52 protein-coding genes (2 of these 52 running past the window's edge) are annotated in these 54,516 nt (G+C 73.8%); 13 read left to right on the top strand and 39 right to left on the bottom strand.

Features of this window, described 5'->3' with window-relative positions:
* Positions 1 to 681, bottom strand: partial view of a phosphotransferase family protein gene (locus ACZ5D2_RS03840; protein WP_371681336.1) — the 5' portion only. The gene continues 246 nt to the left of window position 1, outside the view; only the first 681 of its 927 coding nucleotides appear in the window; the start codon lies at positions 679 to 681; the stop codon falls past the left edge of the window.
* A gap of 304 nt (positions 682 to 985) precedes the next feature.
* Complete coding sequence (locus ACZ5D2_RS03835; protein ID WP_371681335.1) at positions 986 to 1,195, bottom strand: hypothetical protein; 210 nt, start codon at positions 1,193 to 1,195, stop codon at positions 986 to 988.
* A 523-nt stretch (positions 1,196 to 1,718) separates the two neighbouring features.
* On the opposite strand from ACZ5D2_RS03835, the gene ACZ5D2_RS03830 reads away from it, so the two are divergent.
* Positions 1,719 to 2,906, top strand: coding sequence for a serine/threonine-protein kinase (locus ACZ5D2_RS03830; protein ID WP_371679386.1), 1,188 nt, complete (start codon positions 1,719 to 1,721; stop codon positions 2,904 to 2,906).
* A gap of 44 nt (positions 2,907 to 2,950) precedes the next feature.
* On the opposite strand, the gene ACZ5D2_RS03825 is transcribed toward ACZ5D2_RS03830, so the two are convergent.
* The 8 genes from ACZ5D2_RS03825 to ACZ5D2_RS03790 form a co-directional block, all read right to left on the bottom strand.
* A complete protein-coding gene (locus tag ACZ5D2_RS03825; protein ID WP_266838020.1) occupies positions 2,951 to 3,766 on the bottom strand; it encodes a TrmH family RNA methyltransferase in 816 nt (271 codons plus the stop codon).
* A 42-nt stretch (positions 3,767 to 3,808) separates the two neighbouring features.
* Positions 3,809 to 5,053: a uroporphyrinogen-III C-methyltransferase gene (cobA, locus tag ACZ5D2_RS03820; RefSeq protein WP_371679385.1), complete on the bottom strand. Its 1,245-nt coding sequence runs from the start codon at positions 5,051 to 5,053 to the stop codon at positions 3,809 to 3,811.
* Between the two features lie 445 nt (positions 5,054 to 5,498).
* Complete coding sequence (cobT, locus tag ACZ5D2_RS03815) at positions 5,499 to 8,972, bottom strand: nicotinate-nucleotide--dimethylbenzimidazole phosphoribosyltransferase (protein ID WP_468926997.1); 3,474 nt, start codon at positions 8,970 to 8,972, stop codon at positions 5,499 to 5,501.
* 248 nt (positions 8,973 to 9,220) lie between these two features.
* Positions 9,221 to 10,450: a precorrin-6y C5,15-methyltransferase (decarboxylating) subunit CbiE gene (cbiE, locus tag ACZ5D2_RS03810; protein ID WP_371679383.1), complete on the bottom strand. Its 1,230-nt coding sequence runs from the start codon at positions 10,448 to 10,450 to the stop codon at positions 9,221 to 9,223.
* A 76-nt stretch (positions 10,451 to 10,526) separates the two neighbouring features.
* Positions 10,527 to 11,243, bottom strand: a complete 717-nt coding sequence (locus ACZ5D2_RS03805) for a GNAT family N-acetyltransferase (RefSeq protein WP_468926994.1) — start codon at positions 11,241 to 11,243, stop codon at positions 10,527 to 10,529.
* A 203-nt stretch (positions 11,244 to 11,446) separates the two neighbouring features.
* Positions 11,447 to 12,313 (bottom strand): MetQ/NlpA family ABC transporter substrate-binding protein, encoded by an 867-nt coding sequence (locus ACZ5D2_RS03800; protein WP_371679381.1) that lies wholly within the window; start codon positions 12,311 to 12,313, stop codon positions 11,447 to 11,449.
* Between the two features lie 91 nt (positions 12,314 to 12,404).
* Entirely contained in the window at positions 12,405 to 13,073 is a 669-nt protein-coding gene (locus tag ACZ5D2_RS03795) for a methionine ABC transporter permease (protein ID WP_371679380.1), read from the bottom strand.
* Positions 13,070 to 14,137, bottom strand: coding sequence for a methionine ABC transporter ATP-binding protein (locus tag ACZ5D2_RS03790; RefSeq protein WP_371679379.1), 1,068 nt, complete (start codon positions 14,135 to 14,137; stop codon positions 13,070 to 13,072). The genes ACZ5D2_RS03795 and ACZ5D2_RS03790 overlap by 4 nt, the downstream gene beginning before the upstream one ends.
* A gap of 599 nt (positions 14,138 to 14,736) precedes the next feature.
* On the opposite strand from ACZ5D2_RS03790, the gene ACZ5D2_RS03785 reads away from it, so the two are divergent.
* Entirely contained in the window at positions 14,737 to 15,105 is a 369-nt protein-coding gene (locus ACZ5D2_RS03785) for a hypothetical protein (protein WP_030233799.1), read from the top strand.
* Positions 15,098 to 15,532: a hypothetical protein gene (locus ACZ5D2_RS03780; RefSeq protein WP_371679378.1), complete on the top strand. Its 435-nt coding sequence runs from the start codon at positions 15,098 to 15,100 to the stop codon at positions 15,530 to 15,532. Before ACZ5D2_RS03785 ends, ACZ5D2_RS03780 begins: the two co-directional genes overlap by 8 nt.
* Before the next feature lie 73 nt (positions 15,533 to 15,605).
* On the opposite strand, the gene ACZ5D2_RS03775 is transcribed toward ACZ5D2_RS03780, so the two are convergent.
* The 3 genes from ACZ5D2_RS03775 to ACZ5D2_RS03765 all read right to left on the bottom strand — a co-directional run bounded on the left by ACZ5D2_RS03775 (position 15,606) and on the right by ACZ5D2_RS03765 (position 17,947).
* On the bottom strand, positions 15,606 to 16,112 hold the full coding sequence (locus ACZ5D2_RS03775) for a GNAT family N-acetyltransferase (RefSeq protein ID WP_371679377.1): 507 nt from the start codon (positions 16,110 to 16,112) through the stop codon (positions 15,606 to 15,608).
* 37 nt (positions 16,113 to 16,149) lie between these two features.
* Entirely contained in the window at positions 16,150 to 16,710 is a 561-nt protein-coding gene (locus ACZ5D2_RS03770) for an RNA polymerase sigma factor (RefSeq protein WP_371679376.1), read from the bottom strand.
* Positions 16,711 to 16,783: 73 nt separating this feature from the next.
* Complete coding sequence (locus tag ACZ5D2_RS03765) at positions 16,784 to 17,947, bottom strand: glycerophosphodiester phosphodiesterase (RefSeq protein ID WP_371679375.1); 1,164 nt, start codon at positions 17,945 to 17,947, stop codon at positions 16,784 to 16,786.
* 221 nt (positions 17,948 to 18,168) lie between these two features.
* Between ACZ5D2_RS03765 and ACZ5D2_RS03760 the strand changes: the two genes are divergently transcribed.
* Complete coding sequence (locus ACZ5D2_RS03760; RefSeq protein WP_371679374.1) at positions 18,169 to 18,876, top strand: lysophospholipid acyltransferase family protein; 708 nt, start codon at positions 18,169 to 18,171, stop codon at positions 18,874 to 18,876.
* A 5-nt stretch (positions 18,877 to 18,881) separates the two neighbouring features.
* Here ACZ5D2_RS03760 and ACZ5D2_RS03755 read toward each other — a convergent pair whose 3' ends face one another.
* The 3 genes from ACZ5D2_RS03755 to ACZ5D2_RS03745 all read right to left on the bottom strand — a co-directional run bounded on the left by ACZ5D2_RS03755 (position 18,882) and on the right by ACZ5D2_RS03745 (position 22,519).
* On the bottom strand, positions 18,882 to 20,357 hold the full coding sequence (locus ACZ5D2_RS03755; RefSeq protein WP_468926984.1) for a membrane-associated oxidoreductase: 1,476 nt from the start codon (positions 20,355 to 20,357) through the stop codon (positions 18,882 to 18,884).
* Positions 20,358 to 20,426: 69 nt separating this feature from the next.
* Positions 20,427 to 21,971 carry an MFS transporter gene (locus tag ACZ5D2_RS03750; RefSeq protein ID WP_371679371.1) on the bottom strand — a complete coding sequence of 515 codons (1,545 nt, stop codon included), beginning with the start codon at positions 21,969 to 21,971 and terminating at the stop codon, positions 20,427 to 20,429.
* On the bottom strand, positions 21,968 to 22,519 hold the full coding sequence (locus ACZ5D2_RS03745; RefSeq protein ID WP_030233780.1) for a TetR/AcrR family transcriptional regulator: 552 nt from the start codon (positions 22,517 to 22,519) through the stop codon (positions 21,968 to 21,970). The genes ACZ5D2_RS03750 and ACZ5D2_RS03745 overlap by 4 nt, the downstream gene beginning before the upstream one ends.
* Before the next feature lie 90 nt (positions 22,520 to 22,609).
* Here ACZ5D2_RS03745 and ACZ5D2_RS03740 point away from each other — a divergent pair, with 90 nt between their 5' ends.
* Both ACZ5D2_RS03740 and ACZ5D2_RS03735 read left to right on the top strand, forming a co-directional pair.
* The gene (locus ACZ5D2_RS03740) at positions 22,610 to 23,143 is read left to right on the top strand and encodes an HAD domain-containing protein (RefSeq protein WP_468926981.1); all 534 of its coding nucleotides are present in this window, start codon (positions 22,610 to 22,612) and stop codon (positions 23,141 to 23,143) included.
* Positions 23,144 to 23,376: 233 nt separating this feature from the next.
* Positions 23,377 to 23,796, top strand: coding sequence for a hypothetical protein (locus ACZ5D2_RS03735; protein WP_371679369.1), 420 nt, complete (start codon positions 23,377 to 23,379; stop codon positions 23,794 to 23,796).
* Positions 23,797 to 23,861: 65 nt separating this feature from the next.
* On the opposite strand, the gene argH is transcribed toward ACZ5D2_RS03735, so the two are convergent.
* Positions 23,862 to 25,289 (bottom strand): argininosuccinate lyase, encoded by a 1,428-nt coding sequence (gene argH, locus ACZ5D2_RS03730; protein ID WP_371679368.1) that lies wholly within the window; start codon positions 25,287 to 25,289, stop codon positions 23,862 to 23,864.
* Between the two features lie 274 nt (positions 25,290 to 25,563).
* Here argH and ACZ5D2_RS03725 point away from each other — a divergent pair, with 274 nt between their 5' ends.
* Entirely contained in the window at positions 25,564 to 27,012 is a 1,449-nt protein-coding gene (locus ACZ5D2_RS03725) for a hypothetical protein (RefSeq protein WP_371679367.1), read from the top strand.
* A 61-nt stretch (positions 27,013 to 27,073) separates the two neighbouring features.
* On the top strand, positions 27,074 to 27,760 hold the full coding sequence (locus ACZ5D2_RS03720; RefSeq protein ID WP_371681334.1) for a L,D-transpeptidase family protein: 687 nt from the start codon (positions 27,074 to 27,076) through the stop codon (positions 27,758 to 27,760).
* Positions 27,761 to 27,778: 18 nt separating this feature from the next.
* On the opposite strand, the gene ACZ5D2_RS03715 is transcribed toward ACZ5D2_RS03720, so the two are convergent.
* The 6 genes from ACZ5D2_RS03715 to ACZ5D2_RS03690 form a co-directional block, all read right to left on the bottom strand.
* Entirely contained in the window at positions 27,779 to 28,315 is a 537-nt protein-coding gene (locus ACZ5D2_RS03715; protein WP_371679366.1) for an arginine repressor, read from the bottom strand.
* Between the two features lie 7 nt (positions 28,316 to 28,322).
* Positions 28,323 to 29,513: an acetylornithine transaminase gene (locus tag ACZ5D2_RS03710; protein WP_371679365.1), complete on the bottom strand. Its 1,191-nt coding sequence runs from the start codon at positions 29,511 to 29,513 to the stop codon at positions 28,323 to 28,325.
* Positions 29,510 to 30,418, bottom strand: a complete 909-nt coding sequence (gene argB / locus ACZ5D2_RS03705; protein WP_266838065.1) for an acetylglutamate kinase — start codon at positions 30,416 to 30,418, stop codon at positions 29,510 to 29,512. The genes ACZ5D2_RS03710 and argB overlap by 4 nt, the downstream gene beginning before the upstream one ends.
* Positions 30,415 to 31,572 (bottom strand): bifunctional glutamate N-acetyltransferase/amino-acid acetyltransferase ArgJ, encoded by a 1,158-nt coding sequence (gene argJ, locus ACZ5D2_RS03700; protein ID WP_371679364.1) that lies wholly within the window; start codon positions 31,570 to 31,572, stop codon positions 30,415 to 30,417. Before argJ ends, argB begins: the two co-directional genes overlap by 4 nt.
* A complete protein-coding gene (argC, locus tag ACZ5D2_RS03695) occupies positions 31,569 to 32,597 on the bottom strand; it encodes an N-acetyl-gamma-glutamyl-phosphate reductase (RefSeq protein ID WP_468926973.1) in 1,029 nt (342 codons plus the stop codon). Before argC ends, argJ begins: the two co-directional genes overlap by 4 nt.
* A gap of 82 nt (positions 32,598 to 32,679) precedes the next feature.
* Positions 32,680 to 33,249 (bottom strand): CGNR zinc finger domain-containing protein, encoded by a 570-nt coding sequence (locus tag ACZ5D2_RS03690; RefSeq protein WP_468926970.1) that lies wholly within the window; start codon positions 33,247 to 33,249, stop codon positions 32,680 to 32,682.
* An 89-nt stretch (positions 33,250 to 33,338) separates the two neighbouring features.
* Here ACZ5D2_RS03690 and ACZ5D2_RS03685 point away from each other — a divergent pair, with 89 nt between their 5' ends.
* Positions 33,339 to 34,586 carry an MFS transporter gene (locus ACZ5D2_RS03685; RefSeq protein WP_468926967.1) on the top strand — a complete coding sequence of 416 codons (1,248 nt, stop codon included), beginning with the start codon at positions 33,339 to 33,341 and terminating at the stop codon, positions 34,584 to 34,586.
* A 9-nt stretch (positions 34,587 to 34,595) separates the two neighbouring features.
* Here ACZ5D2_RS03685 and ACZ5D2_RS03680 read toward each other — a convergent pair whose 3' ends face one another.
* Both ACZ5D2_RS03680 and ACZ5D2_RS03675 read right to left on the bottom strand, forming a co-directional pair.
* Positions 34,596 to 35,360, bottom strand: a complete 765-nt coding sequence (locus ACZ5D2_RS03680) for an N-acetyltransferase (protein WP_371679360.1) — start codon at positions 35,358 to 35,360, stop codon at positions 34,596 to 34,598.
* Between the two features lie 9 nt (positions 35,361 to 35,369).
* A complete protein-coding gene (locus tag ACZ5D2_RS03675) occupies positions 35,370 to 36,836 on the bottom strand; it encodes an aminotransferase-like domain-containing protein (RefSeq protein WP_371679359.1) in 1,467 nt (488 codons plus the stop codon).
* Here ACZ5D2_RS03675 and ACZ5D2_RS03670 point away from each other — a divergent pair.
* Entirely contained in the window at positions 36,835 to 37,875 is a 1,041-nt protein-coding gene (locus ACZ5D2_RS03670; protein ID WP_468926962.1) for a DMT family transporter, read from the top strand. The genes ACZ5D2_RS03675 and ACZ5D2_RS03670 overlap by 2 nt on opposite strands.
* A 57-nt stretch (positions 37,876 to 37,932) precedes the next feature.
* Positions 37,933 to 38,130: a DUF1918 domain-containing protein gene (locus ACZ5D2_RS03665; protein ID WP_030233742.1), complete on the top strand. Its 198-nt coding sequence runs from the start codon at positions 37,933 to 37,935 to the stop codon at positions 38,128 to 38,130.
* Positions 38,131 to 38,149: 19 nt separating this feature from the next.
* On the opposite strand, the gene ACZ5D2_RS03660 is transcribed toward ACZ5D2_RS03665, so the two are convergent.
* The gene (locus ACZ5D2_RS03660; protein ID WP_371679357.1) at positions 38,150 to 39,397 is read right to left on the bottom strand and encodes a glycoside hydrolase family 10-like protein; all 1,248 of its coding nucleotides are present in this window, start codon (positions 39,395 to 39,397) and stop codon (positions 38,150 to 38,152) included.
* Positions 39,398 to 39,550: 153 nt separating this feature from the next.
* On the opposite strand from ACZ5D2_RS03660, the gene ACZ5D2_RS03655 reads away from it, so the two are divergent.
* Positions 39,551 to 40,453: a 3-hydroxybutyryl-CoA dehydrogenase gene (locus ACZ5D2_RS03655; RefSeq protein ID WP_371679356.1), complete on the top strand. Its 903-nt coding sequence runs from the start codon at positions 39,551 to 39,553 to the stop codon at positions 40,451 to 40,453.
* Between the two features lie 56 nt (positions 40,454 to 40,509).
* Here ACZ5D2_RS03655 and ACZ5D2_RS03650 read toward each other — a convergent pair whose 3' ends face one another.
* The 10 genes from ACZ5D2_RS03650 to infC all read right to left on the bottom strand — a co-directional run bounded on the left by ACZ5D2_RS03650 (position 40,510) and on the right by infC (position 51,754).
* Positions 40,510 to 41,040 carry an NUDIX domain-containing protein gene (locus ACZ5D2_RS03650; RefSeq protein WP_371679355.1) on the bottom strand — a complete coding sequence of 177 codons (531 nt, stop codon included), beginning with the start codon at positions 41,038 to 41,040 and terminating at the stop codon, positions 40,510 to 40,512.
* 53 nt (positions 41,041 to 41,093) lie between these two features.
* Positions 41,094 to 42,431, bottom strand: a complete 1,338-nt coding sequence (locus ACZ5D2_RS03645; protein WP_371679354.1) for a transcriptional regulator — start codon at positions 42,429 to 42,431, stop codon at positions 41,094 to 41,096.
* Between the two features lie 456 nt (positions 42,432 to 42,887).
* Positions 42,888 to 43,898, bottom strand: a complete 1,011-nt coding sequence (locus tag ACZ5D2_RS03640; protein ID WP_371679353.1) for a PP2C family protein-serine/threonine phosphatase — start codon at positions 43,896 to 43,898, stop codon at positions 42,888 to 42,890.
* Between the two features lie 153 nt (positions 43,899 to 44,051).
* Positions 44,052 to 46,580, bottom strand: a complete 2,529-nt coding sequence (gene pheT / locus ACZ5D2_RS03635) for a phenylalanine--tRNA ligase subunit beta (protein ID WP_371679352.1) — start codon at positions 46,578 to 46,580, stop codon at positions 44,052 to 44,054.
* The gene (gene pheS, locus ACZ5D2_RS03630; RefSeq protein ID WP_371679351.1) at positions 46,580 to 47,707 is read right to left on the bottom strand and encodes a phenylalanine--tRNA ligase subunit alpha; all 1,128 of its coding nucleotides are present in this window, start codon (positions 47,705 to 47,707) and stop codon (positions 46,580 to 46,582) included. The genes pheT and pheS overlap by 1 nt, the downstream gene beginning before the upstream one ends.
* Positions 47,708 to 47,848: 141 nt before the next feature.
* On the bottom strand, positions 47,849 to 49,207 hold the full coding sequence (locus ACZ5D2_RS03625) for a sensor histidine kinase (RefSeq protein WP_468926953.1): 1,359 nt from the start codon (positions 49,205 to 49,207) through the stop codon (positions 47,849 to 47,851).
* A 56-nt stretch (positions 49,208 to 49,263) separates the two neighbouring features.
* Positions 49,264 to 50,121 (bottom strand): TrmH family RNA methyltransferase, encoded by an 858-nt coding sequence (locus ACZ5D2_RS03620; protein WP_371679349.1) that lies wholly within the window; start codon positions 50,119 to 50,121, stop codon positions 49,264 to 49,266.
* Positions 50,122 to 50,239: 118 nt separating this feature from the next.
* Positions 50,240 to 50,626, bottom strand: coding sequence for a 50S ribosomal protein L20 (gene rplT, locus ACZ5D2_RS03615; RefSeq protein WP_007263143.1), 387 nt, complete (start codon positions 50,624 to 50,626; stop codon positions 50,240 to 50,242).
* A gap of 105 nt (positions 50,627 to 50,731) precedes the next feature.
* Positions 50,732 to 50,926, bottom strand: a complete 195-nt coding sequence (rpmI, locus tag ACZ5D2_RS03610; RefSeq protein ID WP_030012385.1) for a 50S ribosomal protein L35 — start codon at positions 50,924 to 50,926, stop codon at positions 50,732 to 50,734.
* 102 nt (positions 50,927 to 51,028) lie between these two features.
* Positions 51,029 to 51,754: a translation initiation factor IF-3 gene (gene infC, locus ACZ5D2_RS03605; RefSeq protein WP_371679348.1), complete on the bottom strand. Its 726-nt coding sequence runs from the start codon at positions 51,752 to 51,754 to the stop codon at positions 51,029 to 51,031.
* Between the two features lie 326 nt (positions 51,755 to 52,080).
* Here infC and ACZ5D2_RS03600 point away from each other — a divergent pair, with 326 nt between their 5' ends.
* Complete coding sequence (locus ACZ5D2_RS03600; protein WP_266838104.1) at positions 52,081 to 52,461, top strand: DUF1844 domain-containing protein; 381 nt, start codon at positions 52,081 to 52,083, stop codon at positions 52,459 to 52,461.
* Between the two features lie 101 nt (positions 52,462 to 52,562).
* On the opposite strand, the gene ACZ5D2_RS03595 is transcribed toward ACZ5D2_RS03600, so the two are convergent.
* The 3 genes in view from ACZ5D2_RS03595 to ACZ5D2_RS03585 are tightly spaced (at most 2 nt apart) and all read right to left on the bottom strand, a layout consistent with a single transcriptional unit that may run on beyond the window.
* Positions 52,563 to 53,303, bottom strand: coding sequence for an SseB family protein (locus ACZ5D2_RS03595; protein ID WP_468926946.1), 741 nt, complete (start codon positions 53,301 to 53,303; stop codon positions 52,563 to 52,565).
* Positions 53,304 to 53,305: 2 nt separating this feature from the next.
* Complete coding sequence (mycP, locus tag ACZ5D2_RS03590; RefSeq protein ID WP_468926943.1) at positions 53,306 to 54,508, bottom strand: type VII secretion-associated serine protease mycosin; 1,203 nt, start codon at positions 54,506 to 54,508, stop codon at positions 53,306 to 53,308.
* Positions 54,505 to 54,516 carry the 3' end of a hypothetical protein gene (locus ACZ5D2_RS03585; RefSeq protein ID WP_371679345.1) on the bottom strand. It continues 783 nt past the right edge of the window, so only the last 12 of its 795 coding nucleotides appear in the window; the start codon falls outside the window, past its right edge; the stop codon is at positions 54,505 to 54,507. Before ACZ5D2_RS03585 ends, mycP begins: the two co-directional genes overlap by 4 nt.

Raw genomic sequence — 54,516 nt, 5'->3', positions numbered from 1 at the left:
GATCCCGGCCGCGTACCAGGCCGCCGGGCGGGCCAGGTCCCAGGCGGGCGCCCCGAGGCCGAGGTCGTCGACGTCGATGAGCCGCCAGGGACCGTCGGGGACGGGGTGGCGGACGAGCTGCCCGAGGTGCAGGTCGCCGTGGCACAGCACCGCCGCCCCGGCCGGGGGGACGCCCTCGCCGCGAGCCCAGTCCGGGAGGGTCGCGGCGGCGGCGCGGACCGCCCGGACCCCGTCCGGGTCCGGCTGCGGGGCTCTGGCCAGGCGACGCAGGGCGCGGGCCACCTTGGCCGGGCCGCGCATCGGCGGGAGGGGTCCGGGGAGGTCCCCGGGTTCGGTCCGGTGCAGGGCCGCGAGCAGCCGGGCGGCCTCCTCCCAGGGGGCGTCCTCGGGGCGCGCCGGATCCACGGGGGTCCCGTAGGGCCACAGCGTGACGGTGCGGCCGTGGACGGCCCCGGTGCGCAGCGGGGGCAGCAGCACCCCCGCGAGGGCTCCGGAGCCGGCGACGCGGATGCGGGCCGCGAGGGCCTCCGGGTCGCTGCCCGGGGCGTGCGCCTTGGCCACGGCGTCCCCGCAGCGCACGACCGTCCCGTCGGGGCGGTCGGCGAGGAGGACGTAGGGCTGCGCGGGGCCGCCGCGGGCCCAGGCGGCGAGGGCCGCGGGCAGCGGGGCGGGCAGCGGCAGTGCGCTCACGCGGCGACGGGGGTGCGCGGCGGCGTGCCGCGGCGACGGGGGTGCGCCGCCTCCCCGTCGTGGGCCTGCGTGCTCGTGGGGTCGTGGTCCGCGTCCGCCATGGGCCTCTCCTTCGCTCGGGACGAGGCTACGGGGGGCGGGGGCGGGACGAAAGAAGAAGGGTGCTGCCCGTCCGACTCCCCAGTCGTACGGGCAGCACCCTTCACCTGCCGTCCGTCGTCGATCCCCCGTCCCCACGGGGATTCGACAGGCCGATGTCCCGGTCCGGGCCGCTCTCCCGGACCCGGGGCGCCGCTCAGCGCCCCAGCATCACGCCAACGGACGACGCCTGTGCCGCCACCTGGTCGAAACCTCCGAAGAGGAAGAGCAGGAGGGCGGCCAGGGGGAGGACCATCGCCGCGGCCACCAGCGGGTGGCGCTTACCGGACTCATGGCTGTTGAACGCGAATGCCTTGCGTCCCTGCCGGGCGATGTCCGCCATGGTCCTCTCCCTGTCGTCTGGCAGCGGCGGGTTCGTGACCTCGGGGGACGAGTGCGCCACCCGCCGCTTGTCTTCAACACTAGGCGTGCGGAAGGCCCCTGGCCTCATGCCTTCGTACCCTTTGGCGGGCCTCCGGGAGGATGACGAGCACCTCCCCGGAGTACTCCCCTGGGTGGAGACCGCTTCCCCGTCATGGGGGACTTCCCGGAGGGGATGACCGGAGGGTAGTGACTTCGCTCACTTCCGTCACTCCCCGCACACACGTGTCCGCGTACGGGCGGTTGACCGCGTCACCCGGCGGCTCTCGCCGCTCCCCCTCGGGAGATGCGCTCGCGCGGGGCCGCAGTCGGCGCCAATCCCCTTGGCACGAGGGCCGTTTGGGCGCCGGTTCCGGTGCGGGTCCGGGGGCGGCGGCCGGGGGCGGCACACCCTCAAGTGGCCTGCCACGTACTGACGATCGAATCCTTCGACGAGGGCGCGGCCTCTGAGCGCTCGTGCCGGATGGTCCGTAAGCTGTGCCAGGTCAACAGGACGACCGGTCAGCGGGGTGGACATGGCGATGATGCGGCTCCGGCGCGAGGACCCGCGTGTCGTCGGCTCGTTCAGACTGCACCGCAGGCTCGGCGCGGGCGGCATGGGCGTGGTCTACCTGGGGTCCGACCGGCGCGGTCAGCGCGTCGCCCTGAAGGTGATCCGGCCCGACCTGGCCGAGGACCAGGAGTTCCGCTCCCGCTTCGCGCGCGAGGTGTCCGCCGCCCGGCGGATCCGCGGCGGGTGCACCGCGCGGCTGGTGGCCGCCGATCTGGAGGCCGAGCGCCCCTGGTTCGCCACGCAGTACGTGCCCGGACCCTCGCTGCACGACAAGGTGGCCGAGGAAGGCCCCCTGACGGCCGCGCAGATCGCCGCCATCGGTGCCGCGCTCTCCGAGGGCCTCGTCGCCGTGCACGAGGCCGGCGTGGTCCACCGCGATCTCAAGCCCTCGAACATCCTGCTGTCCCCCAAGGGCCCGCGGATCATCGACTTCGGCATCGCCTGGGCGACCGGGGCGAGCACCCTGACCCACGTGGGGACCGCCGTCGGCTCCCCCGGCTTCCTCGCCCCCGAGCAGGTGCGCGGCGCCGCCGTCACCCCCGCCACCGACGTCTTCGCGCTCGGCGCCACCCTCGCCTACGCGGCGACCGCCGACTCCCCGTTCGGACACGGCAGTTCCGAGGTCATGCTGTACCGGGTGGTGCACGAGGAGCCCCACCTGGTCGGCGTACCGGACGCCCTCGCGCCGCTGGTTCGGGCCTGCCTGGCCAAGGACCCCGAGGAGCGGCCGACGACCCTGCAGCTGTCGATGCGGCTGAAGGAGATCGCGGCCCGCGAGGCGCAGGGTCTGGGCGACGGCCGGCCGCCGGTGCAGCGGCCGCGGCCCGACCGGCCGGTGGGGCGGCTCGCCGACCAGACCGCCCTCTACACCGAGCAGAGCAGCGTGGACCGGCGCACCCCGGGCGGCGGCACGCCCGCCCCCAGGGCGCAGGCCCCGCACGGCGGACCCCACTCGCGGCCCTCGTCCCCGCGCAATCCCGGTTCCACCGCCGGGCGTACGGGTGGCCGTCCGGCTCCGCGGACCACCGGCACGGGGCGCCGGCCCTCACGGCCGGACCCGAAGCTGATGCGGCAGCGGCTGATCGTGTTCGTCGTGGTGACGCTGCTGGTGGCGCTGGGCATCGCCCTGGCGCAGAAGCTCTAGGCCGACGGTGTGCCGGGCCCCCTCGGGGCCCGGCACCCGGACGGTCAGGCCCGGTGGCCGCCGGCCACCGCGTAGAAGGCGACGGCCGCGGCCGCGCCCACGTTGAGCGAGTCCACGCCGTGCGCCATGGGGATGCGCACCCACTCGTCGGCGGCGACCAGCGCCTGCGTGGACAGGCCGTCGCCCTCCGCTCCGAGCATCAGCGCGACCCGTTCGAGGGACTGCGGGGCGGCCTCGTCGATCGGCGAGGCCTTCTCGTGCGGGGTGAGGGCGAGGAGCTTGAAGCCCGCCTCCCGTACCGAGTCCAGGCTCTTGGGCCAGGCGTCGAGGCGGGCGTAGGGGACGGAGAACACCGCCCCCATGGAGACCTTCACCGAGCGGCGGTAGAGCGGGTCCGCGCAGTCGGGCGACAGCAGCACCGCGTCCATGCCGAGGGCGGCGGCGCTGCGGAAGATGGCTCCGATGTTGGTGTGGTCGTTGACCGCCTCCATGACGGCCACCCGGCGGGCCGACGCGAGCAGGTCCTGCGCCGTGGGCAGCGGCTTGCGCTGCATGGAGGCGAGGGCGCCGCGGTGCACGTGGTAGCCGGTGACGCGTTCGGCGAGCTCCGGGCTGACGGCGTAGACCGGGGCGGGGAGCTCGTCGATGACGTCGCGCATGACGTCGACCCACTTGGCGGAGAGCAGCATGGAGCGCATCTCGTAGCCGGCGTCCTTGGCCCGTCTGATGACCTTCTCGCCCTCGGCGATGAAGAGGCCCTCGGCGGGCTCGCGGCGGCGCCGCAGCTCCACGTCGGTCAGGCCCGTGTAGTCGCGCAGGCGGGGGTCGTCGGGGTCTTCGACGGTGATGAGATCAGCCACAGGGTGATACTGCCTTGTCGTGGGTGTGGTGCCAACGGCCTGTCAGGCGTCGGTGGCGGGGAGGGCGTCGGGCGCGTTCACGCGGACGACCTCGCCGATGACGATCACGGCCGGCGGGCGGACCTCCTCGGCGCGCACGGTCTCACCGACCGTGGCGAGGGTGGCGTCCACCCGGCGCTGGGTGGCCGTGGTGCCCTCCTGGACGACCGCGACCGGGGTGCCGGCGGAGCGGCCGTGGCGGATCAGGGCCTCGGCGATCAGGCCGATCTTGTCGACGCCCATGAGGATCACGAGGGTGCCGGTGAGCTTCGCGAGGGAGGCCCAGTCCACCAGGGAGCGCGGGTCGTCGGGGCCGACGTGTCCGCTGACCACGGTGAACTCGTGCGCCACCCCGCGGTGGGTGACGGGGATCCCGGCGGCGCTCGGCACCGAGATGGAGCTGGAGATGCCGGGGACGACCGTGCAGGGGATGCCGTGCTCGGCGAGGGCCTGCAGCTCCTCCATGCCACGGCCGAAGACGTACGGGTCCCCGCCCTTGAGCCGGACGACGGCCTTGCCCGCCTTGGCGTGCTCGATCAGGGCGTTGTTGATGGCCTCCTGGGCCATGAACCGGCCGTACGGGATCTTCGCCGCGTCGATGACCTCGACGTGCGGGGGGAGTTCGTCGAGGAGGTCGCGGGGGCCGAGCCGGTCGGCGATGACCACGTCGGCCTCGGCGAGCAGCCGGCGGCCGCGCACGGTGATCAGGTCCGGGTCGCCGGGGCCGCCGCCGACGAGGGCGACGCCGGGGGTGCCCTTGTGGCGGTGCGCGGGGGCGGTGAGGGTGCCGTCGCGCAGGCCCTCGACGACCGCGTCGCGGACGGCGGCCGAACGGCGCGGGTCGTTGCCGGTCAGCACGGCGACGGTGACGCCCTCGATGCGGCCGGTGGCGGGGGTCCAGGCGGTGGCGGCGGAGGCGTCGTCGGCGCGCACGCACCAGACGCGCTCGCGCTCGGCCTCGGCGGAGGCGCGCTCGTTGTCCTCGCGGTTCTGGGTGGCGATCAGGGCGTACCAGGCGTCGGCGAGATCGCCCTCCCGGTAGCGGCGGCGTTCCCAGCGGATCTCGCCGGTCTCCGCCATCGCGTCCACGGAGGGGGTCGCGGAAGGGGAGATCAGCAGGACGTCGGCGCCGGCCGCGATGAGGGCGGGCAGGCGGCGCTGGGCGACCTGACCGCCGCCGATGACGACGACGCGGCGCCCGGCCAGGCGGAGTCCTACGGGGTAGGCGGGGTATGCCGGGTTTGCCATGGCGGTTGCGGCTCCTGGTGCGGCGAGGGGTCGGCGGGGCCGCTGCTGCGCTGGAGCGGCGTGGCGGGCGGCGTGCGGTTGCCCGTCCGGGACCACGATACGACCCATCCGGGGCGGTGGTCCCTGCGGGGGCTGCGCGAGCTTCGGGGGCGGGGGCGCCGCGCCGCGCGGGCCGGATCCGGGGAGCGGGTGCGCGGAGGCGGCGCCGGTGCCGGGGTGCCGCGGCAGGGGCCGGACTCACGGGCCGACGCGCGGGTGCGGCTGCTGGGCGGGGCCACCGGGTGCCGCTGCGCGGGGTCCACCCCTGCCCGCCCTTCCCCCGTTCCCGGGCTCCGCCCGGACCCTTCGGGGGCTCCGGCCCCCCGGACCCCCCGCGCCTCGAACGCCGGCGGGGCTGGACATCGCCGGCGCCCGGGGCGGGAGCGGTGGAAGGGCGGGGAGGGGGCTACTTCTCGGTGACGCCCGCCGAGTCGAAGGTGGCCACCTCGTGCATCGCGCGCGCCGCGCTCTGGACCAGGGGGAGCGCCAGGAGCGCGCCCGTGCCCTCGCCGAGGCGGAGGTCCAGGTCGACCAGGGGACGCAGGCCGAGCTTGTTCAGGGCCGCCACGTGACCCGGCTCCGCGCTGCGGTGGCCCGCGATGCAGGCCGACAGGGACTCCGGTGCGATGGCGCGGGCCACGAGGGCGGCCGCGCCGGCGCTCACGCCGTCGAGGATGACCGGGGTGCGCAGGGATGCCCCGCCCAGGAGGAGGCCGACGATCGCCGCGTGCTCCAGGCCGCCGATGGCCGCCAGGACGCCGATCGGGTCGGCCGGGTCGGGCTGGTGGAGTTCCAGGGCCCGGCGGACGACCTCGACCTTGCGGGCGTGGGTCTCGTCGTTGATGCCGGTGCCCCGGCCGGTGACCTCCGCGGGGTCGACGCCCGTGAAGACCGAGATGAGGGCCGCCGAGACCGTGGTGTTCGCGATGCCCATCTCGCCCGTGAGCAGGGCCTTGTTGCCGGCGGCGACCAGGTCGCGGGCCGTCTCGATGCCGACCTCGATGGCCGCGATCGCTTCCTCGCGGGTCATGGCCGGGCCGGTGGAGAGGTCGGCCGTGCCGGGACGGACCTTGCGCGGCAGCAGGCCGGTGGTGGCGGGGAGGTCACCGGCCACGCCGACGTCGATGACGCAGACCTCGGCGCCGACCTGGTTGGCGAAGGCGTTGCAGACCGCGCCGCCGCCGAGGAAGTTCGCCACCATCTGCGTGGTGACCTCCTGCGGCCAGGGGGTGACTCCCTGGGCGTGGACGCCGTGGTCGCCCGCGAAGATCGCGACGGCGGCCGGCTCCGGGATGGGCGGCGGGCAGACCCGGGAGAGGCCGGCCAGCTGGGCGGAGATGATCTCCAGCATGCCCAGGGCCCCGGCGGGCTTCGTCATGCGCTTCTGCCGCTCCCAGGCCTCGCCCAGCGCCTTGGCGTCGAGCGGGCGGATGCTGGCGACGGTCTCGGAGAGCAGGTCGTGCGGCTCCTCGCCGGGCAGCGCGCGGCGTCCGTACGTCTCCTCGTGGACGACCCAGGCCAGCGGACGACGCTGGGACCAGCCGGCCTGCGCCAGTTCGGGCTCGTCCGGGAACTCGTCCACGTAGCCGACGCACAGGTACGCGACGACCTCCAGGTGCTCCGGCAGTCCGAGCGCGCGGACCATCTCGCGCTCGTCGAAGAAGCTGACCCAGCCCACGCCGAGGCCCTCGGCGCGCGCGGCGAGCCAGAGGTTCTCGACCGCGAGGGCGGAGGAGTACGGGGCCATCTGCGGCTGGGTGTGCCGGCCGAGGGTGTGGCGGCCGCCGCGGGTGGGGTCGGCGGTGACGACGATGTTCACCGGGGTGTCGAGGATGGCCTCGATCTTGAGTTCCTTGAACTGCTTCGCCCGGCCCTTGGGCAGCGACTTGGCGTAGGCCTCGCGCTGGCGCTGGGCGAGCTCGTGCATCGTCCGGCGGGTCTCGGCGGAGCGGATGACGACGAAGTCCCAGGGCTGCGAGTGGCCGACGCTGGGGGCCGTGTGGGCGGCCTCCAGGACGCGCAGCAGCACCTCGTGCGGGATGGGGTCGGTACGGAAGCCCTTGCGGATGTCGCGGCGCTCGCGCATGACGCGCAGGACGGCCTCGCGTTCGGCGTCGTCGTACGCGGGGGCGGGCTCGCCGGCGGAGACGGGTTCGGGGGCCTGCGCGGCGTCGGCGGGTTCGGTGGCGTCCGGGGCGGTGGCGTCCGGGGCGTCGGCCTCGGGGGCGGACGCGGCGACCGGCTCGGCGGCCTCGGCCGGGACGGCCTCCGCCTCGGCCGGGGCCTCCGCCTCGGCCGGGGCCTCCGCCTCGGCCGGGGCCTCCGCCTCGGCCGGGGCCTCCGCGGCGGCCGGCGCCTCGGGCTCCGCCGGCACGTCGGCCGGGACGGCCGCCTCGACGGGGGCCTGAACCGATTCTGCAGGGGCCTCCGCGACCGGCGCGACGGGCTCGGCGGCCGGGGTACCGGCGGCCTCCGGGAGCACGGGCTCGGCCTCGGCGGGCGCCTGGGCGGCCTCGGGGGCCGAAGGCCCGGCGGGGACCTCCACGGCGGCCACCGGCTCGGCCGGGACCTCCACGGCGGTCGGCGCCTCGGGGGCCTCGGGGGCCTCGGGAACTACCGGGGCCGGCGGCTGCGGGGCGCCGGCGGGCTCCTGGGCCTCCGGGGCGGCTTCGGGAGCCGCCTCGGCGGCGACGGGCGCGGCGGCGGGCACCGCGGCGGCCTCGGAGGCCTGGGCGGCGGCCTCGGCGGACGGCTGGGCCTCCGGCTGCGCCACGGGCTCCGCGGACGGCTCCGCGGACGGCTCCACGGGAGCGGGCGCGGCAGCGGCGGGGGCGGCGGCCGGAACGGGGGCGGCGGCCGGAGCGGGCTCGGCCGTCCACGGCGTCCCGGCCTGCGCCGGGATCTCGGCGGCCTGCGCCGCCTGCTGCGGGGCGTCCAGGTACTCGGGACCCGCGGCCGGCGCAGCGGGCTGCGGCACCGCCGCGGCGACCGGCTCCTGCGCCACCGGCGCACCGGCGGCGGCGGGCACGGCCACGGGCACGGCGGCCGGCTCTGCGACGGCGACCGGCACGGCGACGGGCTCCACCACCGGCTCCGCCACCGGTTCGGCGGCGGGCTCGGCGACGGGCTGCTGCGGCAGGGGCTGCGGCGCCGGCTCGGCGACGGGCTGCGCCGCCACCACGGGGGCCGGCTCGGGGGCGGGCACGGGGGCCGGGGCGGCCACGGGCGCCGGCGCCGGAGCGGCGGCGGGACCCCGGTCCGCGAGGGAGCGCACGACTCCCCCGGCCTCGGGCATCGGCGGGCCCATGTGCAGCGGACGGCGTGCGGGGATCACGGGCGACGCGGCCGGCACCTGGGCGGCCTGCGGGGCCACGAGGCCGCCGAGGTCGAGCGAGCCGGTGTCACGGCCGCCGGTCTCGTGCGCGCCCGCGCTGTACGCGGCGGGGTCGGCGTAGCCGTCGGGGAAGCCCGCGCCCACGGGGTACGAGGGGTCGGGGAAGCCGGGCTGCTGCGGCGCCGGGTAGCCGGCGTCCTGGTAGCCGGGCTCCGGGAAGCCGAGGTGTCCGGGCTCGGGGTAACCGGCCCCGGGGGCCTGCGGGTACTCGGTGTAGACGGGCTCGGCGGGGAACTCGGCCGGGAAGGCCGGCACCGGCGGGACCACCTGGGGGTCGCTCCAGGAGCCCTGGCCGCTCGGCATCAGCAGCAGTTCCTCGTCCTCCGCCTCGGCGGGGTCGTCCACGAGGTCCTGGAAGGCGTAGCCGGCCGGGGGCTGCGGCGGAAGCGGCGGGAGCGGCGGAACCGGAGCGGGGATGCCCTGCTGATCCACCATGCCCCCGTTGTCCGGGTGACCCTCGCCCGGGACCTGGCCGGTGTCAGTCATGCGTACCCCTCGCCCATCGGTGTTGCCTCTTCGATCGCCTGGTCGCCCACACGACCGCCGGGCGGTGATGTGTGCGGGGTCGCCGTGCGGTGCGACGCCTCGCGTGCGCCCGCACAACAACTCCTGAGCATTGTCGCGCTCGTCGGCCGCCGTGTCGGCCACAAACCGGCACGGTCCGCTGTGGACTGCGCCACGTCGCGCGTCCTGAGGGCGGCACGACGATCGGCCAGCCTACCCCGGCCTGCGCGCTAGCGGCTCACGGGGCGCTCGGCTGCCAGGAGGAACACCACGGAACGCTCCTGTTCCGCCCAGGTCCGGGTGTCGAGGCCGACGGACTGGAGGAGTGCGCACTCGACGGCGTACCCGTGTTCGCCGAGGACGCGTCCGATGGCCTCGGCGTCGTCGCGCGTGGAGGCGTGGCTGACGATCCGTTCGGGGCGCCGGTCGGCGACGGCCGCGACGACCTCGGCGCCGCCCCCGCCGACGCGGACGACGTCGGGCTCGGGGAGGTTCTCCAGGACGTGCGGGGCGCGGCCGGGCACGACCTGGATCTGGACACCGCGCCGACGGGCGGCGGCCGTTACCCGTTCGCAGGCGCGGGGGTCGGCGTCCACCGCGATGACGGCCGCGCCGAGGGCGGCGGCGTCCACGGCGAGGGCCCCGGAGCCGGCCCCGATGTCCCAGACGAGGTCGCCGGCGCGGGGGCCGAGGCGGGCGAGCTGGGCCGCGCGCAGCTGTGCGGACTCGCCCTCCCCCACGGGCCCCTCCCCCGCGGGCCCGTCCCCGGCGGGCCGGGGCCGGGCCCAGCCGCGGGTGGCCGCGAGGTGGGGGGGCTGGCCGAACAGCCAGCCGGGCTCGGCGGCGGAGACCTGGCCCGCGCCGCCGATGACGATGACCACGTTCGGGTCGCGCCAGCTGTGGTCGGCGGCCTTGTCGGAGGTCAGGACGGTGACGCGCTCGCGGTCGGTGCCCAGTTCCTCGCAGATGACGAAGGTGCGGTGCACCCCGTCGAGCAGCAGGGCGAGTTCGGCGGGTCCGGCTCCGGGCGAGGTGAGGACGGCGACCTTGCTGTGGGCCCGGCAGACGTTGACGGCCCGGCGCAGGGTGCGGGGGTGGGCGACGACCACCTGGGCGTCGTCCCAGGGCATCCCGGCGCGGGCGAAGGCCGCGGCGACGGCGGAGACGGCGGGGACGACCTCCACCTCCAGGCCGTGTTCCGGGGCGCGCAGGGTGCGTACGACGCCGAAGAATCCGGGGTCTCCGTCGGCGAGGACGACGGCGGTGCCGCGGTGGCCGGCGATGCGGCGGGCGGCGAGGTGGAGGCTGCCGAGGCGGATGCGTTCCGCGGTGGGCGGGACCTCGGGGAGCGCGAGGTGGTGGGCGGCGCCGGCCACGAGGGTGGCGGCGGCGAGCGCGGACCGAGCGGCCGCGGTCAGGGGTGAGCCGTCCCAGCCGATCACCGTGACCCGGTCGGCCATCGTCGTCAGTCTCCTGAGGTGGGGGCGGGCGAGCTTCGTCGGGGGTCGCGCATCGTGAGACTACCTGGTCATCGGGTCAGTTCCAGTCGGCGGCGACGGCGTAGCCGGTGGCGTCGGCGGACCGGCCGAAGGCGTATCCGGAGTCCCGGGGCGGGTATCCGCGGGTGCCGTCGTAGCCGCTGTGGCCGTCGTAGCCCTCGTACTCCTCGCCCTCGTCGAGGTCCTCGGGGACCAGGCTCCAGACGATGAGGTCGGTGCGGGTCTCGGTCCAGCCGCCGTCGGCCGCCTGGGTGCGCACTATCCACGCGTTGCGCAGGACGCCTTCGCTGATGCAACCGATCTTCTGGGCGACCTGCTGGGAGGCGGTGTTGTCGGCGGCGGTGCGGATTTCGAGGCGCTCGAAGCCCTGGTCGCGGAAGAGCCACTGGGCGACGGCGAGGACGGACTCGCTGGCGTAGCCCTCGCCCCGGGCCCAGGGGGCGGTGACGTAACCGACCTCGGTGGTGCGGGTGCGCCAGTCGGTGTTCTGGAGGTGGACGATGCCGACGAGGCGCTGGGTGAGGAACTCGGTGACGGCGAAGACGATGCCCCGGCCGTCGGTGCGTTCCGCGTGGGACTTCCGGGTGGCCCAGCCGTGGGCGTCGGCGTGGGTGTAGGGGTGCGGTACCGGGGTCCAGGCGGTGACGTGCTCGTCGTTCATCATCTCGGCGAGCGCCGTGACGTCGTCCTCCTCGAAGGCGCGCAGCACCAGCCGGTCCGTGCTGATGGTGACGTCCGGGAAGGTGGTAGTCATGCGCAGCTCCATGCCTGAGACCGTGGTGCGACCGTGGTGCGGGACCGTTCGAGGGGGACCGTCGTGCGGGTCGTAGGCCACAGCATGCAGCATCGGCCGGGTGATGTGCAGGGCCGGGCTGCCCGGATGCGGGCAGCCCGCGGCCCCGCGTCCCCCGGAGGGGGCGCGGGGCCGGGAATCCGGCGTCTACCAGGCGGTTTTCGTCAGGAAGCGGCCGGGGCGCCGAAGGCGGGGGTGACCGAACCCTGGTACTTGTCCTGGATGAACTTCTTGACCTCGTCGGAGTTCAGGAGCTTGGCGAGCTTCTGGATGCGCGGGTCGGTCTGCTTGCCGTCCTTGACCGCCAGGAAGTTGGCGTACGGGTTGCCCTCGGCCTTCTCCAGGGCCAGGGCGTCCTTGGCGGGCGAGAGCTTGGCCTCGATGGCGTAGTTGCCGTTGATGACGGCGGCGTCCACGTCGTTCAGGGCGCGCGGGACCGTGGCGGCCTCCAGCTCCTTGAACTCCAGGCCCTTCTTGTCGGTGATGTCGGAGAGCTTGGCGTTGGTGCCGACGCCGTCCTTGAGGGTGATCAGCTTGTTCGCGGCGAGCAGCTGGAGCGCGCGGCCCTCGTTGGTGGTGTCGTTGGGGACGGCGACGGTCTGGCCGGCCTTGATGTCGGAGAGGGCCTTGACCTTCTTGGAGTAGAGGCCGAGGGGCTCCAGGTGCACGTTCACGACGGGCACGATGTGGGTGCCGTTCTTCTTGTTGAAGTCGTCGAGGTACGGCTTGTGCTGGAAGTAGTTGCCGTCGACCTGGCCCTGCTCGGTGGCGGTGTTGGGCAGGACGTAGTCCGTGAACTCCTTCACCTCCAGCTTGAGGCCTTCCTTGGCGGCGAGGTTGTCCTTGACGAACTTCAGGATGTCGGCGTGCGGGGTCGGGGACGCCGCGATGACGAGGGGCTTGCTCTCGTCGGCCTTGCCGCCGTCGGCCTTGGCCGTGGAGGGGTCCGAGGAGCTGCCGCAGGCGGTGAGGCCGAGGGCGAGCGCGGCGGAGGCGGCGGCGAAGGCGGTGAGCTTGACGTTCTTACGCACGAAGAGTGCCTTTCTGGCGGTACGGGTCCGGTGGGGACCCGCTGGTGGTGGCCCAAGCACGACAAGTGCGGGCTCTTTTGTGGGGGAAGGTTCAGACGGTCCGGCCGCGGCGGGCGAGGACGCGCACCACGCCGTCGCCGATCAGCTGGATCACCGTGACGAGGGCGATCAGCACGACGACGGTGGCGACCATGAAGCCGGTCTCGAAGCGCTGGAAGCCGTACGTGATGGCCTTGGAGCCGAGTCCCTCGCCGCCGACCGCGCCGGCCATGGCCGAGTAGCCGACCAGGGTGATCACGGTGGTGGTGACGGCGGCGACCAGCGAGGGCAGGGACTGCGGGAGCAGGACCTTGCCGACGAGGGTGGGGATGCCGCCGCCCATGGACTCGACGGCCTCGATCAGGCCGTGGTCGACCTCACGGACGGCCGTCTCGACGAGGCGGGCGAAGAAGGGGATGGCCCCGATGGCGAGCGGGACGATCATCGCGGTGGGGCCGATGAAGGTGCCGACGACGGCGGTCGTGACCGGGATCAGGGCGATCAGCAGGATGATGAAGGGCAGCGAGCGGCCCACGTTCACTATCGCGCCGAGGACCTTGTTGAGCGGCCGGTTCTGCAGGAGGCCGCCCTTGTCGGTGAGGACGAGGAGGATGCCGACGGGCAGTCCGCCGAGGACGGTCACCAGGGTGGACCACAGCACCATGTACAGGGTGTCGTAGGTGCCCTGGGTGAGCAGGGGCTGCATCTCGGACCAGGTCACTTGGCACCATCCTTGACCAGTGCGGCCAGTTCGTCGTCGATCTCGTCGGCCGCGGCGTCGGCGTCGTCGACCACGTCCACCTGGAGGCCCTGCTCGCGCAGGAAGCCGACGGGCACGACGTTGTCCTCGTAGCGGCCGGGCAGTTCGATGCGCATCCGGCCGATCTGGCGGCCGGCGACGGTGTCCATCGCGGCGCCGAGGATCGAGATGTCGATGTTGTACGTGCGCGACAGCTGGGAGATGACCGGCTGGGTGGCGGCCTCTCCGTGGAAGGTGACGTCGACGACGGTGCGGTCGGGGCCGGTGGCGGCGCCGCTGACGGGGAAGAGTTCGGCGGCGAGCTCGGAGCCGGGGGTGGCGAGCAGTTCCGCGACGGTGCCCGATTCGATGATCCGGCCCCGCTTCATCAGCGCGGCGGAGTCGCAGACGGCCTTGACCACGTCCATCTCGTGGGTGATGAGCAGGACGGTCAGGCCGAGCTGGCGGTTGAGGTCGCGCAGCAGCTGCAGGATCGAGCGGGTGGTCTCGGGGTCCAGGGCGCTGGTGGCCTCGTCGGAGAGCAGCACCTTGGGGTCGCCGGCCAGGGCGCGGGCGATGCCGACGCGCTGCTTCTGGCCGCCGGAGAGCTGGGTGGGGTAGGCCTTGGCCTTGTCGGCGAGGCCGACGAGGTCGAGGAGTTCCAGGGCCTTGCGCGAGCGCTCGCGGCCGGAGACGCCGAGGATCTCCAGGGGCAGCTCGATGTTGGCCTGCACGGTGCGCGAGGACAGCAGGTTGAAGTGCTGGAACACCATGCCGATGCGGCTGCGGGCCTCGCGCAGTTCCTTGCCGGCGCGGCGGCCGCGGCCGGCCAGCGCGGTGAGGTCGACGCCGTCGACGGTGACCGTGCCGGTGGTGGGGCGCTCCAGCAGGTTCACGCAGCGGATCAGGGAGGACTTGCCGGCGCCGCTCTGGCCGATGACTCCGTATACCTCGCCCTCGCGGACGTGCAGGTCGACGCCGTCCAGGGCGGTGACCTCACGGCCACGGGACTGGTAGACCTTCGTGAGGCCCGATGTGGTGATCACAGGAATTCCGTCGCTGTCGAGTGCACGGCGTGCGGGTGCCGTGCACGGGGCAAACATCTGGGGACGCGATACGGGTCGAACCGTCGGAAAGGGGATGGCGTCGACGCGTGCGCGGGGCAGGAGCGGTCCGTACGGCCCGTCAGGTGGTGACGGCTGCTGCGGAACGGCTCGGCCGGTCTCGCTTCGGGGCGCGAGACTGCAGGAAGGGGGCCCTCAGAAGGCGCGCATTCGACACATACAACGAGCACCGGGCGTCATCGTCGCCTCGGTCGCAAGGGTGCGGCTGCTCGTCGTGGTCATGGGCCCCAGTAAAGCAGACATGGCGACTCATCGATCCACAGTGTCCGCATACCGGACGGATTCCGGCCGCATTACGGACGACATCGGTCGTGCCCGGCCCTCCGTCCCGAGCGGCGCTCCGGCGGCCCCGACCAGTGCGGACACGGCCCGGAGGTCCCCGGCGACCGCGTCCGCGCCGGGTCCGCCGGCGGGGTGCGCTGTGGTCAAGACCACGGTCCGCGTCCCGGCCGCCGGCGCCCCGGCCCGTACCGGCGAGGGGCGGGCGCACCGGGTCCTGCGGCCCGTAATACCCTCGCTGCATGCTCGACGCCCTGACGGCCGCCATCGGCGTGGCCGCCCTCGCCCTCGCCGCCTGGTGCGGTCACGCCGTGTGGCGGGACCAGCCGACCAAGGACTGGCATTTCATCGGCATGGCCGTGGTGACCCTCCTGGTCCTGGCCCAGCTGGTGGTCGGCCTGGTGCAGCTGGCCCGGGGCGAGAGGCCCGCACAGGGCACGGTGCTCTTCGTCGCCTATCTGGTGGGCGCCTTCGCGGCGGTCCCGGCCGCCGGGATGCTCTCGCTGAGCGAACGGACCAAATGGGGTTCGGTGACGGTGGCCGCGGGCGCGGTCGTCCTCGCCGTCCTCGAAGTACGGCTCTACGACATCTGGGGAACCGCCGGTGCCTGACGACACGAAGACCGCGACGGCGGAGGCCTCCGGGACCCCCGGGCGCAAGCGGCTGGTCTCCGGTCCGGGACTGCTGCTGGTGTGGCTCTACGGGGTGATGGTGGTCGGCGCGGTCTCGCGCTCGGCCTACCAGATCTCCACCGAGTTCGACCGGGCCCCGCTGGCGTACGCGCTGTCCGGGGCCGCGGCCCTGGCGTACGCCTTCATCACGTACTCGCTGGTGCGCGGCGGGGAGAAGGCCCGCAAGGCGGCGCTGGTCTGCTGCGCGGCCGAACTGGCGGGCGTGCTGGCCGTCGGCACCTGGACCCTGGTGCGGCCCGAGTCCTTCCCCGACGCCACCGTGTGGTCGGAGTTCGGGATGGGCTACCTGTTCATCCCCGTGATCCTGCCGGTGACCGGGATGATCTGGCTCCGCTCGAAGCGCTGACGCCCTCGGCCCGCCCGTCCCGTCCGTCCGGCCGGTGGCGGCCGGGCGCCCCGTGGGACGGCCCGGCCGGAACCTACGCGCTGACGGCGAAGTCGGTGGCCTCCGCGGCCTCCTTCTCCAGGATCACCAGGTGCACGCCGTCGGAGGCGGTGCGGTTGCCGACCTGCGCGTAACCGGCCTTGCGGTAGAGGCGCAGGTTCGACTCGCTCTTGACGCCCGTGTGGAGGCGGAAGCGGGTCGCGGCGCCGTGGCCCGCGAGGGCCTCCTCCACTGCGCGCAGCAGCCGCGCGCCCAGTCCGTGGCCCTGGAGGCGCGGGTGCACGCACAGCTTGGCGATGCTCGCGGTGCCGTCCTCGCCGATGCTGCCGCGCACCGTGCCGACCACCTCGTCGCCCAGCCGGGCCACCAGGACGGTGTCCGAGGCGAGCTCCGCCTTCAGGGAGTCCAGGGACTGGGTGAGCGGCTGGATGAGGTAGTTGCCGTACAGCTCGGCCTCCCGCTGGAACGCCAGATACTGCAGCTTGAAGATCTGCTCGGCGTCTTCGGCGGCCGCCGCCGAAATGGTCACGCTCATGCCCATGTGCGCATGCCTCCCGCTCACCTGGTGGCTCTCCGGTCTACCGCTCCTTTCCCCACGGGCCAGGAGCCGCAACCTCTGCAGCGAGCATTCTGCGCAGACATCCCAGGCAACGGGAACGGACCGGTCCCAAACTTCCTTGTGAGATACCCAACTCTCCTGCGATTTCACGGTAAGTGAGGTCTCTTGGCGAAAGAAGTGCCCCTATGAGCTGGGGACAACGTCCGGGCAATCGGGCGACCGCCGATCGGAGGGCCCGGTTCTCCTCGCCGTGCAGCAGGGCGTCCTCGGGCTCGCCGGCCGCCGCGGCGGGCGTGGGCGCGGCTCCGTAGGGGACCTCGCGCCGGGCCCGCCTGCGGGCGAGCCGCGCCTCCGCGCGCACCGCCCGCCGCAGCCAGCGGGCACGGCCGTTGGGGTCGGGGGCGCACGGGCCGCGTTCCAGCAGCCTGACCCAGACGGCTTGTTCCAGGTCCGCGGCCTCCACCCCGGCGGCCGGGGCCTCCGCGGCCGCCTCGGCGGAGAGCAGCGGGCCCAGTTCCCGGAGCAGTTCGCTCTCCGGCCGGCCGGTCTCGGGCAGGTCCGGTTCCTTCAGCAGGTCCATGCCGGGCGGGACGAGCGGACGGGTCCCGGCGGTTTCCCCGCCGGGAAGGGCACACCCGTACGGGGAAGCGGCGCTAGCGGTTGACGCCGCGTCCGGGGCGGAAGGCCTCCGCCGCGAGGACACCGGTGTCGGGGTTGTCGGTGAAGATGCCGTCGACGCCCAGTTCGAAGTACCGCTTGAAGGCGCCGAAGGCGTCCCCGTAGGCGGCCGGATCGGTGCCCTTGCGGAACTCGGCGGGCAGGAAGCTGTTCTCGTTGCGCGCGGTGTACGGGTGCAGCACCAGGCCCCGCGCGTGCGCGTCCTTGACCAGGGTGGTCGGCTCGCCGAGCCGGCCGTCGGCGGTGCGCGGCACGATCAGGTCCAGGGCCGGGCCGATGCCCTGGGCGAAGCCGGCGATCCACCGCAGTCCCTCGGGCTTGACCAGGTCCGCGACGGTACGGGGGTCCTTGGCCACCTCGAAGTCCCAGGGCCGGGTGTTCGCCGCGCCGAGCAGCGCCACGCGCGGCGCGGACACCAGGCGGGAGAGCCGCTGGAGGCTGGAGGGCTCGAAGGACTGGAGGAAGACGGCGGCGTCCCGGCCGTCGCGTCCGTAGCGGCGCAGCAGCTTCGCGAGGGGCTCCTCCAGGCCGAGGCCCAGACCCCGGAAGTAGGTGGGGTGCTTGGTCTCGACGTGGAGCCATACCCGCTTGTCGCGCTGGCGGCTCTCGCGGTTGGCCCAGCGCAGCACCTCTTCGAAGGTGGGGACGGCCCAGCGGCCGTCGTAGAGGGTGTTGCGCTGGCGGACGGCGGGGATGCGCTCCTTGGCGCGCAGGGTCTTCAGCTCGGCGAGGGTGAAGTCCTCGGTGAACCAGCCGGTGACGGAGACCCCGTCGACGTTCTTGGTGGTGCGCCGGGCGGCGAACTCGGGATGGTCGCCGACGTCGGTGGTGCCGCCGATCTCGTTCTCGTGACGGCACACCAGGTGGCCGTCCTTGGTGGGGACGAGGTCCTGTTCTATGACGTCGGCCCCCAGGTCGAGGGCGAGCTGGTAGGAGCCGAGGGTGTGCTCGGGCCGGTATCCGCTGGAGCCCCGGTGGCCGATGACCGTCGGGACGGGGAGGTCACGGTAGCCGCCCTCGTCGTGTCCGCCGTCGGTGGCGGCGGCGGCGCTGCCCGCCGCCAGTCCGGTGATTCCGGTTCCGGCCGCCAGGACCGCCGCTCCCAGGACCGTGCGCCGTGCTGCCCCACCCTGCGTCATGAGTGCTCTCCTCATCGTGAAACGGGCCCGGGCCCCGGGATCTCCGGGTCGCGCGGCCCGAAATCGGCCTGCCGATCGTAGGCAAGGAGGGATGGCGGGAGGGTGGGCGTGGCGGGAACACGACGGAAACGTGCGTCAACACGATGTATCTACCACGTGAACCCGATGTGCGATCAGCCGTGAGCCGCGAGTATCGTCCTCACCTGCACTACCGCCGTGTGGTGCGAAAGCCGCTTTTCGATGCCGGAGGGCTCACGTTGTTCCGTACCGCGCTCATCAAAGCCACTGTCGGACCGGTCATTCGCCTGATCATCCGCACCAGGGTGGAGGGCATCGAGAACATTCCGGGCACCGGCCCGGTGATCCTGGCGGGCAATCACCTCACCTTCATCGACTCGATGATCCTGCCGCTGGTGTGCGACCGCACGGTCCACTTCATCGGCAAGGACGAGTACGTGAAGGGCAAGGGCCTCAAGGGACGCCTGATGGCCTGGTTCTTCACCGGCGCCGGCATGATCCCCGTGGACCGCGACGGCGCGAACGGCGGAGTCGCCGCGCTGATGACGGGTCGCAGGATCCTGGAGGAGGGCAAGATCTTCGGCATCTACCCCGAGGGCACCCGCTCCCCCGACGGCCGCCTGTACCGGGGCCGCACCGGCATCGCCCGCCTCACCCTGATGACGGGCGCCCCCGTGGTCCCCTTCGCGGTGATCGGCACCGACAAGCTCCAGCCGGGCGGCGCGGGCATGCCGCGACCGGGCCGGGTCACCGTCCGCTTCGGCGAGCCGATGGAGTTCTCCCGCTACGAGGGCATGGACCGCGACCGCTACGTCCTGCGCGCCGTCACCGACTCGGTGATGGCGGAGGTCATGCGCCTGTCGGGTCAGGAGTACGTGGACATGTACGCCACCAAGGCGAAGGCCGCGTAGCGCCCCTACTGCCGCTGGAGTGACCGGCTGACGCCCGCCGCCGTGGTGGTGGCGAGGACCCAGCCGGTCACGATCAGCAGGTACGACAGCCACTGGTACCAGCCGGCCGGCGCGTAGGCGGACTCCTGGCCGAAGCCGATGATCGGCAGCATCAGGTCGATCGTGTAGAACACGGCGTTGAAGTCCGGCGCCTCCCCCGCCTTCAGCGGCCGGGGCGCGTGCAGGGCGTAGGCGACCGAGCCCACGAGCAGCAGCGCCAGCAGCCAGCCCGCCGCGCGCAGCGGCCGGAAGCCGTAGCCGACGGTGACGTCCTGGAGCTGTCCCCACAGCCGCCCGTGCGGGGGCAGGGTGCGGCGGTGGCGCCGCAGCTTGGCGAGCTGGACGGTCCGGGCGGCCGCCTCGTCCCCCGCCATGCGGTAGGCCGCGGCGAGCTGTTCGTAGGCGTACGGGAGGTAGCCCGACTCCTCCCGCTCCAGCGCGGGCAGCCGCTCCTCGGCGGGCAGGTGGGGGGCGAGGGTGCGGTAGCTGAGGCCGTCGATGCGGATCTTCTCCGGCCAGGTGGCGCTCGGCACGTGCAGCATGTCGAAGTGGGAGCGGCGCAGGTTGACCAGGCCCTCGACGGGCGGGCAGTTGCGCAGCCACATCTCGCCGACGGCGCAGCTGGAGGCGCGCAGGGCGACGCCGTCGGGGTTGACGAAGGTGACGTACGCGAAGTTGAGCTGGCCCGGTATACGGGAGCCGGTGAGGTTGACCATCCCGTGGGCCTCCATCCGCTGGGCCCGCAGGTCCGTCCCGACGGTCAGCGTCTCGGCGTGCAGCGCGATCCCGCCGGGGGCGAGCAGGCGGGCCCGGTCCAGGCTGACCTGGCCCCCGACGGTGGCGCCGTTGAGGCGCAGCTGGCCGTGGACGGTCAGGTCGTTCGCGATGATGTCGGTGCCGACCTCGACGTGGTTGAGCTGGAGCGGGGGTTCGTCCGCCTCGTCGCCCGCCGTCGGCCCGATCACCGCTCCCTGGAGGAAGAGGCCGCCGGCCAGCTTGGCGCCCTGGAGGCGTACGGGGCCGCTGATCCGGCAGCAGGAGAGCCGCAGGACCACGTCGACGCGGACCGTGGCGGCGGTGAGGCCCGGGAGGGTGGAGTAACCGAGGACCAGCGCCTTCAGCTGGGCCCCGTACAGCAGGGGTTTGCGTTCGAACCAGCAGTCGCGCAGCCGGATGGCGTGGTCGACGACCGCGTACCGGAGGTCGAGCTTGCCGACGATCCGCGCGCCCTTGATCTTCAGTCCGGCGACCCGGCCCTCCTCGGCGGGGCCGGCGCCCAGCAGCAGGGCCCGCAGCACCTCGGCCCGGACGGTGCGCTCCGGGCCCCATCCGGCCCCGTCCACGGAGCTGTCCTCGGGGTGTTCCCTGAAGTCGACGCCGTCGCCGCGCGGGAAGGCTTCCCACACACGGCGTTCGGCCGGGGTCAGATCGGTGATCTCCATCGCCGGGATGGTGTCCCGGCCGTCGATGCCATGTCAACCACGGCCGGAAATCGCTCCCCTGGCGGTACGTCAGTGCTCGACGCCGTCCTGCAGTTCCTGGCCCTTGAGCAGGAACCAGGCTGCCGCGGCGGTGGCGAGCAGGACGGCCGCGCCGACGCCGGAGGCGAGCCGCAGCCCGTCCACGAAGGCGTCCTGGGCGGCGCCGACCATCTGCGCGCCCGTCTGCGGGTCGAGGGCCTTGGCGGCCTCCACGGCCCCGCCGAGGGATTCGTGCGCCGCGCCGGCCAGCGGGGCGGGCACGGAGGCGGGGGCGGTGAAGGACTGGTAGACGCCGGTCACCACGGAGCCGAGCAGGGCGATGCCGAGGGCGGCGCCGAGTTCGTACGCGGTCTCGGAGACGGCCGAGGCCGAACCGGCCTGCTCCTTGGGGACGCTGGAGAGGATCACGTCGGCGGTGACGGTGAAGGAGAACCCCGCGCCGAGGCCGACGACGAGCAGGGCCACGCCGAGCAGCGGGTAGCCGGTCTCCTTGTGGATCACCGTGAGGGCGCCCAGGGCCAGGCCGATCGCGGCGAGGCCGCCGGTGACGATGACGCGTACCGAGTACCGGCGGGCGTAGCGGCCCGCGACCAGGCCCGTGGCCACCGCGCCGATGGCGGCGGGCAGTTCGGCCAGTCCGGCCTCCAGGGGGTCGCGGCCCTGCACGAGCTGGAGGAACTGGGAGAGGAAGAAGACCAGTCCGGAGAGCCCGAACACGGTGAGCAGGTCGGCGAGGACCGCGCCGGAGAAGCCGCGGTGCCGGAAGAGCCGCATGTCGAGCAGCGGCGACGGCAGGCTGAACTGGCGCCGCACGAAGGCGTACAGGCAGGCCCCGCCGATGACGGCGGCGGCCCAGACGCCCCAGGTGAGGCCGTGGGTGGCGACGTCCTTGACGGCGTAGACCACGCCGATGACGCCGATGAGGGAGAGGGCGACGCTGACCAGGTCCCAGGGGCCGGCGACCGGGTTCCTGGACTCGGGCAGCAGCTTGATGCCGACGAGGACCAGGGCGATCATCACGGGGAGGTTGATGAGGAACACCGAGCCCCACCAGAAGTGCTGGAGCAGGGCTCCGCCGACGACCGGTCCGACGGCCGCGCCGGCCGAGGCGGTGGCGCCCCAGATGCCGATGGCGAGGCTGCGCTCGCGGGGGTCCTGGAAGATGTTCCGGATCAGCGCGAGGGTGGACGGCATCAGGGTCGCGCCGGCCACGCCGAGCAGGGCGCGGGCCACGATCATCATCTCGGGGCTGCTCGCGTACGCGTTGAGCACGGAGACGGCCCCGAAGGCCGTGGCGCCGACGAGCAGCAGCTTCTTGCGGCCCATGCGGTCGCCGAGGGAGCCCATGGAGACGAGCAGGCCGGCGATGACGAAGGAGTAGATGTCGCCGATCCACAGCAGCTGGGTGCCGGACGGCTTGAGGTCCTCGCTGAGGGAGGGGGTGGCGAGACCGAGTACGGTGGCGTCCACCGCGACCAGCAGCACGGCCAGGACGAGCACGGAGAGTGCGAGCCACCGCCCGCGGCTCTGCCCCTCCACCTCCGTCTGCCGGTTCAGCTGTTCGGTACGGCTCATTGCTCCACGCTCCGTCGTGCGCCACCGAGCAGCAGCTCGGTGATCATGTACTGGAAGTCCTTGGCGGCGACCCGGCCGTCCATCACGGCCCAGGCGCAGGTGCCGATGAGGCCGTAGAGGGCCTCGGTGAGCCAGGCGGGGCTCAGGTCGATCCGGATGTCGCCCTCCTGCTGGCCGCGCCGGAAGAGCGCGCCGACCCGGGCGTCGAGGCGGGCCCAGCCCTCGTTGACCTGGTCGCCCTCGAAGAGCTGGTTCTCGGTGACGAGGAAGGCCAGCAGTTCGGCGTTCGGCTCCGCCTGGGCGACGAGCCGCTTGAGCGCCTCCACCGCCGTGCCCTCGTCGAGGCGGGCGTTGTCGAAGGCCACCTCGAACTCGCGGATGCCGAGTTCCTCCAGGGCCCGTACGAGGGCGTCCCGCCCGGCGAAGTGCCGGTGCAGGGTCGCGCGGCCGATCCCGGCGGCGCGGGCGACCTCGTCCATCGTGGCGGTCGACTTGCGGGAAAGCAGGGCGGCCGCGTCGCGGAGCACCTGGTCACGATCCATGGCCATGAGACAAGCATACCCCGGATGAGACGTCACTGTCTCACCGAATCGAAAAATGAGCTGCCCGTCGGACAGCCGGAGAGGAAACCTGAGGACATGAAGCCCCTGCTGCTGATCGACGTCGACGGACCCCTGAACCCCTACGCGGCCAAGGCGCAGCGCCGCCCGGAGGGGTACGCCACCCACCGGATGCGGCCGACGGGCTGGCGGGAGACGGAGAGCACGAAGCCACTGCGCGTCTGGCTGAATCCCGCCCACGGGGAGCGGCTGCTCGCGCTCACGGACCGCTACGAGCTCGTCTGGGCCACGACCTGGAAGGACGAGGCGAACGACTGGATAGGCCCGCACCTGGGGCTGCCCCGGCTGCCCTTCGTCGACTGGCCGGTGATGCACGGCCGGGCGCCGCGCGGGACCTTCTGGAAGACCCAGTACCTCCTGGAGTACGCGGGCGCGCGCCCCTTCGCCTGGATCGACGACGACATCACGGCCCTGGACCACGAGTACGTCGACCGGCGCCACCCGGCACGGGCCCTGCTGCTCCGCATCGACGCGCGGATCGGCCTGGTCGGGAGCGACTTCGAGCTGCTGGCGGACTGGGCCCCGCCCGCACCCGGCGGCGACCGACGGTGATTCGGTCATCGATACCCGTAACCGGGCGCGATCATGCGGGACCGTCAACGGCCGCCGGGCACGACTAGCCCGTCGAGCGAGCGTACGCATGCGGGGCGGGCTTGATCATTTGGAGTGACTGTCGCCGTGAGGCCTTCTGCCACGGGCCGGGGAGGGAGGAGAGTCCTGCCCGGTGGGCCCTCACCCGGGGTGGGCCACCCGCACCGATTCATTTCTTCGGCAGGGAGAGAACCATGAACGGATCCAGGAAGCTGGCCCTCGGGGCCGCGGTGATGGCCCTCACCATCGGCGGCGCGGTCGCCGTGTCGTCGGCCTCGGCCGAACCGCGCCGGACCGCGCAGGCCGCGGCGGTCACCACCGCGTGGGCCAGGGTCGCCGCGAACGGCCAGGTCCTGGGCGGGCAGGGCATCACGGGGATCAACAAGTTCGGCATCGGCCGCTACAACATCACCACGTCCGGCAGCCTCAACGGGTGCGCCCTACTGGGCACCATCAACACCAACGGGGGGAACGACCCCGGGCCGGGCAGCTCGTCCATCCTGGTCGGCCAGGTGAACGGGAACACCCTCTTCATCCGCACGGCCACGCCGTCCGCGGGCGGCACCGCGGCCGTCGACAGCGACCGGCCGTTCTCGGTCAACGTCGTCTGCTGATCCCCGCGACACCGCGGGGGCGGGGGAACCGGCCGGCTCCCCCGCCCCCGCGGGAACGCTCGGGACTACTGCTTGTGGATCGCCCAGGCGTGCTGGATGACCAGGTCGGCCTTGAGCTCGGTGAGCTGGACCGCGACCGCGGACGGGGCGGTGCCGCCGCGGCCGTTGCGGGAGGCCAGGGCCCCCTCGACGTTGAGGACGGTGCGGACCTCGGGGGTCAGGTGCTCCGAGATCTTCACGAACTGGTCGTCGGTGAGCTCGTCGAGTTCGATGCCCTCGGCCTCGCAGACCTTGACGCACTCGCCGGCCACCTCGTGCGCCACCCGGAAGGGCACGCCCTGCTTGACCAGCCACTCCGCGATGTCGGTGGCGAGGGAGAAGCCCGCGGGCGCCAGCTCCTCCATCCGCTCCCGGTTGACGGTGAGCGTCGCCATCATCCCGGTGAAGGCCGGCAGCAGCACCTCAAGGGTGTCGCAGGAGTCGAAGACGGGCTCCTTGTCCTCCTGGAGGTCGCGGTTGTAGGCGAGCGGCAGGGCCTTGAGCGTGGCGAGCAGGCCGGCCAGGTTGCCGATGAGGCGGCCCGACTTGCCGCGCGCCAGCTCCGCGATGTCCGGGTTCTTCTTCTGCGGCATGATCGACGAGCCGGTGGAGAAGGCGTCGTGGAGGGTGACGAAGGAGAACTCCTTCGTGTTCCACAGGATGATCTCCTCCGCGATCCGGGACAGGTTGATGCCGATCATCGCGGTGACGAAGGCGAACTCGGCGACGAAGTCGCGGGAGGCCGTGCCGTCGATCGAGTTGCCGACCGAACCCCGCTCGAAGCCCAGGTCCGCGGCCACCTGCTCCGGGTCCAGACCGAGGGAGGAGCCGGCCAGGGCGCCCGAACCGTACGGGGAGACCGCGGTCCGGGTGTCCCACTGCCGCAGCCGCTCGGCATCCCGGGACAGGGACTGCACGTGGGCCAGCACGTGGTGGGCGAACAGCACCGGCTGCGCGTGCTGGAGGTGGGTCCGGCCCGGCATCGCCACGTCCGCGTGTGCCTCGGCCAGGCCGACCAGGGCGTCCTGGAGGTCGGCGATCAGGCCGCCGATGGTCCGCGCGTGGTCGCGCAGGTACATCCGGAAGAGGGTGGCCACCTGGTCGTTGCGCGAGCGGCCGGCCCGCAGCTTGCCGCCGAGTTCGGCGCCGAGCCGCTCCAGCAGGCCCCGCTCCAGGGCCGTGTGGACGTCCTCGTCGGCGATGGTGCCGACGAAGGAGCCGTCGGCCACGTCGGCCTCCAGCCGGTCCAGGCCGTCGATCATGCGGTCGAGTTCCTCGGCCGTGAGCAGACCCGCCTTGGCGAGCACGCGGGCGTGGGCGCGCGAGCCGGCGATGTCGTAGGGCGCCAGGCGCCAGTCGAAGTGGACCGACGCGGACAGCTTCGCGAGGGCCTCGGAGGGCCCGTCGGCGAACCGGCCGCCCCAGAGCCGGACGTCACCGTTGTTGCTGCTCACAACTACTGCTCCTCATGAGGGTGGTGGTGCGACGGCCTCCCGGCCGCGCGCAGGAAGCCAGGAAGCGGAGAGGCCGTCTCGGTACAGCGTCAAACGATTCACGGCGCGATGCGACGCGCCGTCGTGACCGGCCGCAGCGTAGGCATAACTATGCATTGCTCCGTATGTTTCGTCAATCGATGCCTGGTGCCCCACCGCTGACCAGCCCGTATATCGGGAGCGCGGCCCGCCTGCGGCCGCCTACGATCGGCGGCGGAGCAACCGGGGAGGACTTATGTGGAGCGCGGGCGAGAACGCGTCATGGGGGCGCGCCGTGGCCCGGGGGCTGCTGCGCGGGGACACCTCCCCCGTCGCGGGCAGGCTCGCCGGGAACGGGCCGGAAGCCTGGACCGCCTTCGACGAGGAGATGCGCCGGCTCCTGCGCTCCCACAGCGCGGAGATCGCCGGCAAGCGGCTGGAGGTCCGGCTGTGTCACCCCGACGGGCGGGTGCGCGCGGCCGCGCTCGCCGCATGGCGGAACCCCCCGCTGCCGCTCGTCCTGATCCGGTGCGCCGACTGGGTCCCGCAGGTCCGCGACCGCGCCCGCAGGGTCCTCGGCAGGGTGGTGGCCCGGTATCCCGCCGAGGTCCTGATCGGCATCGCCCCGTTCATCCTGCGGCTGGGCGGCCGTGAGCACGGCGCCTGGGCGGTGGAGCAGCTGGAGGCGGCCCTGTCCGGCCGCTACTCCCTCCTCGCCGCCTGGTGGCGCCCCGGACGGCCCTGTACGACGTGGAGCTGGAACGCGCTGACGCCCGAGCAGCGCGACCGCCTCCTGGAGCGCCTGCGCGGGTCCGCCGACCTGACGATCCGCCGGTTCGGCGCCCGCGTCACCCTCGCCGCCGGGCGGTTCGGCGTGCGGGAGACCGCCCGGCAGGCCGCCGCCGAGCCCGACCCGGTGACGGGCCGGATGTGGACCGACGCCGCCCTGGCGGCGATGGGGGCCGACGGGCCGGACGACGAGGCGGTCGACGCCCTCCTCGGCTCCCGCTTCGCGGCGGTACGGGCCGCCGGTGTCACCGCGCTGCGCCGGGCCGGGCGGTCGGCCGAGGCGGTGGACCACCTGGCGGACCGCGCCGGCCAGGTCCGGGCCTGCGCCCGCTGGCTGCTGCGGCAGAACGGCGGCGACCCGTACGCGTACTGCCGCGAGCTCGTCACGGACCCGGACCGGGTGAGCGGGTACGCGGTGACCGGCTTCCGCGAGGTGGCCGGACAGGCCGACGGGCCGCTGCTGCTCCCCCTGCTGCACCACCCCGACGGCGCGGTACGGGCCGCCGCCCTGGCCGCACTGCACGGGCTGGGCCTCACCGTCGAGGACGCGGTCCTGCTCGCGATGCTGGAGGACCCCTCGGCGTCGGTGGCCCGTGAGGCCGCGCTCTGCCTGCTCCCCGCGGCCGAGCGGCTGGACCCCGCCACGCTGGCCGCCCGGACCGGCCCCGAGTGGCCCGCGCACACCCGCAGGGCGGCGTTCCGGCTGCTGGAAGGCCGGGGCGGGAGCGCCGAACTGCGGTCCTGCGTCGCCATGCTGACGGACCCCGACCCGGGCCTGAGCCGGCGGGCGCGCAGCCGGGTGCTCGACTGGAACTGGCTCAGCACCCTCGACGAGGGGGAGGCGCACCAAGCGGAACTCGGCGCGCTCCTGGCGCGGTCGGCCCGGCTCCTGTCCGTCGACCGGCTGCGGCTGTGACGCCCTTCGACGGCCTGCCTGCGCCGCCGCGGCCCCCGTCGGCCGTACCGTCTGACATGTGCTGCGTACCGCTCTGCTCACGGGCTCGCTGATCCTCGCCGGGCTCTTCCCGTACGGCCCGGAACCGCTGCCCGCCCGCCTCGCCGACACCGGCGGCGGCAGTCAGCTGATCACCGCCGTCGCGCCCGCGCCCGGGTCCACGACGGGCCGGCTGACCTGGTGGGACCGGCGTGCCGGGCGCTGGTACGAGGCGGGTTCCGCGCCCGCCCGGTTCGGCGCCAACGGCCTGACGGAGGGCGCGACGCGGACCCAGGGCACCGACACCACCCCGACGGGCCTGTTCGAGCTGCCGTACGCCTTCGGCACCGCCCGCGCGCCGGCCGGTACGGCCTACCGCTACCGCCGGGTGACGGACCGTTCCTGGTGGTGCCAGGACAACGCCTCGGGCAGCTACAACCGCTGGACCGAGCCGCTGCCCGCCGACTGCGCGCCCGGGGAGGCGGAGCACCTGATCACGTACCGGACCCAGTACGCGCACGCGCTGGTCGTCGCCTTCAACTACGACCGGCCCGTGCACGGCCGGGGCGCGGGCATCTTCCTGCACGTGAACGGCAAGGGCGCCACCGCCGGCTGCGTCTCGGTACCGGAGCGGTCGATGCGCGAGCTCCTCCGCTGGGCGAACCCCCGCCGCCACCCCCACATCGCGATCGGCACGGACTCCGGCCCGCTGACGGTGACCCGGTACTAGGCCGCTGGGCGGGCCGGGTCAGCCCTCCTTCTGGGCCAGGCGCAGGAGGTGGTCGGCCAGGGCCTGGCCGCCCGCCGGGTCGCGGCTGATCAGCATCAGGGTGTCGTCGCCCGCGATGGTGCCCAGGATGGCCTGGAGTTCGGCCTGGTCGATCGCCGAGGCCAGGAACTGGGCCGCGCCCGGCGGGGTGCGCAGGACCACGAGGTTCGCGGAGGCTTCCGCCGAGATCAGCAGTTCGCCGGAGAGGCGACGCATCCGCTCCTCCTTCGCGGACTCGCCGAGCGGGGCCTGCGGGGTGCGGAAGCCGCCCTCGCTGGGGACCGCGTAGATCAGCTCGCCCCCGGTGTTGCGGATCTTGACCGCGCCCAGCTCGTCGAGGTCGCGGGAGAGCGTCGCCTGGGTGACGCTCAGCCCGTCGTCGGCGAGCAGTTTGGCCAGCTGGCTCTGGGAGCGGACCGGCTGCCGGTTGAGGATGTCCACGATCCGGCGGTGGCGGGCGGTACGCGTCTGCGGGACGGACGGACCGTTCTGCTCGGGTTCCTGCGCCTGGCTCATCGTCGTCTCATTCTCCGGATCGTCCCGCTTCGTCGAGGATGCCGGGCAGCGCCCGGACGAACGCGTCGACCTCGGCCTCGGTGATGACGAACGGGGGCATCAGCCGTACGACGTCGGGGGCGGGCGCGTTGACCAGGAATCCGGCTTCCTGAGCCGCGAGCTGCACCTTCGGCGCGAGCGGCTCCGTCAGCACGATACCCAGCAGGAGGCCGGACCCGCGGACGTGGGAGACCAGGGGATGACCGGAGGATTCGATTCCGGAGCGCAGCCGCTCCCCCCGTGCCTTGACCCGGTCGAGCAGGCCGTCGGCGGCGATGGTGTCGATCACCGCGAGGCCGGCCGCGCAGGCGACCGGGTTGCCGCCGAAGGTGGTGCCGTGCTGGCCGGGCTGGAGCAGGTCGGCCGCCGGGCCGAAGGCGGCCACCGCGCCGATCGGGAGACCGCCGCCGAGCCCCTTCGCGAGCGTGACGAGGTCGGGTTCGACGCCCTCGTGGGCCTGGTGCTCGAACCACTGGCCGCAGCGGCCGATGCCGGTCTGCACCTCGTCGAGGACCAGCAGGGTGCCGGTCGCGCGGGTGATCTCGCGGGCGGCGGTCAGGTACCCGGCGGGCGGGACGACGACCCCGTTCTCGCCCTGCACCGGCTCGATGACGACGATCGCCGTCTCCTCGGTGACGGCGGCCCGCAGGGCCTCCACGTCGCCGTACGGGACGTGGGTGACCTCGCCCGGCAGGGGCAGGAAGGGGGCCTGCTTCTTCGGCTGGCCGGTGAGCGCGAGGGCGCCCATGGTCCGGCCGTGGAAGCCGCCGTCGGTGGCGACCATGTGGGTCCGCCCGGTCAGCCGGCCGATCTTGAAGGCCGCCTCGACCGCCTCGGCACCGGAGTTGCAGAAGAAAACCCGGCCCGCGCGGCCGAAGAGCTGGAGCAGCCGCTCGCCGAGCGCGATGACGGGCTCGGAGGCGTAGAGGTTGGAGACGTGGCCGAGGGTGGAGATCTGGGCGGTGACGGCCTCGACGATCGCCGGGTGGGCGTGGCCGAGGGCGTTGACCGCGATCCCGCCGACGTAGTCGGTGTACTGCGTGCCGTCCGCGTCCCAGACCTGGGCGCCCTCGCCCCGTACGAGGGCCAGCGGCGGGGTGCCGTAGTTGTTGGTCAGTGCGTGCTGCCAGCGGGCGGCGTAGTCCTGATTGCCCGTCATGTCCGTGCCCCTCCCTGGGCGTCGGGCACGACCATGGTGCCGATGCCCTCGTCGGTGAAGATCTCCAGCAGGATCGAGTGCTGGACCCGTCCGTCGATCACGCGGGCCGTGCCCACCCCGCCGCGCACCGCGTGCAGGCAGCCCTCCATCTTGGGCACCATGCCGCTGGACAGCTCCGGCAGCAGTTTCTCCAGCTCGCTGACGGTGAGCCTGCTGATGACCTCGTCGCTGTTGGGCCAGTCCGCGTACAGGCCCTCCACATCGGTGAGGACCATCAGCGTCTCGGCGCCCAGCGCGGCGGCGAGCGCCGCGGCGGCCGTGTCGGCGTTGACGTTGTACACGTGGTGGTCGTCGGCGCTGCGCGCGATGGAGGAGATGACCGGGATCCGGCCGTCCGCCAGCAGCGCCTCGATCGCGCCGGTGTCGATGGCGGTGATCTCGCCGACCCGGCCGATGTCGACGAGCTCGCCCTCGATCTCGGGACTGTGCTTGGTCGCGGTGATGGTGTGGGCGTCCTCGCCGGTCATGCCGACGGCGAGCGGCCCGTGCTGGTTGAGCAGCCCGACGAGCTCGCGCTGGACCTGGCCGGCCAGGACCATCCGGACGACGTCCATGGCCTCGGGGGTGGTGACCCGCAGACCGGCCTTGAACTCGCTGACCAGGCCCTGCTTGTCCAGCTGGGCGTTGATCTGCGGGCCGCCGCCGTGGACGACGACCGGCTTGAGGCCGGCCTGGCGCAGGAAGACCACGTCCTGGGCGAAGGCGGCCTTCAGGTCCTCGTCGATCATGGCGTTGCCGCCGAACTTGATGACGACGATCTTGCCGTTGTGCCGGGTGAGCCACGGCAGGGCCTCGATGAGGATCTCGGCCTTGGGCAGCGCGGTGTGCCTCCTCGCGGTGCTCATGAGCTGTACGCGCTGTTCTCGTGGACGTACTCGGCGGTCAGGTCGTTGCCCCAGATCACGGCGGACTCGCCGCCGTTGGCCAGGTCGGCGGTGATGCGGACCTCGCGGCCCTTCATGGAGACCAGATCGCGGTCCTCGCCCACGGAGCCGTTCTTGCACACCCACACGTCGTTGATGGCGACGTTCAGCCGGTCGGGGTCGAAGGAGGCCTGGGTGGTGCCGATCGCGGCGAGCACCCGGCCCCAGTTGGGGTCCTCCCCGTGGATGGCGCACTTGAGGAGGTTGTTGCGGGCGATGGAGCGCCCGACCTCGACGGCGTCGTCCTCGGTCAGCGCGCCGATGACCTCGATGCGGATGTCCTTGCTGGCGCCCTCGGCGTCGCCGATGAGCTGGCGGGCGAGGTCGTCGCAGACGGTCCGTACGGCCTCGGCGAACTCCTCGTACGCCGGTACCTCGCCGGAGGCCCCGGAGGCCAGCAGCAGCACGGTGTCGTTGGTGGACATGCACCCGTCGGAGTCGACCCGGTCGAAGGTGGTCCGGGTGGCGGCGCGCAGCGCCCGGTCGAGGGTGGCGCTGTCCAGGTCGGCGTCGGTGGTGAGGACGACGAGCATGGTGGCCAGGCCCGGGGCGAGCATGCCGGCGCCCTTGGCCATGCCGCCGACGGTCCAGCCGTCCCGGGTGGCGGTGGCCGTCTTGTGCACGGTGTCGGTGGTCTTGATGGCGATGGCGGCGGCCTCGCCGCCGTCGGCGGTGAGGGCGGCCGCGGCGGTCTCGATGCCCGGCAGCAGCTTGTCCATGGGGAGCAGGACGCCGATCAGGCCGGTGGACGCCACGGCGATCTCCCCGGCGTTGTGTCCGCCGCCCAGGGTGGTGGCCGCCTTCTCGGCGGTCGCGTGGGTGTCCTGGAAGCCCCGGGGGCCGGTGCAGGCGTTGGCGCCGCCGGAGTTCAGGACGACGGCGCTGACGGCACCGCCGCGCAGGACCTGCTCGGACCACAGGACGGGCGCGGCCTTGACCCGGTTGGAGGTGAACACGCCCGCGGCGGCCAGACGCGGCCCGTCGTTGACCACGAGGGCCAGGTCGGGATTGCCGTTCGCCTTGATCCCGGCGGCGATGCCCGCCGCCGTGAACCCCTGTGCAGCCGTAACGCTCACGGCGCGACTCCAATCGTGGAAAGACCCAGCGTCTCGGGGAGCCCGAGCGCGATGTTCATGCTCTGCACCGCGCCACCGGCGGTGCCCTTGGTCAGGTTGTCGATGGCGCTGATCGCGATGATCCGGCCGGCGGACTCGTCGTGGGCGACCTGGAGGTGGACGGCGTTGGAGCCGTACACGGACTTGGTGGTCGGCCACACGCCCTCGGGGAGCAGGTGGACGAAGGCCTCGTCCGCGTACGCCTTCTCGTACGCCGCGCGCAGCGACTCCGCGGTGGTGCCGGGGAGGGCCTTCGCCGAGCAGGTGGCGAGGATGCCGCGCGGCATGGGGACGAGGTTCGCGGTGAAGGAGACGGACACCCGCTCCCCGGCGAACGGGGAGAGGTTCTGCACCATCTCCGGGGTGTGCCGGTGGACGCCGCCGACCCCGTACGGGGTCACGGTGCCCATCACCTCGGAGCCGAGCAGGTGCGGCTTGAGGGCCTTGCCGGCGCCGGAGGTGCCGGTGGCGGCGACGATCACGGCCTCGGGCTCGGCGAGTCCCGCCTCGTAGGCGGGGTAGAGCGCGAGCGAGACGGCGGTGGGGAAGCAGCCGGGGACGGCGATCCGCTTGGTGCCGGCCAGCGCGGCGCGGTGTCCGGGCAGCTCGGGCAGGCCGTACGGCCAGGTCCCGGCGTGCGGGGCGCCGTAGAAGCGGTCCCAGTCGGCGGAGTCCTTCAGCCGGTGGTCGGCGCCCATGTCGACGACGAGCACGTCGTCGCCGAGCCGGGCCGCGACGGCCGCGGACTGCCCGTGGGGCAGGGCGAGGAACACGACGTCGTGGCCCGCGAGGGCCTCGGGCGTGGTGGCCTCCAGGGTCCGGCCGGCGAGGGGGACGAGGTGGGGCTGCAGCCCGCCGAGGGGCTGTCCGGCGTTGGAGTGGCCGGTCAGCGCGCCGATCTCGACCTCGGGGTGCGAGAGCAGCAGGCGCAGGACCTCACCGCCCGCGTATCCGCTCGCTCCGGCCACCGCTACACGTACCACCATCGGACCTCCTCCTCGATGGCATGACTATACGTAGGGCTGCACTTTTATGCAATCGCCTTGCGATCTTCCTCCTCCCGGCGCCTCAGGCCCGCCGGGCCCGGAAGGCCGCGGCCTTGGTGCGGTTCTGGCAGGCGGTGGAGCAGAACTGGCGGGCGGCGTTGCGCGAGGTGTCCACGTACACGCGGTCGCACCGGTCGGCCCGGCACACGCCCAGCCGGCCCGCGAGGCCGCCGCCCACCGCCAGGGCCAGCGCGGTGGCGCTGCCCGCGTTGACGCCCGCGGCGAAGGAGTCGTCGGGGCCGTGGAAGTGCATCTGCCACGGTTCACCCCCGGTCCGGTCCAGCCTCGGCCGGGCCCCGGTGTCGCGCAGCAGGTCGTTCACGGTCACGGCCGCGGCGTCCACATCCCCATCCTGCATCGACCGGAAGACCTCGCGCATGCGCCGGGCCGCGCCGACGAAGTAGTCCGCCTGCGCGGCGTCGACGGCGCGCGGCAGTGACGCCGCGACGCGCGGGACCGCCCCTTCGATCGCGGCGGGCAGCTCCGCCCCGCGCGGAGCCGCATACGGGCGGCCGCGCGCCTCTCCGTCCGTCAGGACGTTCACGAGCGCCACCGCCTGTTCCAGCAGTACCGCTACGTGACTGTCGAACATCACTTGACCAGTCACCCCTTCGATCGCTAGCGTCCATGGCGTCCGTAACCGACATTACTCGATACGACAGTTACGCGAGAGGTGGGGTCATGCCGCGGACCGTATGGCTGCTGGTGGCGGCGCGGGCGATCAACCGGCTCGGCGCCTTCTCCCTGCCCTTCCTGACCGTACTGATCGGCACCGAGTTCGGCGCGGGCACGACGACGGCGGGCCTGGTCTCGGGGGGCTTCGGCCTCGCCACGATCCCCTCCCGGGTGGCGGGCGGCCGGCTGGCGGGCCGGATCGGGCGCCGCCGCACGATCGTGCTGGGACTCGTCGGCTGCGCCCTCGCCCAGCTGGGCATCGCCGCCGCCGGCTCCCTCGCCGCGGTGGCCGTCTTCGCGGTCCTGCTCGGCCTGTCCTTCGAGCTGTACGAGCCGCCGAGCCAGGCGCTGATCGCCGACGCCGTCGGCCCGGCCGACCGGGTGCGCGCCTACGGGGCGCTCAACGCCGCACTGGCCGTCGGCGGCACCGGCGCCGGTCTGATCGCGGCGGGGCTGGGCCGGTGGGACCTGCGCTGGCTGTTCGTCGTCGACGCGCTCACCTGCCTTGCCTGCGCGCTGACCCTGCGCCTGGCCCTGCCGGCCGACGGCCCCCGGGGCCCGCACGCCGCACGGGACGACGGAAACGGCGACGGCGGGGGCGGCGACGGCGCGGGCGGCGACGGCGCGGGCGGCGACGGCGGCGGACCCGTGCGGCCCTGGCGGGACCGGGGTCTCTGGGCGATGTTCACCTCCGGGACCGCGTTCGCGCTCGTGTCCATGCAGATCGTGATGGCGCTCCCGCTCACCCTCGGCCACCGCGGCCTGCGACCCGCCGACGCCGGGCTCCTGTTCACCGCCTCGGCCGTGACCGTCGTCGCGGTCCAGCCGGCGCTGCGCCTGCGCCGCCTGGCCGCGCTGCCCGACCCCGCGGCCATGGCCCTCGGCTACGCCCTGCTGGCGGCCGGTCTGGCCGGCTACGCCACGGCGCGGGGCCTGCCCGCGTTCCTGGCCGCCACCGCCGTGCTGAGCGTGGGCGAGACGCTGGTCCTGGCCCGGGTCCTCGGCGTCGTGGCCGGCCTGGCGCCGCCGGGCGGCACCGACCGCTACCTCGCCGCGTACGGCATCAGCTGGGGCATCGCCACGGTCGCCGCCCCGGTCACCGCCACCCAGCTGCTCGAACGGGCCGGCGCCGGCACCCTGTGGGCGGGCACCGCGGCCCTGTGCCTCGCGCTCGCGGCCGCGCAGCCCCTGGTGGTGGGGCCGCTCACCAGGGGCCTGCCGGTGCGGTCGGGAGCGGGCCGACCGGCGTCGTAGTCCGCGGCGTCAGGAGCCGTCGGAGCCGTCCAGCGGGTGGCGGACCCACACGTTCGGTTCCACGTAGACCGCGAAGTCGCGTTCCGGTTCACAGTGGACCGGCGCCAGCGCACCGGGCACGAGGACCGGACCCGGGGTGTCGAAGGGCAGCCCGGTCCATTCCCGCCACTGCGCGAGCGTGCCGTTGACGGTCATGGAGAGCGGCGCCACCCCGTGGATGACCGCCCCGGCGCGCACGTGGACCCGCAGCCACGGGTCGTAGGGGAGCCCGTCCTCGCGGGTCCGGTACGCGTACTCCGCCATCGGCGTGGCGGGCTCGGCCGGCTTCCCGCTGGGCCGGACCGGGGCCACCAGCTCGGCGAACCCGGCGGCGCGGGCGCCCTCGCGCATGGCGGCCAGCATCCGGCCGGAGAGGCCCTCGCCCTGCCGGCCGGTGGCGACGGAGATCTCGATGGCGCTGACCGTGTCGGGCCGGATCCCGCGCCGCTGGTCGGAGAAGGCCCACATGAGGACCGCGTCCCAGCCCTGCGCGGGCAGCACGCCCGCCCGCTCGGGGGTGTGCAAGGCGAACGGCAGGCTGAAGCCCCGGGCCACCACCGTGTCCCCCTCGGTCGCGATCCAGACGTACTCGGGGAACTCGGCGACCATGCGCGGGTAGAGCAGCCAGGCCAGGGAGTCGTGGCCGGCGAACTCCGGCCAGGAGTCCTCCATGTCCCAGAGCCTGGCGGCCAGCTCGGGGCGGCGGGCGAGGGAGGTGATCACTATGGCGGTCATGCGGGCAGGCTAGAACGCCCCTCCGCCCCCCTCAACAGGGTTTACGGGCGCCGCGGACAGCCCGCCCCGCATCCGCCGCACCGCCTCCACCAGCTCTCCCGGACCCGAGACCCCGGCGAAGCCCAGCCGGACGTGGGCGGCGGGCGGCTCGGCGCAGAAGAACGGCCGGCCGGGCGCGATCGCGACCCCGGCGCGCAGGGCTTCGGCGACGAAGGCCGCGTCGTCGCCGCCCTCGCCGAGCCGGGTCCACAGCTGGTACCCGCCGGCCGGCAGCCGGACGGGCTCCAGCCCCGGCAGCTCCCGCCGCAGCGCGCCCGCGAGCACGTCCCGCCGGTGGCGCAACTCGGCGGCGACGGCCCGCAGATGACGCGGCCAGGCGGGCGCGCCGACCAGTTCGAGGGCGGCCTCCTGGAGCGGCCGGGGCACGAAGAAGCTGTCCACCACCTGGATCGCGCGCAGCCGGTCCAGCACCGGGCCCCGGGCGGCCAGCGCGCCCACCCGCAGGCTCGGCGAGGTGACCTTGGTCAGCGAACGGACGTGCACCACCACCCCGTCGGCGTCCTCGGCGGCCAGGGTGGGTGGCGGCGGGCCGGCGTCCTCGTGGGCCAGGGCCCGCGCGTAGTCGTCCTCGATCACGAAGGCCCCGGCGGCCCGCGCGATCCTCAGCACCTCGGGCCTGCGGGCGGCGGACAGCACCGCGCCCGTCGGGTTCTGGAACAGCGGCTGGCACACGAACACCCGCGCCCCGGTGGCCTCGAAGGCGGCCGCGAGCAGCTCCGGCCGGACCCCGTCCGTGTCCACGGGCACGGGTACGGGCCGGCAGCCGGAGGCGCGGGCGATGGCGAGCAGCCCGGGGTACGTCGGGGACTCCACCAGGACCGGCGCCCCGGGCGGGGCCAGCGCCCGCAGGGCCGTGGTCAGCGCGCTCTGCCCGCCGGCGGTGACCAGCACGTCGGCGGCCCCCACGGCCCCGCCGATCTCGCGGGCGAACCAGTCGCGCAGCTCGGGCAGCCCCTCCACCGGCGGCCGCCCCCAGGCCCCCGGGCGGCGTCCGGCCCGCGCCAGCGCGGCGGCCATGGCCCGCTCCGGCTGGAGGGAGGGGTGCAGGTAGCCGCTGTTGAGTCCGATCACGCCGGGCGGCGGCGTGGTCAGGCAGACCATCACCCCGGAGGCGTCCACCGAGCGGGGAACCACCTCACCGGTCCCCTCCGCGCTGAGGGAGACCTCCTGCCAGGAGGTGTCGCCGGAGGCGCCGGCCTCCGTGCGCGGCGGGGACCGGAACACTCCGGCGCCGGGCCGGGTGACCACGAGCCCCTCGGCGGCGAGCAGGGCGAGGGCCCGGGAAACGGTGACGGGGCTGACCCGGTAGCGCTCGACCAGGGCCCGACTGGACGGGAGCTTTCCACCCACCGGATAGCGGTCAAGCTCCGACCGCAGGCTTTCCGCCAGTTCCGCCACACTGCTACGCTCATACATGACAGCACAGAATAGCGCTACTCCCTCCGGCCCGATAGCGGTTCGGCCGACCGGTCACCACCTCGGCGCGCACGCCGACCCGGGCGTCACGGGCGGCACCGGCGGCGGCGCGGGCAGCGCTGCCGGCGTCACGGGCGGCAGCGGCGGCGGCGCTACGCGGGCGGCCACCCCCCGGCAGGCGGGCGGCACCCGCACCGGCACGGTCCTGGCCCTCCTTGGCGTCGTCGCCTTCTCGCTGACCTTCCCCGCCACCGCCTGGGGCCTGGAGAGCTTCGGTCCCTGGTCGCTCGTCGCCCTGCGCAGCGTCCTCGCCGCCCTCCTCGCGGGCGCCTTCCTGCTGGCCGGGCGGGTCCCCTTGCCGGCCCGCGCGCACTGGGCGGGGCTCGCGGTCGTGGCCGGCGGCGTGGTGGCCGGCTTCCCGATGCTGACCACCCTCGCCCTGCAGACCTCCACCACCTCGCACGCCGCCGTCGTGGTCGGACTGCTCCCGCTGACCACCGCCTCCTTCTCCGCCCTGCGCACCGGCGCCCGGCCGTCCCCCCGCTTCTGGGCGGCGGCCGTCGCCGGAGCGGCGGTCGTCCTGGGCTTCACGCTCACCCAGAGCGGGGGAGCCCTCTCCACCGGGGACGCCTACCTGTTCGGGGCGCTCGTGGTGTGCGCCGCCGGATACACCGAGGGCGGACGGCTGGCGCGGCTGATGCCGGGCTGGCAGGTGATCGGCTGGGCCCTGGTGCTGTGCCTGCCGCTCACCGTGACCGGCTCCGTGCTCGGGCTCGCGTACGAGCCGGTGCACTTGACCGCCCACGGCGTGGCCGGCCTGGTGTGGGCGGCGGCCGGCTCCACCTTCTTCGGCCTGTACGTCTGGTACCGCGGAATGGCCGAGATCGGCGCCCCGCGCGCCAGCCAGCTCCAGCTCGCCCAGCCCCTGCTGACCCTGGTCTGGTCGGTCGCGCTGCTGGGCGAGCACCTCTCCCCGGCGGCGCCCGCCGCCGCCTGCGCGGTACTGGTCTGCATCGCCGTCACCCAACGGGTCAAATAGCCGGTTGTCGCCCTAAACTGCTAACACCGGATCGGACCGCCACCGAGGAGGTCAGCTATGCGCGCTACCGAGGGCGACCAGCTGGTGCAGCACGGCCGGGTCGTGGGACAACACGACAAGGTCGGCGAGATCACTCAGGTACTGGGCGAGAACGGAACCCCCCCCTACCGGGTCCGCTTCACCGACGGCCACGAGGCGGTCATGTCGCCCGGCCCCGACTGCGTCGTCAAGCACCCGTCCGAGCACACCCCCTGACCCCGGGCGGCAGCCCGGCTCAACGCGGCGCCGCCGTCGCCGGATAGTGATCGGCGACGACCCTGGCCATCGCGCCGTTGGGGTCCGCGGTCACCTGCTTCGCCGAGAAGTAGACGTGGCCGCGGACCTCGGCGTGCCGTGCCGCGAGGGTCAGGTGCCTCGACAGCTCCGCCGGATCGCGCCAGGCGGGCGTGGAGCTGTCCGCGTCGCAGCGGTACAGGGCCTCCCCCACGTACAGGGCCACCCGCGTGCCCCTGACGGTGCCCGCCCACCACTCCACGATCGCGGCGTAGTCGGCGGACGGGTGGCCGATCTGCCAGTACGCCTGCGGCACGATCGAGTCGATCCAGCCCTCGCGGACCCACTTGCGGGTGTCCGCGTACAGGTCGTCGTAGGTCTGCACCCCCGCCCGGGTCTGCGAGCCGAGCGGGTCCCGGTCGCTGTTGCGCCACACCGCGAAGGGGCTGACCCCGAAGCGGGCCGCCGGGCGGACGCCCTTCAGCCGGTCCGACATCTCCTTCACCAGGGTGTCGGTGTTGTGGCGGCGCCAGTCCGCGCGCGAGGCGAAGGACCCGCCGTACCGCTCGTAGGCCTCGTCGTCGTCGAACTCCTGACCGGCGACCGGGTACGGGTAGAAGTAGTCGTCCCAGTGCACCCCGTCGACCGGGTAGCGGGAGACGGCGTCGAGCATCGCCTCCTGCACGAAGGCCCGCACCTGCGGCAGCCCCGGGTTGTAGTAGAGCTTGCCCCCGTAGGGCACGGCCCAGGTGGGGTTGCGGCGGGCCGGGTGCGCCGCGACGAGCCGCTGGGGATCGGTGTGGTTGGCCACCCGGTACGGGTTGAACCAGGCGTGCAGCTCCAGCCCCCGCGCGTGCGCCTCGGCTACCGCGGTGCCCAGCGGGTCCCAGCCGGGATCCTGCCCCTGCACCCCCGTCAGCCACTGCGACCAGGGCTCCTTCGTCGAGGGCCACAGGGCGTCGGCCGTCGGCCTGACCTGGAGGAACACGGCGTTCAGCCGCCGCTCCACGGCCGTGTCGAGGAGCCCGGTCAGCTCCGCCCGCTGCTCCCGCGCGGACAGGCCGGCCTCGGAGGGCCAGTCGACGTTCTCCACGGTGGCGATCCACATCCCCCTGAGTTCCGGTACCGGCGCCCGCCCGCCGCCGGACCCCTGCACCGCCCTCCGCTCCCCCGCCGGGGCGGCCGCCGCCGTCGTGGCCAGCACCCCCGCGGCCCCCGCCAGCAGGCCCCGCCGTCCGATGTGCGCCATGTGACGACTCCGTTCCGCTCCGTGACATCGCTCTGCGTGCGCCCAGCATGCCCGCCCCACCCCGCCACCGGGGGCAAGGACGGGGGTAACGTCGGGGGGCGTGGCGGGCGCCGGACGCAGTTACCACTGCCAACTCCGGGGGACCCGCGATGGATGAGCAGCGAAAGGCACGATGTGACGGACCTCTCTACCCTCCCGACCGACATCGCACGGGTCGGCGTGGTGGGCTGCGGCCAGATGGGCGCGGGCATCGCCGAGGTGTGCGCCCGCAGCGGTCTTGAGGTGATGGTCGCCGAGACCACGGGCGAGGCCCTGGAGATCGGGCGCACCCGGCTGCACAACTCCCTGACCAAGGCCGCCGAACGCGGCAAGATCAGCGAGGAGGAGCGGGACGCCACCCTGGCCCGCCTCACCTTCACCACCGACCTCGGCGAGTTCGCCGACCGCGACCTCGTCATCGAGGCCGTCGTCGAGAACGAGCAGGTCAAGACGGAGATCTTCCAGGTCCTCGACCAGGTGATCACCCGCCCGGACGCGATCCTCGCCTCCAACACCTCCTCGATCCCGCTGGTCAAGCTGGCCGTCGCGACCTCGCGGCCGGACCAGGTCATCGGCATCCACTTCTTCAACCCGGCCCCGGTGCAGCAGCTCGTCGAGCTGATCCCGGCCCTGACCACGTCCGACGAAACCGTCAAGCGCGCCGAGGCCCTGGTCGCGAAGGTGCTGGGCAAGCACGCGATCCGCGCCCAGGACCGCAGCGGCTTCGTGGTCAACGCCCTGCTCATCCCGTACCTGCTCTCCGCGATCCGGATGTTCGAGTCCGGCATCGCGAGCCGCGAGGACATCGACAACGGCATGGAGCTGGGCTGCGCCCACCCGATGGGCCCGCTGAAGCTGGCGGACCTGATCGGTCTGGACACGGTCGCCTCGGTCGCCGATTCCATGTACTCCGAGTTCAAGGAGCCGCTGTACGCCGCTCCCCCGCTGCTCCAGCGGATGGTCGACGCGGGTCGCCTCGGCCGCAAGACCGGCTCGGGCTTCTACCCGTACGGCTGACACCCGGCGCGCACGCGCGGGGGCGGAGCACCGCCGGCCGGCCCGGGTCCCTCGACCTAGCCGAGCCGCAGATGGTGCAGCAGGAGCAGCCCGGCCGCCATGTTGGCGGCCGGGACCTCGCCCCGCGCGATCATGTCCGGCACGAGCTTCAGCGGGACCCACTCGCGCCGCGAGGACTCGAAGTCGTCCTCCGGGTGACCGACGTACGTGGCCCCCTCCGCCCAGTAGAGGTGGTGGCGGGCGTCGGTCAGCCCGTTGGACGGCTCCACCGTCATCAGGTGGTGCAGCGGCCCCGGCCGCCAGCCCGACTCCTCCTCCATCTCCCGCGCCGCCGCCGCTTCGACGGCCTCGCCGTCCTCGACCACCCCGGCGGGCAGTTCCCAGCCCCAGCTGTCGGTGATGAACCGGTGCCGCCACAACAGCAGCACCTCGTTGGCCTCGTTGACGGCCGTGGCCACGGCCACCGGGCGCAGCCGGATCACGAAGTGGTCCAGGTGCCGGCCGTCGGGGAGTTCCACGTCCGCGAGGTTCACGTCGAACCATCGGTTCTTGTACACCGTCTGCTCACTCAGGTTCGTCCACTGCACGGTTGTGCCACCTTTCGCATCCGTCGGTGGCAACATGGCAGCAGTTCCTGCCGTCACAGGGGAACGCGCAGCGCCCCGTCGATGAGCTGCGCAGTCTCCTCCGCGCCCGCGTACCCGCTGGTCAGCAGCTGTTCCCGGACCGCCCGCAGCCGGTCGCGCAGCCGCAGCGACTCCATCCCCTTGGCCCGTTCGGCCATTTCGGCCGCCGAGGCCACCGCCCGGTCCGCCTCGCCCTGGCGCAGCTGGATCTCGCACAGCATCGCGAGCCGGTGCACCCTCCCCCGGTCGTGCGCGGGGGTCCCCACGGCCTCCGCGGCCTGGGCGTGCGCCGCGTCGAGGTCCCCCAGGCTCAGCAGCGCCTCCGCCACCTGCACGTTGACCAGTCCGGGCTGTACGTAGCCCGTCTCGTCGGGCTCGGCGCCCGGCCGGATCCGCTCGGCGGCGGCCTCCGCGCTGCGGATGCAGGCCAACGCGGCCACCGGATCACCGAGTTGGGCGTAGGCCTTGGCCTGCATCGCGTACAGGTCCGCGGCCAGCGCCGGGGTGGTGTGCCGTCCGGCGGCGCGCAGCGCGGCCTCCGCGAAGGCGACGGCCTGGCGGTACTCCCGCAGGTGCAGCGACTGGTTGACCAGCAGGGCGATCACGTACGCGCCGAGCCCCCGGTCCCCGCTGGCCTTGGCGAGCCGCAGCGCCTGGTGGAAGTAGCGCTGGGCGAGCCCGTGGGCGTCGGAGTCGTACGCGCAGATCCCGGCGACCGCCACCAGGGACCCGGTGGCCCGGTGCAGGAGCCGGCCGATCCCGTCCGGGTAGCTGCCGCGGAGCATCGGAGCGGTCTCGCTGCCGAGGAAGCGGACGATCCGGGCGCGCGTCGCCATCCCGCCGGCCCGCCGGTACATCAGCTCGTAGTGCGCGCGGGCCGCCCGCAGGACCTCGATGTGCTCGGGCCCGATCCGGTGCGGGCCGGAGCGGGACACGTCGGCGTCCTCCGGCGGGTTCTCCCACTCCCACACCGGGATCACGGCCGGGGTCCCGGTGACGGCCTCGGCCGTGAGCAGCGCGGGCCGGCCCAGTTCGTCCGAGCGCCACAGGGCGGTGGCGCGGTCGACGAAGCCGCCGATCCGGGTCGTGTGCGGGCTGTGCTGTCCCGGGATCCCGAGCCCGATGTCCTCCAGTCCGACGGGCCGTCGCAGGCGTCCGCCGAGCACTTCGCAGATCAGGTCGGGCACTTGGCCGCGGGGGCGCTGCCCCTTCAGCCAGCGCGAGACCGCGGTGTGCTCGTAGCGCAGCGCGAGTCCGCGCGACCGGCCCGCCTGGTTGACGTGCGCGGCGAGTCCTGCGTGGGACATGCCCGCCTCGGCGAGGAGGGCGTCGAGCAGGGCGTTGGGCTGCATGGGCCCCTCCAAGGGCTCGTCGGATCCAGGCTAGTGGCTGGGGGCCCCGCGCGGGGTGCGGTGTGCTCGATTCACACGGGGTGTGAATCGAGTACGCGCATAAATGCGATGCGCACCCTGCCGCGCGGGGGCCCCGCGGGGTTTCACTTAAGAGCCTCGCCAAGGAGGCCGTCCGGGTCGTCGGCTCCCCCTCGTACAGTGCGACGACCCGGCACCGCGCCGCCCGCCCTGCTGTCTGCCCGACACTCCATGGCAGGCGGGCGGCGCACCACGGCTCCGCCGGGGCCCGGTTGGTCGCCGGGTGCCCGCCAGGAGCCGGGCCGCACCCGCACCGGGCCCGTCCACCGGCCCGGTGCGGAGTGGCTCCGCCGGTCGCGCGGGGACGGCCGGACCGGTGCAGGGCCGGTCCGGCTCCGCCGCCCGGCACGCACCCGGCCCGGCCGCAGGAGCGGCCCGTCAGGGGCGCTCGCCCCGGTCGCCACGGTCGTTGCGGAGCACCAGCAGGGTCACGTCGTCCGTGAGCCGTCCCCTGGTGTGGCGCAGCAGTGCGGCGTGCACGCCCGCGACCAGCCGCGCGGGCGTGGGCGCCGGCGCCCGCGCGAGGACGCCCCGCAGCGGGAAGAAGCGGCCCCGGCGGTCCCGGGCGTCCTCGGCGCCGTCGGTGTACAGCACGAGGACCTCGCCGGGGCCGATCTCCCCGCAGTACCGGGACCGGAGGTCCGGCGGCAGGGGGACCACCCCGAGCGGCGGCAGCGTCTCGCCGCCCGCGAGCGGACGTACCGTGCGCGCCGGCGGGACGGACGCCGGTGCCGGGCCGAGGCGGTAGGGCCAGGGGTGGCCGCAGTTCAGGGCCTCCACCGAACCGTCCGCCGCGATCTGGAGCAGCAGCACCGTCACGAACTCCTCCGCCACCGTGGACCGCGGCCGTTGCGGTGAGGCCGACGGGGGCTCGGCGCGGGCGCGTTCGCTCAGGTGCCGCTCCAGGGAGCGTTCCATCCGCCGCAGGACCCCGGCGGGCTCGGGCTCGTCGTGGGCCGCCTCGCGGAAGGAGCCCAGGACCGCGGCGGCCGCCCCCAGGGCCGGGAGGCCGTGGCCCCGTACGTCCCCGATCAGCACCCGTACGCCGTACGCCGTGGTCACCGCTTCGTACAGGTCCCCGCCCACGGCCGCGCCCCGGCTCGCCGACAGCTGGGCGGCCGCGAGCGCCAGGCCGTCCATCCGCCCGGGCAGCGGTCTCAGCAGGACCTGCTGGGTGGCTCCGGCGATCTCCCGCGAGCGGCGCAGTTCGGCCACCAGCCCCTGGCGGACGCGCAGCGCGCAGCCCGTGGCGAGGAGCAGGAAGGCCGCGCAGGTGGCGAGGCCCGGCCCCGGCCGCCCGGGGGCGGACGGCTCCCAGGACACCGCGGCGCCGCCTCGGGCGAGGGCGCACACCCGGCGCACCCGGGGCCTCTCCGCGTGCGTGATCATCCGTAGGACCCTCCCCCTCCGGCTCGACGGCCGGAACGATTGTGTCGACCTCCTGACGTACTGGACACAGGTCACCGTTGTTCTCACCCCAATGAGTGAGGGGCCCCTCCGGTGATCCGGAGGGGCCCCTCGATCGGGTTCTGCGGCGGGGCGCTACGCGCCGCGCAGCACCGCCCCGGTCCGCTCGCCGGCCAGGGCCACCGCCGCGTCGCGCGCGGCCGTGGACTCCTCGGCGGTCAGCGTGCGGTCGGTCGCGCGGAAGCGCAGCGCGTACGCGAGGGACTTCTTGCCCTCGCCCACCTGCTCACCGGTGAACACGTCGAACAGCCGCAGGGACTCCAGCAGTTCACCGGCTCCCTTGCGCAGCGCGGTCTCCACCTCGGAGGCCGGGACCGACGCGTCGACGATCAGCGCCACGTCCTGGGTCGCCACCGGGAAGGAGGAGATCCGGGGCGCCTGGAGGGCCTCGCCGCCGGCCGCCGCGAGACGGTCCAGGTCGATCTCCATGGCGCTGGTACGGGCGGGCAGGCCCATCGCCTTGACCACGCGGGGGTGCAGCTCACCGGCGTGGCCGATGACCGTCTCCACGCCGTTCAGGACGACGACCAGCTCGGCGCAGCGGCCCGGGTGCCAGGGGCCGTACTGGCCCTGGCGGACCACCAGCTCGGTACCGGCCTCGACGGCCAGCGCGCGGGCGGCCTGGACCGCGTCGGCCCAGTCGGCCGGACGGCCCTTGCCCCACCAGCCGGCCTGCTCGCGGGCGCCGGCCAGCACGACCGCGGCGTGGCGCGGCTGCGCGGGCAGGGCCGCGTTCAGGGTGGCGATCTCCTCGTCCGTGGGACGACGGTCCACGGGCAGGCGTACGGCGACGCCCGGCCGGTCGCCGGCGAGGAAGACGGAGCCCGTCTCGAAGAGCGCGAGGTCGTGGCTGCCCCGGCTGTCGTTGCGGCGCAGCGCGCCGAGCAGACCCGGCAGCAGCGTGGTGCGCAGTGCCGGCTCCTCGTCGGAGATCGGGTTGACCAGCTTGACCACCTGGCGGGCGGCGTCGTGCGCCGGCAGCTGGAGCTGGTCGAAGACGCCCTCACCGAGGAACGGGTAGCTCAGCGCCTCGACGTAGCCGGAGCCGGCCAGCGCGCGGCCGGCCCGGCGGTGCAGCAGCTGCCGGGCGGTCAGGCCTCGGCCGGAGGGCACCTGCGGGAGGGTGGACGGGAGGTTCCCGTAGCCCTCCAGCCGGATGACCTCCTCGGCGAGGTCGTTGGGCTCGGCGAGGTCGGGACGCCACGAGGGGACGGTGACGACGAGCTCGTCCTGGCCGTAGACGTCGCAGCCGACCTCCTGGAGGCGGCGCACGACGGTCTCGCGGCCGTAGTCCATGCCCGCGACCCGGTCCGGGTGGTCGGCGCGCATCGCGATGGTGCGCGGGGCGCCCGGGGCGGTCAGCTCGGTGACCCCGGCCTCGGCGGTACCGCCGGCGAGCAGCACGAGCAGGTCGACGGTCCGCTGCGCGGCCGCGGCGGCGGCCTGCGGGTCGACGCCCCGCTCGAAGCGCTTGGAGGCCTCGGAGGAGAGCTTCAGGCGGCGGGCGGTGCGCGAGATCGACACGGAGTCGAAGTGCGCGGCCTCGACGACCACGTCCGTCGTACCGGTGACGGCGCCCGTCTCCGGGTCGGTGACGGAGTCGGCGATCTCGGTGTGGGCACCGCCCATGACACCGGCGAGCCCGATGGGGCCGCTGTTGTCGGTGATCACCAGGTCCTCGGCGTCGAGCGTGCGCTTGACCCCGTCGAGGGTGGTGAACTTCTCGCCCTGCTCGGCGCGCCGGACACCGATGGCGCCGTCGAGGCGCGAGCGGTCGTAGGCGTGCAGCGGCTGGCCGAGTTCGAGCATCACGTAGTTGGTGACGTCGACGGCGAGCGAGATCGGGCGCATGCCCGCCTTCTGGAGGCGGCGCGTGAGCCAGATCGGGGACCGGGCCTCGGGGTCGAGACCGGTCACGGTGCGGGCGGTGAAGCGGTCGCAGCCGGCCGGGTCGTCGACCTTGACCAGGTAGCCGTACGAGTTCGGCGCGGGCACGTCGAGCAGCGCCGGGTCGCGCAGCGGCAGGCCGTAGGCGGTGGCGGCCTCGCGGGCCACACCGCGCATGGACATGCAGTAGCCGCGGTCCGGGGTGATGTCGATGTCGAGGACCTCGTCGACGAGCTGGAGCAGCTCGATCGCGTCGGTGCCGACCTCGTGCTCCGGCGGCAGCACGATGATGCCGTGCGTGCCGTCGTCGCCCATGCCCAGCTCGTCGCCGGAGCAGATCATGCCGTGCGAGGTGCGGCCGTAGGTCTTGCGCGAGGCGATCGCGAAGTCCCCGGGCAGGACGGCGCCGGGCAGGACCACGACGACCTTGTCGCCGACGGAGAAGTTCCGGGCGCCGCAGACGATCTCCTGCGGCTCACCGGTGCCGTTGGCGGAGCCGACGTCGACCGTGCAGAAGCGGATCGGCTTGCGGAAGCCCTCCAGCTCCTCGATCGTCAGCACCCGGCCGACGACCAGGGGGCCCTTGAGCCCGGCGCCGAGCTGCTCGACGGTCTCGACCTCCAGGCCGGCGTCGACGAGCTTGGCCGCCACGTCACGGCCGGTCTCACCTGCGGGGAGGTCTACGTACTCCCGCAGCCACGAAAGCGGGACCCGCATCAGATCTCCATCCCGAAGGGCCGGGTGAAACGAACGTCACCCTCGACCATGTCTCGCATGTCTTCAACGTTGTGACGGAACATCAGCATCCGCTCGATGCCGAAGCCGAAGGCGAACCCGCTGTACTTCTCCGGGTCCACACCGCAGGCGGTCAGCACCTTGGGGTTGACCATGCCGCAGCCGCCGAGCTCGATCCAGCCCTCGCTGGAGCAGGTGCGGCAGGGGCGGTCGGGGTTGCCCACCGAGGCGCCGCGGCACACGTAGCACTGCATGTCCATCTCGGCGGACGGCTCGGTGAAGGGGAAGAAGTGCGGGCGCAGGCGCGTGGTGGTGCCCTCGCCGAACAGCTCCTGGACCATGTGGTCCATGGTGCCCTTGAGGTCCGCCATGGTCAGGCCCTCGTCCACGGCGAGGAGCTCGACCTGGTGGAAGACGGGCGTGTGCGTCGCGTCGAGCTCGTCGGTGCGGTAGACCCGCCCCGGGCACACGATGTAGACGGGGGGCTTGCGCTCCAGCAGCGAACGCGCCTGCACCGGGGAGGTGTGGGTGCGCAGCACGACGCCGGACTCGTCGCCCTCGGTGCCCTCGGGCCCCCGGACGAAGAACGTGTCCTGCATCTGGCGCGCCGGGTGGTCGGGCGTGAAGTTGAGGGCGTCGAAGTTGAACCACTCCGCCTCGACCTCGGGGCCTTCCGCGACCTCGTAGCCCATGGCCACGAAGATGTCCGCGATGCGGTCCATCAGCGTGGTCAGGGGGTGGCGGGCGCCGGCGGGCACGCGGTCGTAGGGCAGCGTGACGTCCACCGCCTCCTCGACCAGCACCCGCTCGTCGCGCTCGGCTTCGAGCGCCACGGTGCGGGCCCCGAAGGCCTTGTTCACGGCGCCGCGGGCCTGACCCACGAGCTTGCCCGCCGTGGCCTTGGCCTGCGGGGGCAGCGCGCCGATCTCCCGGTTGGCGAGCGCCAGGGGCGAGCGGTCGCCCATGTGCGCGGTCTTCGCCTCGCGGAGCTCGTCGAGGTCGCCGGCGGACGCGAAGGCGGCGAGCGCCTCGTCCCGCATGCGCTCGATCTCTTCCGGTTTCAGTGCCTCGACCTCGACAGGGTCGTACGACTTGTTCGGTGCCGACATCTCTTCCCGTACTTCCGATGGCTGGCTGGTGGTCCCCGTACGACTCGATCGGCACAAGGACACAAAGGTGCCAAAGGACGAGTCTAAGGGCCGTCGGGGGTGGAGGAGCCCGTGGGCCGCCTGGCGAGACGCTCCGCAGGGTTACTGCGTGAGGTAGGCCGGTGCGCTCACGGGCAGGATAAATCGGAACTCGGCCCCGCCGCCGGGGCCGCGGCCGACCGTGATGGTGCCGCCGTGGGCCTCCACGATGCCCTTGACGATGTACAGGCCCAGGCCGGTGCCGCCGCGCTTGCTCCCCCGCCAGAAGCGGGTGAAGACGCGGCCCATCGATTCCTCGGGGATCCCGGGGCCTTCGTCGGTCACGGTGACGGCGGTTCCCTTCTCGTGCGGCGCCACGTCGATGGTGACCGTTCCGTCACCGTGGCGCACCGCATTTTCGAGGAGGTTGCCGAGGATCTGGTCGATCTTGTCCGGGTCGGCCCAGCAGTCGGGCAGCGGACGGCTGACCCGTACGAGGAACCGTTCGGGGGCCTGGCCGTTCGCGGTGAGCGCCTGGACGTGGCGGCCGACGGCGGCGGCGATGTCGACCGGCTGACGGCGCACCTCCAGGCGGCCCGAGTCGATGCGGGAGATGTCGAGCAGCTCGGCGATCAGGCGGGTGACGCGGTTGGCGTCGGCGTCGACGGTCTCCAGCATCAGCCGCTTCTGGTCGTCGGTGAACCGCTCCCACTTGGCGAGGAGGGTCGCCGTGAAGCCCTTCACCGAGGTCAGCGGGGAGCGCAGCTCGTGCGCGACGGTGGCGATCAGCTCGGCGTGGCTGCGTTCGGTGCGGCGGCGGGCCTCGGTGCCGCGCAGGGTGACCACGAGGCGGCACAGCGGGCCGGTGGGGTGGCTGCGGACGTAGCGGGCGGAGACGAGCACCTCACGGCCGCCGGGCAGGAGCAGGTTCCGCTCGGGCTGTCCGCGGCGGGTGGCGAGGCCGCCGTAGGGGTCGGTCAGGGCCCACCAGCGGCGGCCTTCGAGGTCTTCGAGCGGCAGTGCCCGTTCGATGCGGGCGCCGAGGGCCTGGCCGGGGTCGGTGGCGGTCATCCGGGCGGCGGCCCGGTTGAAGCAGATCACCCGGCCGGTGTGGTCGGCGACGACGAGCCCGTCGGGCAGCTCGTCGGGGTCGATCCCGGACCCGGCCCATGCGGGGGCGTCGTCCACGGTCCCGGGACCCGCGGACGCGTGGCCGGGGGCGGAGGCCGCCGCGGCGCCCGACGGGGCGGAGCCGCGGGCCGGGCCGGGTCCGGGCGCGGAAGCCGGGGCCGCGGCGGAAGGCCGGGGGGGAGCCGCGGGACGGCCCCGGGCGGAGGAGGCCGCCTGGGGCGGTACGCCGCGCAGGCCGTCGGCGGCGGGCGCGGGTCCCGCCGGGCCGTGGCCCGCGGGCCCGGGGGCGTCCCGCAGCCGCTCCTCGGCCGCGCCCGCGGCCTCCTGCGAGCTGTTCGTACCGACGGTCATTTCCCCGTACCCCACATCTCCGAGTAGCGCAGTGGGCCCCCCGGGCGGCCACATTACTAGCTGGGGGTCACGGAGCGGCACCCTCCGGGCGCCCGCTGTGCACGCGCGGAGGCGTACAGGCACACGGCGGCGGCCGTGGCGAGGTTCAGGCTCTCGGCCTTGCCGTGGATCGGGACCCGTACGACGGCGTCCGCGAGCGCGCGGGTCTCCTCGGGCAGGCCCCAGGCCTCGTTGCCGAAGACCCAGGCCGAGGGGGTGCCCATGGTGCCCGCGTCCAGCTCGGCGTCGAGGTCGTCCGTACCGGCCCCGTCGGCCGCGAGGATGCGCACGCCCGCCGCCCGCAGCCCTTCCACCGCCTGTTCCACCGGGACGCCCACGGCCACCGGGAGGTGGAAGAGGGAGCCCACGGAGGCCCGTACCGACTTCGGGTTGTACAGGTCGACGGAGGCGTCGGTCAGCACCACCGCGTCGGCGCCGGCGGCGTCCGCGCAGCGCAGCACGGTGCCGGCGTTGCCGGGGTCGCGGACGTGCGCGAGGACGGCCACCAGGCGGGGGCGCGCCCTGAGGATCTCCTCGAAGGGCGAGTCGAGGAAGTGGCAGACACCCACCAGGCCCTGCGGGGTGACCGTCTGGGAGACCTCGGCCAGCACCTCGTCGGAGGCGTAGTGCACGCGCGCGCCGGCCAGCAGGGCGGCCTCGACGATGTCGGCGTAGCGCTCGGCGGCCTCGACGGTGGCGAACAGCTCGATCAGGGTCGCGCCCTGGGACCCACGGTGCTCGACGGCCTCGCGGACGGCCTGCGGCCCCTCGGCGATGAACCGGCGCTCCTTGGTGCGGAAGTTGCGCCGCGCCAGGCGCCTGGCGGCGGCCACCCGCGGGGATCGGGGGGAGATCAGCTCGTCGGGGTAACCCATGGTGTCTGCGGTTCTCTCTGGGGGTTCCGGGGGCGGGCGGGGCGAAAGCACACGGACCCGCAGGCGAATCGCCTGCGGGTCCGTGGGGGCCGGCCGCGTGGAGCGGGCCGGCTAGCCCTTAGGCAGCGGCCTTGGGGGCGTTGACGTCGGCCGGAAGCGCCTTCTGGGCAACCTCGACGAGCGCGGCGAAGGCGTTGGCGTCGTTGACGGCCAGCTCCGCGAGGATCTTGCGGTCCACCTCGATGTTGGCGGCCTTCAGACCCTGGATGAGGCGGTTGTACGTCATGCCGTTCTGGCGGGCAGCGGCGTTGATGCGCTGGATCCACAGCTGACGGAAGTCGCCCTTGCGCTTCTTGCGGTCGTTGAAGTTGTAGACCAGCGAGTGGGTGACCTGCTCCTTGGCCTTGCGGTACAGGCGCGAACGCTGACCGCGGTAGCCGGAGGCCGCCTCGAGGATCGCCCGGCGCTTCTTGTGGGCGTTTACTGCCCGCTTGACGCGTGCCACTTTTTAACTCCTTGTAGCGGGGCCGTGGATGTCTTCACACGGCCCGAATTCGATGGGGTCCCGGTCTTGACGTCCGTCCGCTCCCGGCGAGGGGAGCGGAGGGCATCAGATGCCGAGAAGCTTCTTGATCTTCGCGGCGTCGCCGGGGGCCATCTCCGCGTTGCCGGTGAGGCGACGGGTGACACGGGACGACTTGTGCTCGAGCAGGTGGCGCTTGCCGGCGCGCTCACGGAGCACCTTGCCGGAGCCGGTGACCTTGAAGCGCTTCTTGGTACCGCTGTGCGTCTTGTTCTTCGGCATGGCGCCGTTATCTCCTCGTCGGTGGCGCTCCCACCGGTCCCTGGGGACCGGCTGACGGGAGCGTCATGTTGTGTCGGTGATCCGAGACGGGCTGCCCCGGAATCAGGCCTCGGCGTTCGCCTCGTCGGCGGCGGCCTCGGTGACCTCAGCGGCCTCAGCGGCCTCGGTGGTCTCCGCCTCGACCGGGGCGTCCTCCTCGGAAGGAGTCACCTCGTCGTCGGTGGCGGCGACACCCTGGCGCTCGGCCTTGCGGGCGGCCTGCGCCTCGCGGGCTTCGGCCATCGCCTCGGTCTTCTTCTTGTGCGGACCGAGGACCATGATCATGTTGCGGCCGTCCTGCTTCGGGTTCGACTCGATGAACCCGAGGTCCTCGACGTCCGAAGCGAGGCGCTGGAGCAGGCGGTAGCCGAGCTCCGGTCGCGACTGCTCGCGACCACGGAACATGATCGTGATCTTGACCTTGTCGCCCTGCTTGAGGAACCGAACGACGTGACCCTTCTTGGTGTCATAGTCGTGCGGGTCGATCTTCGGCCGGAGCTTCATTTCCTTGATGACCGTGTGCGCCTGGTTCTTGCGCGCCTCACGGGCCTTCATGGCCGACTCGTACTTGAACTTGCCGTAGTCCATGAGCTTGCAGACCGGCGGGCGTGCGGAAGCCGCGACCTCGACCAGGTCCAGGTCGTACTCCTGCGCGAGCTCAAGCGCCTTCGCAAGCGGGACGATGCCCACCTGTTCGCCGCTGGGACCGACGAGTCGCACCTCAGGGACACGAATCCGATCGTTGATGCGGGGCTCGGTGCTGATGGATCCTCCTCGGTAGCACCACACGACTGCCTGGCAGACAGCCGCTGACGTCTTCTGTCGTCAGACCTACCGCGGCGGAGAATCAAAAAAAGCCCCGCCGGGCACAGGCGGGGGCTCCAAAACAACCGGAGCACCGCCGCGTGCGAACCGCGGGGCGCAGACTCGGGCAGCTTTCCATCGTCCGTACGGAACGATGGATACCGCCTGACCGGATGACCCGCCTCCCCGGAGGGTGGTCGGGTGGGAGATCGGAGCCTCCACTTGTGGGCCGGGCACACAGGTGTCCGGCCGGTCGAAGTACATACTAGCACCCGCATGGCAAGGCCGCCGCACGGCATATCGTGGGACGCATGACTGACGCGACGCCCTCCGATTCCCCCTCCTCCGCCCCGGACGCTCCCGACTACGACGACATGACCCGCGACATCGCGGACGTGCCCGCCGTCGAGGTCATCACCACGGTGGCCGTCCACCTGCTGAGCGCCGCCGCGGTCAACCTGGGCCTGGACAAGCCCGACTCCGAGCACAAGGACCTCGACGAGGCCCGCAAGCTGATCACCGCCCTGGCCGGTCTGGTCACCGCCAGCGCCACCGAGATCAGCTCCTTCCACGCGGCGCCGCTGCGCGACGGCCTGAAGTCGCTCCAGCTCGCCTTCCGCGAGGCCTCCCTCGTCCAGGACGAGCCGGGCCAGGGACCGGGCGAGAAGTTCACGGGTCCCGTCTACGCCTAGTCCTGTTCCGGTACGCCGCCCCGCGGAGTACCCCGTACGTACGTGAAGGGGCGCCCGCCGATCACTGGCGGGCGCCCCTTTCGCGTACGCGCGTGCGCGACTCAGCGCGTGAAGAGCGGCTCACCCGGCGGGAGCGGGGCGTCGGCCGGCAGCAGGGCCATGTTCAGGCCCCGTACCAGGCGGGCCCGGAGGGTCACGTCGGCCGCCAGGGTCTCGGCGATCCGCTGGGCCGTCCGGGCCGGATCGGCGTCGGCCGCCAGGAGCACGGCGAGGGTCCCGTCGGCGCCGGAGCCGCCCGGGACCAGATGCGCGCGCAGCACGGCCGGCTCCGCCACGACGGCGGCCCGTACCGCTTCCCGTACCGCCGGCGCGGCCAGCGGGTCCGCGTCCGTACGGCCTTCGGCGAGCGCGAGCAGCGCCGGGCCGGTCAGCTGGTAGGGGACGGGGCCGGCCAGGTCGAGGACGATCGTGTCGGCCTTCTCGTGCGCGGCGGCGGCCAGGGCCTGGTGCAGCGGGACGGCGACGGGCCGGGCCGCGGGGTCCCACAGGGCCAGCGAGGCGATCGAGGTGAAGGCGGGCAGGGCCCGCCGGTCGCCCGCCGTCAGGGTCGGCACGGCCATGTCGCTGGTCTTCTCGCGCTTGAGGCCGGTCTCCGGGTCCGTCTCGACCTCGCCGAGCACCGCCACGACGGGCACCAGCAGGCGGGCCTCCTTGAGGGCCGCGAGCAGCTGCGGTTCGGCCGCGCGGTCGGCGGCCCAGGCGGCCAGGGCCGCGCTCAGCCGGGGATCGGCGGTGCCGTCGTCGTCGGAGAAACCGGGGTCTGGAATGTTCTTGGTGGCCACAGTTACCCGACCCTATCCCGGCGGGCGGCGCGGGGACGCCGGGCCAGTACGCCGGCCAGCACGAGCAGCGCCGCTCCCCCGGCGGCGGCCGCCCCGGCACCCAGCCGGGCCCGCCGCTCCGGTGGCCGCACGGGGTCGGGGCCCGCACCGAAGTACGTCCGCCCGGCCGGGACGGGCGCCGGGACCGCCGGTTCGGGGCGCAGCCCGTCGGCGGCCTGGAGCGCGGCGACGGGGTCCACGGTGCCGCGGCCGAGGGAGTCGTCGCGGCCGCCGGCCGGGCGGTCGGTGGCGGTGTCCTCCAGCAGCTTCTTGATCTGCGCCGGGGAGAGGCCGGGGTGGGCCGCCTTGACCAGGGCGACGGCGCCGGAGACGAAGGCGGCGGCCGCACTGGTGCCCCACCCCTCGTAGTAGGCCCGGTCGGGGTCGGCGATGACCACGTCGACGCCCGGGGCGCTGACGTCGGCGTACCAGTGGCGGGTGGAGAAGGACGCCTTGCGGCCATGGCGGTCGACGGCGGCGACGGCGATCACCCCGGGGTAGGCGGCGGGGTAGGAGGTGTGGTCGCCGCGTTCGCCGCCGTTGCCCGAGGAGGCGACGACGACCACGCCTCTGCCGAGGGCGTACTGGACGGCCTCGTCCTCGGCGGCCTCGTGGTGGGCGGTGTCGCTGTCGTCCCCCAGCGACAGGTTGATCACGTCGGCGCCGTGGTCGGCGGCCCAGCGGATGCCCTCGGCGAGGGCGCCGGACTTGCTGTCGCGGGCCTGGGCGCGGCCCGGGTCGCCCTCCTCCAGGATCACGCGGACGGGGAGGATCCGTGCGTGGGGGGCGATCCCGAGGACGCCCTGGGAGCGGTCGGGGCCGTGGCCGTGGCCGGCGATGATGCCGGCCATCGCGGTGCCGTGCCGGGCCCAGGCGCGGTCGCCGCGGCCGGCGCCCATGCCGACGAGGTCGGTGCCGTCGAGGACCTGGCCGGCGAGGTCGGGGTGGGTGGCGTCGACACCGGTGTCGAGGACGGCCACGGTGACCCCGTCGCCCTGGGTGGTGCCCCAGGCCTCCTCGGCACGCAGGGCCAGCAGGCCCCACTGGCGGTCGCGGATGGTGTCGGCGGCGGCCGGGGGCGCGGCGACCACGGTGAACAGGGCGGCCAGGGCGATACCGCTGGTGGCGGTGACGGTGGCGGCGGCGGTTCGGCGGGGGGAGGTCATCGGCGGAG

It is taken from the genome of Streptomyces sp. NPDC031479, assembly GCF_055581065.1.
This window is presented reverse-complemented; position numbering and strand designations above follow the sequence as displayed.

Coding starts and splice junctions, on each gene's coding strand:
- rpmI (WP_030012385.1), bottom strand. CDS start 50,926: ATGCCGAAGAACAAGACGCACAGCGGTACCAAGAAGCGCTTCAAGGTC.
- cobA (WP_371679385.1), bottom strand. CDS start 5,053: ATGGCAAACCCGGCATACCCCGCCTACCCCGTAGGACTCCGCCTGGCC.
- ACZ5D2_RS03625 (WP_468926953.1), bottom strand. CDS start 49,207: ATGACCGTCGGTACGAACAGCTCGCAGGAGGCCGCGGGCGCGGCCGAG.
- ACZ5D2_RS03640 (WP_371679353.1), bottom strand. CDS start 43,898: ATGATCACGCACGCGGAGAGGCCCCGGGTGCGCCGGGTGTGCGCCCTC.
- ACZ5D2_RS03765 (WP_371679375.1), bottom strand. CDS start 17,947: ATGACGCAGGGTGGGGCAGCACGGCGCACGGTCCTGGGAGCGGCGGTC.
- ACZ5D2_RS03725 (WP_371679367.1), top strand. CDS start 25,564: ATGTGGAGCGCGGGCGAGAACGCGTCATGGGGGCGCGCCGTGGCCCGG.
- ACZ5D2_RS03710 (WP_371679365.1), bottom strand. CDS start 29,513: ATGACGGGCAATCAGGACTACGCCGCCCGCTGGCAGCACGCACTGACC.
- cobT (WP_468926997.1), bottom strand. CDS start 8,972: ATGACTGACACCGGCCAGGTCCCGGGCGAGGGTCACCCGGACAACGGG.
- ACZ5D2_RS03755 (WP_468926984.1), bottom strand. CDS start 20,357: ATGGAGATCACCGATCTGACCCCGGCCGAACGCCGTGTGTGGGAAGCC.
- ACZ5D2_RS03655 (WP_371679356.1), top strand. CDS start 39,551: ATGAGCAGCGAAAGGCACGATGTGACGGACCTCTCTACCCTCCCGACC.
- ACZ5D2_RS03600 (WP_266838104.1), top strand. CDS start 52,081: ATGACTGACGCGACGCCCTCCGATTCCCCCTCCTCCGCCCCGGACGCT.
- ACZ5D2_RS03805 (WP_468926994.1), bottom strand. CDS start 11,243: ATGACTACCACCTTCCCGGACGTCACCATCAGCACGGACCGGCTGGTG.
- ACZ5D2_RS03620 (WP_371679349.1), bottom strand. CDS start 50,121: ATGGGTTACCCCGACGAGCTGATCTCCCCCCGATCCCCGCGGGTGGCC.
- ACZ5D2_RS03665 (WP_030233742.1), top strand. CDS start 37,933: ATGCGCGCTACCGAGGGCGACCAGCTGGTGCAGCACGGCCGGGTCGTG.
- pheT (WP_371679352.1), bottom strand. CDS start 46,580: ATGCGGGTCCCGCTTTCGTGGCTGCGGGAGTACGTAGACCTCCCCGCA.
- argC (WP_468926973.1), bottom strand. CDS start 32,597: ATGGTGGTACGTGTAGCGGTGGCCGGAGCGAGCGGATACGCGGGCGGT.
- ACZ5D2_RS03685 (WP_468926967.1), top strand. CDS start 33,339: ATGCCGCGGACCGTATGGCTGCTGGTGGCGGCGCGGGCGATCAACCGG.
- ACZ5D2_RS03715 (WP_371679366.1), bottom strand. CDS start 28,315: ATGAGCCAGGCGCAGGAACCCGAGCAGAACGGTCCGTCCGTCCCGCAG.
- ACZ5D2_RS03735 (WP_371679369.1), top strand. CDS start 23,377: ATGAACGGATCCAGGAAGCTGGCCCTCGGGGCCGCGGTGATGGCCCTC.
- ACZ5D2_RS03690 (WP_468926970.1), bottom strand. CDS start 33,249: ATGTTCGACAGTCACGTAGCGGTACTGCTGGAACAGGCGGTGGCGCTC.
- argB (WP_266838065.1), bottom strand. CDS start 30,418: ATGAGCACCGCGAGGAGGCACACCGCGCTGCCCAAGGCCGAGATCCTC.
- ACZ5D2_RS03745 (WP_030233780.1), bottom strand. CDS start 22,519: ATGGCCATGGATCGTGACCAGGTGCTCCGCGACGCGGCCGCCCTGCTT.
- ACZ5D2_RS03775 (WP_371679377.1), bottom strand. CDS start 16,112: ATGGGCATGAGCGTGACCATTTCGGCGGCGGCCGCCGAAGACGCCGAG.
- ACZ5D2_RS03785 (WP_030233799.1), top strand. CDS start 14,737: ATGCTCGACGCCCTGACGGCCGCCATCGGCGTGGCCGCCCTCGCCCTC.
- ACZ5D2_RS03670 (WP_468926962.1), top strand. CDS start 36,835: ATGACAGCACAGAATAGCGCTACTCCCTCCGGCCCGATAGCGGTTCGG.
- ACZ5D2_RS03750 (WP_371679371.1), bottom strand. CDS start 21,971: ATGAGCCGTACCGAACAGCTGAACCGGCAGACGGAGGTGGAGGGGCAG.
- ACZ5D2_RS03675 (WP_371679359.1), bottom strand. CDS start 36,836: ATGTATGAGCGTAGCAGTGTGGCGGAACTGGCGGAAAGCCTGCGGTCG.
- ACZ5D2_RS03660 (WP_371679357.1), bottom strand. CDS start 39,397: ATGGCGCACATCGGACGGCGGGGCCTGCTGGCGGGGGCCGCGGGGGTG.
- ACZ5D2_RS03680 (WP_371679360.1), bottom strand. CDS start 35,360: ATGACCGCCATAGTGATCACCTCCCTCGCCCGCCGCCCCGAGCTGGCC.
- ACZ5D2_RS03645 (WP_371679354.1), bottom strand. CDS start 42,431: ATGCAGCCCAACGCCCTGCTCGACGCCCTCCTCGCCGAGGCGGGCATG.
- ACZ5D2_RS03740 (WP_468926981.1), top strand. CDS start 22,610: ATGAAGCCCCTGCTGCTGATCGACGTCGACGGACCCCTGAACCCCTAC.
- mycP (WP_468926943.1), bottom strand. CDS start 54,508: ATGACCTCCCCCCGCCGAACCGCCGCCGCCACCGTCACCGCCACCAGC.
- cbiE (WP_371679383.1), bottom strand. CDS start 10,450: ATGGCCGACCGGGTCACGGTGATCGGCTGGGACGGCTCACCCCTGACC.
- pheS (WP_371679351.1), bottom strand. CDS start 47,707: ATGTCGGCACCGAACAAGTCGTACGACCCTGTCGAGGTCGAGGCACTG.
- ACZ5D2_RS03770 (WP_371679376.1), bottom strand. CDS start 16,710: ATGGACCTGCTGAAGGAACCGGACCTGCCCGAGACCGGCCGGCCGGAG.